43 protein-coding genes (1 of these 43 only partly in view) are annotated in these 50,244 nt (G+C 70.4%); 22 read left to right on the forward strand and 21 right to left on the reverse strand.

Going from position 1 to position 50,244, the window contains the following annotated elements:
* Together ABD658_RS11320 and trmB are read right to left on the reverse strand one after the other, a co-directional pair.
* Positions 1 to 1,130: the 5' portion of a BCCT family transporter gene (locus tag ABD658_RS11320; protein ID WP_344681414.1), read on the reverse strand. 1,051 nt of this gene lie to the left of the window's left edge; only the first 1,130 of its 2,181 coding nucleotides appear in the window; the start codon lies at positions 1,128 to 1,130; its stop codon lies beyond the left edge, outside the window.
* A gap of 85 nt (positions 1,131 to 1,215) precedes the next feature.
* Complete coding sequence (gene trmB / locus ABD658_RS11325) at positions 1,216 to 2,037, reverse strand: tRNA (guanosine(46)-N7)-methyltransferase TrmB (RefSeq protein WP_425574510.1); 822 nt, start codon at positions 2,035 to 2,037, stop codon at positions 1,216 to 1,218.
* Positions 2,038 to 2,336: 299 nt separating this feature from the next.
* On the opposite strand from trmB, the gene ABD658_RS11330 reads away from it, so the two are divergent.
* The 4 genes from ABD658_RS11330 to ABD658_RS11345 are packed head-to-tail and all read left to right on the forward strand — an operon-like array spanning position 2,337 to position 5,669.
* Entirely contained in the window at positions 2,337 to 3,275 is a 939-nt protein-coding gene (locus ABD658_RS11330; protein ID WP_344681410.1) for a TetR/AcrR family transcriptional regulator, read from the forward strand.
* A 41-nt stretch (positions 3,276 to 3,316) separates the two neighbouring features.
* A complete protein-coding gene (locus tag ABD658_RS11335) occupies positions 3,317 to 4,225 on the forward strand; it encodes a beta-keto acid cleavage family enzyme (protein ID WP_344681408.1) in 909 nt (302 codons plus the stop codon).
* A 2-nt stretch (positions 4,226 to 4,227) separates the two neighbouring features.
* Entirely contained in the window at positions 4,228 to 5,226 is a 999-nt protein-coding gene (locus ABD658_RS11340) for a 3-hydroxyacyl-CoA dehydrogenase NAD-binding domain-containing protein (protein ID WP_344681406.1), read from the forward strand.
* A complete protein-coding gene (locus ABD658_RS11345; protein WP_344681404.1) occupies positions 5,223 to 5,669 on the forward strand; it encodes a thioesterase family protein in 447 nt (148 codons plus the stop codon). The genes ABD658_RS11340 and ABD658_RS11345 overlap by 4 nt, the downstream gene beginning before the upstream one ends.
* 37 nt (positions 5,670 to 5,706) lie before the next feature.
* On the opposite strand, the gene ABD658_RS11350 is transcribed toward ABD658_RS11345, so the two are convergent.
* The gene (locus tag ABD658_RS11350; RefSeq protein ID WP_344681402.1) at positions 5,707 to 7,695 is read right to left on the reverse strand and encodes a penicillin-binding transpeptidase domain-containing protein; all 1,989 of its coding nucleotides are present in this window, start codon (positions 7,693 to 7,695) and stop codon (positions 5,707 to 5,709) included.
* A 111-nt stretch (positions 7,696 to 7,806) separates the two neighbouring features.
* Positions 7,807 to 8,757, reverse strand: a complete 951-nt coding sequence (locus ABD658_RS11355) for a DMT family transporter (RefSeq protein WP_344681400.1) — start codon at positions 8,755 to 8,757, stop codon at positions 7,807 to 7,809.
* Here ABD658_RS11355 and ABD658_RS11360 point away from each other — a divergent pair.
* Complete coding sequence (locus ABD658_RS11360) at positions 8,756 to 10,171, forward strand: aminotransferase-like domain-containing protein (protein ID WP_344681398.1); 1,416 nt, start codon at positions 8,756 to 8,758, stop codon at positions 10,169 to 10,171. The genes ABD658_RS11355 and ABD658_RS11360 overlap by 2 nt on opposite strands.
* A 14-nt stretch (positions 10,172 to 10,185) precedes the next feature.
* Here the strand turns inward: ABD658_RS11360 and ABD658_RS11365 are convergent, their stop codons facing one another.
* The 3 genes from ABD658_RS11365 to soxR all read right to left on the reverse strand — a co-directional run bounded on the left by ABD658_RS11365 (position 10,186) and on the right by soxR (position 12,088).
* The gene (locus ABD658_RS11365) at positions 10,186 to 10,788 is read right to left on the reverse strand and encodes a TetR/AcrR family transcriptional regulator (RefSeq protein ID WP_344681396.1); all 603 of its coding nucleotides are present in this window, start codon (positions 10,786 to 10,788) and stop codon (positions 10,186 to 10,188) included.
* Positions 10,785 to 11,519, reverse strand: coding sequence for an HAD-IA family hydrolase (locus ABD658_RS11370; RefSeq protein ID WP_344681394.1), 735 nt, complete (start codon positions 11,517 to 11,519; stop codon positions 10,785 to 10,787). Before ABD658_RS11370 ends, ABD658_RS11365 begins: the two co-directional genes overlap by 4 nt.
* Before the next feature lie 119 nt (positions 11,520 to 11,638).
* Positions 11,639 to 12,088 (reverse strand): redox-sensitive transcriptional activator SoxR, encoded by a 450-nt coding sequence (soxR, locus tag ABD658_RS11375; protein ID WP_344681392.1) that lies wholly within the window; start codon positions 12,086 to 12,088, stop codon positions 11,639 to 11,641.
* Between the two features lie 88 nt (positions 12,089 to 12,176).
* Here soxR and ABD658_RS11380 point away from each other — a divergent pair, with 88 nt between their 5' ends.
* The 3 genes from ABD658_RS11380 to ABD658_RS11390 are packed head-to-tail and all read left to right on the forward strand — an operon-like array spanning position 12,177 to position 15,123.
* Positions 12,177 to 12,815: a DsbA family oxidoreductase gene (locus tag ABD658_RS11380; RefSeq protein ID WP_344681390.1), complete on the forward strand. Its 639-nt coding sequence runs from the start codon at positions 12,177 to 12,179 to the stop codon at positions 12,813 to 12,815.
* The gene (locus ABD658_RS11385; protein WP_344681388.1) at positions 12,812 to 13,741 is read left to right on the forward strand and encodes an NADP-dependent oxidoreductase; all 930 of its coding nucleotides are present in this window, start codon (positions 12,812 to 12,814) and stop codon (positions 13,739 to 13,741) included. The genes ABD658_RS11380 and ABD658_RS11385 overlap by 4 nt, the downstream gene beginning before the upstream one ends.
* A 14-nt stretch (positions 13,742 to 13,755) precedes the next feature.
* Complete coding sequence (locus ABD658_RS11390) at positions 13,756 to 15,123, forward strand: MFS transporter (protein WP_344681386.1); 1,368 nt, start codon at positions 13,756 to 13,758, stop codon at positions 15,121 to 15,123.
* Positions 15,124 to 15,166: 43 nt separating this feature from the next.
* Here ABD658_RS11390 and ABD658_RS11395 read toward each other — a convergent pair whose 3' ends face one another.
* The 3 genes from ABD658_RS11395 to nirB all read right to left on the reverse strand — a co-directional run bounded on the left by ABD658_RS11395 (position 15,167) and on the right by nirB (position 19,925).
* Positions 15,167 to 16,327 (reverse strand): uroporphyrinogen-III synthase, encoded by a 1,161-nt coding sequence (locus tag ABD658_RS11395; RefSeq protein WP_425574511.1) that lies wholly within the window; start codon positions 16,325 to 16,327, stop codon positions 15,167 to 15,169.
* Positions 16,328 to 16,392: 65 nt separating this feature from the next.
* Positions 16,393 to 17,208 carry a uroporphyrinogen-III C-methyltransferase gene (cobA, locus tag ABD658_RS11400; protein WP_344681382.1) on the reverse strand — a complete coding sequence of 272 codons (816 nt, stop codon included), beginning with the start codon at positions 17,206 to 17,208 and terminating at the stop codon, positions 16,393 to 16,395.
* Positions 17,205 to 19,925 (reverse strand): nitrite reductase large subunit NirB, encoded by a 2,721-nt coding sequence (nirB, locus tag ABD658_RS11405; RefSeq protein WP_344681380.1) that lies wholly within the window; start codon positions 19,923 to 19,925, stop codon positions 17,205 to 17,207. Before nirB ends, cobA begins: the two co-directional genes overlap by 4 nt.
* A 226-nt stretch (positions 19,926 to 20,151) precedes the next feature.
* Here nirB and nirD point away from each other — a divergent pair, with 226 nt between their 5' ends.
* The gene (nirD, locus tag ABD658_RS11410; RefSeq protein WP_070158806.1) at positions 20,152 to 20,541 is read left to right on the forward strand and encodes a nitrite reductase small subunit NirD; all 390 of its coding nucleotides are present in this window, start codon (positions 20,152 to 20,154) and stop codon (positions 20,539 to 20,541) included.
* Between the two features lie 171 nt (positions 20,542 to 20,712).
* Here nirD and ABD658_RS11415 read toward each other — a convergent pair whose 3' ends face one another.
* The 3 genes from ABD658_RS11415 to ABD658_RS11425 are packed head-to-tail and all read right to left on the reverse strand — an operon-like array spanning position 20,713 to position 26,192.
* Complete coding sequence (locus ABD658_RS11415) at positions 20,713 to 22,422, reverse strand: FAD-dependent oxidoreductase (protein ID WP_344681378.1); 1,710 nt, start codon at positions 22,420 to 22,422, stop codon at positions 20,713 to 20,715.
* Positions 22,419 to 24,707: a molybdopterin oxidoreductase family protein gene (locus tag ABD658_RS11420; protein WP_344681376.1), complete on the reverse strand. Its 2,289-nt coding sequence runs from the start codon at positions 24,705 to 24,707 to the stop codon at positions 22,419 to 22,421. Before ABD658_RS11420 ends, ABD658_RS11415 begins: the two co-directional genes overlap by 4 nt.
* Before the next feature lie 51 nt (positions 24,708 to 24,758).
* Positions 24,759 to 26,192 carry an MFS transporter gene (locus ABD658_RS11425; protein WP_344681373.1) on the reverse strand — a complete coding sequence of 478 codons (1,434 nt, stop codon included), beginning with the start codon at positions 26,190 to 26,192 and terminating at the stop codon, positions 24,759 to 24,761.
* 362 nt (positions 26,193 to 26,554) lie between these two features.
* Here ABD658_RS11425 and ABD658_RS11430 point away from each other — a divergent pair, with 362 nt between their 5' ends.
* The 3 genes from ABD658_RS11430 (at position 26,555) to ABD658_RS11440 (ending at position 28,367) form a co-directional block, all read left to right on the forward strand.
* Entirely contained in the window at positions 26,555 to 27,562 is a 1,008-nt protein-coding gene (locus ABD658_RS11430; RefSeq protein WP_344681371.1) for a hypothetical protein, read from the forward strand.
* A 92-nt stretch (positions 27,563 to 27,654) separates the two neighbouring features.
* Positions 27,655 to 28,227, forward strand: a complete 573-nt coding sequence (locus ABD658_RS11435) for a hypothetical protein (RefSeq protein ID WP_344744583.1) — start codon at positions 27,655 to 27,657, stop codon at positions 28,225 to 28,227.
* Positions 28,224 to 28,367, forward strand: a complete 144-nt coding sequence (locus ABD658_RS11440) for a hypothetical protein (protein WP_344681367.1) — start codon at positions 28,224 to 28,226, stop codon at positions 28,365 to 28,367. Before ABD658_RS11435 ends, ABD658_RS11440 begins: the two co-directional genes overlap by 4 nt.
* Positions 28,368 to 28,387: 20 nt before the next feature.
* Here the strand turns inward: ABD658_RS11440 and ABD658_RS11445 are convergent, their stop codons facing one another.
* Positions 28,388 to 29,479 (reverse strand): CPBP family intramembrane glutamic endopeptidase, encoded by a 1,092-nt coding sequence (locus tag ABD658_RS11445; protein ID WP_344744585.1) that lies wholly within the window; start codon positions 29,477 to 29,479, stop codon positions 28,388 to 28,390.
* 139 nt (positions 29,480 to 29,618) lie between these two features.
* Positions 29,619 to 30,404 (reverse strand): methyltransferase domain-containing protein, encoded by a 786-nt coding sequence (locus tag ABD658_RS11450; protein WP_344681363.1) that lies wholly within the window; start codon positions 30,402 to 30,404, stop codon positions 29,619 to 29,621.
* Between the two features lie 164 nt (positions 30,405 to 30,568).
* Here ABD658_RS11450 and ABD658_RS11455 point away from each other — a divergent pair, with 164 nt between their 5' ends.
* Positions 30,569 to 32,065 carry a hypothetical protein gene (locus ABD658_RS11455; protein ID WP_344681361.1) on the forward strand — a complete coding sequence of 499 codons (1,497 nt, stop codon included), beginning with the start codon at positions 30,569 to 30,571 and terminating at the stop codon, positions 32,063 to 32,065.
* 398 nt (positions 32,066 to 32,463) lie between these two features.
* Here the strand turns inward: ABD658_RS11455 and ABD658_RS11460 are convergent, their stop codons facing one another.
* Genes ABD658_RS11460 through ABD658_RS11470 form a run of 3 tightly spaced genes read right to left on the reverse strand, consistent with a single transcriptional unit; the run spans position 32,464 to position 34,967 of the window.
* Positions 32,464 to 33,591 carry an NAD(P)H-dependent flavin oxidoreductase gene (locus tag ABD658_RS11460; RefSeq protein ID WP_344681359.1) on the reverse strand — a complete coding sequence of 376 codons (1,128 nt, stop codon included), beginning with the start codon at positions 33,589 to 33,591 and terminating at the stop codon, positions 32,464 to 32,466.
* Positions 33,592 to 33,611: 20 nt separating this feature from the next.
* Positions 33,612 to 34,532, reverse strand: a complete 921-nt coding sequence (locus tag ABD658_RS11465; protein WP_344681357.1) for a DMT family transporter — start codon at positions 34,530 to 34,532, stop codon at positions 33,612 to 33,614.
* Between the two features lie 60 nt (positions 34,533 to 34,592).
* Positions 34,593 to 34,967 carry a metal-sensitive transcriptional regulator gene (locus ABD658_RS11470; protein ID WP_425574509.1) on the reverse strand — a complete coding sequence of 125 codons (375 nt, stop codon included), beginning with the start codon at positions 34,965 to 34,967 and terminating at the stop codon, positions 34,593 to 34,595.
* 111 nt (positions 34,968 to 35,078) lie between these two features.
* Here ABD658_RS11470 and ABD658_RS11475 point away from each other — a divergent pair, with 111 nt between their 5' ends.
* The 5 genes from ABD658_RS11475 to ABD658_RS11495 all read left to right on the forward strand — a co-directional run bounded on the left by ABD658_RS11475 (position 35,079) and on the right by ABD658_RS11495 (position 41,486).
* A complete protein-coding gene (locus ABD658_RS11475) occupies positions 35,079 to 35,294 on the forward strand; it encodes a heavy-metal-associated domain-containing protein (protein WP_344681355.1) in 216 nt (71 codons plus the stop codon).
* A complete protein-coding gene (locus ABD658_RS11480) occupies positions 35,291 to 37,624 on the forward strand; it encodes a heavy metal translocating P-type ATPase (protein ID WP_344681353.1) in 2,334 nt (777 codons plus the stop codon). Before ABD658_RS11475 ends, ABD658_RS11480 begins: the two co-directional genes overlap by 4 nt.
* Positions 37,625 to 37,761: 137 nt before the next feature.
* Complete coding sequence (locus ABD658_RS11485; RefSeq protein WP_344681351.1) at positions 37,762 to 38,835, forward strand: siderophore-interacting protein; 1,074 nt, start codon at positions 37,762 to 37,764, stop codon at positions 38,833 to 38,835.
* Positions 38,836 to 38,895: 60 nt separating this feature from the next.
* A complete protein-coding gene (rlmN, locus tag ABD658_RS11490; protein ID WP_344744590.1) occupies positions 38,896 to 40,242 on the forward strand; it encodes a 23S rRNA (adenine(2503)-C(2))-methyltransferase RlmN in 1,347 nt (448 codons plus the stop codon).
* A gap of 44 nt (positions 40,243 to 40,286) precedes the next feature.
* The gene (locus ABD658_RS11495) at positions 40,287 to 41,486 is read left to right on the forward strand and encodes a pyridoxal phosphate-dependent aminotransferase (RefSeq protein ID WP_344681349.1); all 1,200 of its coding nucleotides are present in this window, start codon (positions 40,287 to 40,289) and stop codon (positions 41,484 to 41,486) included.
* Between the two features lie 37 nt (positions 41,487 to 41,523).
* Here ABD658_RS11495 and erm read toward each other — a convergent pair whose 3' ends face one another.
* Positions 41,524 to 42,288: a 23S ribosomal RNA methyltransferase Erm gene (gene erm, locus ABD658_RS11500; RefSeq protein ID WP_344681347.1), complete on the reverse strand. Its 765-nt coding sequence runs from the start codon at positions 42,286 to 42,288 to the stop codon at positions 41,524 to 41,526.
* Between the two features lie 349 nt (positions 42,289 to 42,637).
* The gene (locus ABD658_RS11505; RefSeq protein WP_070160340.1) at positions 42,638 to 43,066 is read right to left on the reverse strand and encodes a VOC family protein; all 429 of its coding nucleotides are present in this window, start codon (positions 43,064 to 43,066) and stop codon (positions 42,638 to 42,640) included.
* Between the two features lie 290 nt (positions 43,067 to 43,356).
* Here ABD658_RS11505 and ABD658_RS11510 point away from each other — a divergent pair, with 290 nt between their 5' ends.
* On the forward strand, positions 43,357 to 43,992 hold the full coding sequence (locus tag ABD658_RS11510; protein ID WP_344681344.1) for a DUF998 domain-containing protein: 636 nt from the start codon (positions 43,357 to 43,359) through the stop codon (positions 43,990 to 43,992).
* A gap of 10 nt (positions 43,993 to 44,002) precedes the next feature.
* Here the strand turns inward: ABD658_RS11510 and ABD658_RS11515 are convergent, their stop codons facing one another.
* Positions 44,003 to 44,791 (reverse strand): TetR/AcrR family transcriptional regulator, encoded by a 789-nt coding sequence (locus tag ABD658_RS11515; RefSeq protein WP_344681341.1) that lies wholly within the window; start codon positions 44,789 to 44,791, stop codon positions 44,003 to 44,005.
* An 80-nt stretch (positions 44,792 to 44,871) separates the two neighbouring features.
* Between ABD658_RS11515 and ABD658_RS11520 the strand changes: the two genes are divergently transcribed.
* From ABD658_RS11520 to ABD658_RS11530, 3 genes are all read left to right on the forward strand, one after another.
* A complete protein-coding gene (locus ABD658_RS11520; RefSeq protein ID WP_344681340.1) occupies positions 44,872 to 45,807 on the forward strand; it encodes an ABC transporter ATP-binding protein in 936 nt (311 codons plus the stop codon).
* Positions 45,804 to 46,688, forward strand: coding sequence for an ABC transporter permease (locus ABD658_RS11525; RefSeq protein ID WP_344681339.1), 885 nt, complete (start codon positions 45,804 to 45,806; stop codon positions 46,686 to 46,688). The genes ABD658_RS11520 and ABD658_RS11525 overlap by 4 nt, the downstream gene beginning before the upstream one ends.
* Before the next feature lie 121 nt (positions 46,689 to 46,809).
* Positions 46,810 to 50,136 carry a hypothetical protein gene (locus ABD658_RS11530; RefSeq protein WP_344681338.1) on the forward strand — a complete coding sequence of 1,109 codons (3,327 nt, stop codon included), beginning with the start codon at positions 46,810 to 46,812 and terminating at the stop codon, positions 50,134 to 50,136.
* Positions 50,137 to 50,244: the final 108 nt, after the last annotated feature.

Raw genomic sequence — 50,244 nt, forward strand, 5'->3', positions numbered from 1 at the left:
CCCATCATCTCGAACAGGGAGCCGAAGTACTCCACGAAGGAGGACGGGACCAGGTTCAGCAGGAACAGCGTGGGCCCGAGGAAGAACACCAGCGAGATGATGCCGATGGTCAGCACGATGTTGATGTTGGACAGGTAGCGGATGCCTCGGGCGACGCCGGAGACCGCGGAGAGCACGAAGCCCACCGTCAGCAGCGCGATGATGATGATCAGCAGCGTATTGGTGACCTCGGCGCCGGAGACGATGGTCCAGCCCTGACCGATCTGCATGGCCGCGATGCCCAGCGAAGCGGCGGTGCCGAACAGGGTGGCGATGATCGCGAAGATGTCGATCAGCTTCCCGGCCAGACCCTCGGTCTGGCTCTGCCCGAAGAGGTTGCGGAAGATCGAGGACATCAGGGGCACGCGGCCCCGGCGGTAGGCGGCATAGGCGACGGCGCCGCCCACCAGGGCGTACATGGCCCAGGCGTGCACGCCCCAGTGGAAGTAGGTCTGCGCCATCGCGGCGTGCAGAGCCTCGGTGGTCTCCGCCGCGTGTGTCAGCGGGGCGGGGGAGTGGAAGTAGGTCAGCGGCTCCGAAGGGCCGAAGAACAGCACTCCGATGCCGATGCCCGCGGCGAAGAGCATGGCGGTCCAGGAGAAGGTGGAGAACTCGGGCTTCTCCCCGTCCTTGCCCAGCGGGATCCGCCCGTACTTGGAGAACGCCAGGCACAGCAGGAAGATCAGCACCACGATGGCGACCACGTTGAACAGCCAGCCCAGGTTCTCCATGGTCCAGCCGAACGTGTTCCCGGCGACCTCGGCCACGTGGGACGGGCTGCTCACGCCCCAGATCACGAAGGCCACGGTCAGCAGGCCGGCGATCAGGAACACCACCCGGTCCACCGAGTACCGGCGCCGCTGCTCGTCGATGCCGATGCCTGGCACCAGCGCCGGGTGGATGTTGTGCGGATACTCGCCCTGGGAGTACACGTTCAGCCGGTGCAGCGCGGCCCCGGCCCTCCGCGTCGCCGCTCCGGCGGCCGCGGCCGTCTTCTCGGCGGTCGCCTTGGGCGCCGGCGAGGAGCGGGTGTCGTCGTCGGGCTGGGATCCGCCGTCTCGGCGGGAGTGGGGTGGCTGAGAATCAGCCATGCTGATCACACCTTGTGTGGGTCGGGGTCGGTTGTCTCGTCAGGCAGAGCGCTGCATCTGGGGGCGGAGCATGGGCGTGGGGTGCTCAGCTCCTCGGCGTGCGGACGAAGGTCAGGTCGAAGATTCTCCGTCCGACCTTGAGCGCCTTGGTCTCGAAGTCAGTCTGGACGCGGCCCTCGAAGCGCGGCGCCCAGCCGCCGACGTCGTCGATCGCCTCCTCCAGGGGGAGCGGTTCGGGGGTCTTGCCCATGCTGCGGGCGTCGAGGTCCTCCAGGCGGACGGCGGTCAGCGGGGACTCCTCACCGGCGCGCTGACCCGCGTGGACGTTGGTGAACGCGGGGGAGGCGGAGATGGTGTCGCGCATCTGCACTGCGTAGCCGGACCAGTCGGTGGCCAGGCGCCACAGGCCGCCGTCGGGCAGCACGCGGGCGATCTTCTCCACGAAGGAGTCCTGGACGAGGCGGCGCTTGGTGTGCTTCTTCTTGTGCCACGGGTCCGGGAAGAACACCCACACCTCGGACACCGAGTCCTCGGGGATGAGCTTGTCCAGCACCTCGGTGGCGTCCACGTTGGCGACCCGCACATTGCGCAGGCCCTCGCGGCGCAGTCGGCTGACCAGCTGGGCGACCCCGGGGCGGTAGACCTCCACGGCCAGGAAGTTCTTCTCCGGGGCCTGGGCCGCGGCGTGGGCGACGGCCTCTCCTGATCCGGTGCCGATCTCCACGATGAGCTCTGCGTCACGGCCGAATTCGGCCTTCCAGTCGATGCGGAAGTCATCGGCGACGGCGGTGTCCCGCTCGCCGTGCGGGATGTCGAGCAGCTCCTGGCCCAGGGCGGCGTCCCAGGCGCGCTGGCGGCGCGGGGTCAGGCGGTTGCTGCGGCGCACGAAGGACAGCGGGTGGCGCATGTGGCTCCGAGCGACGGTCTGCTCAGGCTGCTGGCTCTCAGGGGACACGGTCTCTGGCTCTCTCTTTGGGTGCAGGTGCTGCCGCGGGCAGCAGGAGCGCTGGCACTCCCGGCGTTCCGCGGCATGACGACGACACGCCATCGTAACGGACCGGTCCCCGCCGACTCAGGGGTCAGCGGGCCGCGGTCCGTGGTCGAGGCAGTGGTCGCCACGAGGCGCCGACGCTGAGCATATCGCAAACTCTGACTGAAAGTCAGGGTGCTTGCGATTATGGGAGGGGGCTCAGTACGCTGAGCCGCATGTCTTCCACGACGACGGGCCGCCCGTCCGCCGACCGCATGCGACGTGCCATCCGCGCCAGCGGACGCTCACAGCGTCAGGTGGCCGCCGAGATGGGTATCGACGAGACCAAGCTCTCCAAGTCGCTCTCGGGCCAACGACGGTTCACCGACGACGAGCTCGTCGCCCTGGCCCGCGTGACCGGAGTGGCGGTCAGCGCTCTGGTGGGCTCAGCCCCCGGCGCGGACCCCGTCTCCGTGACCCCGCCTGACGCCGACCCCGCCGGTGCCTCACCTGCCACACCCGAGCAGGCGCGCCGTCGCCGGGAGATCGTCGAGGCGGCCTGGGGGCTCTTCGCGCAGACGGGATTCGAGGCGGTCCGCGTCAGTGACATCGCCGCCGCCGCGGGCGTCTCCAGCGCCACCGTGCACTACTACTTCCCGACCAAGCCCGACCTGTTCGCCATGGCGCTGAACCATTCCGTGAAGCTGGCCTATGACCGGCAGATCGCCCGGCTGACCGGCGTCGACGATCCGGTGGAGCGGCTGTGGAGGCTGCTGGACATGCAGTCCCCGCACGGTGAGGCCGGTCGGCTCGACTGGTCCATCTGGCTGCAGTCCTGGAACCGGGTGGCTCTCGACGGCGGCCAGGACGTGGAGTACGTGGAGATCTACCGGCGCTGGTTCGAGACTGTCCGCGCCGCAGTCGCCGCCGGTCAGCAGGCCGGAGTGTTCCACTCGGGCCCCAGTGAGGAGCTCACCGGAGAGCTCACCGCGCTGGTGGACGGGCTGGGGGTCCAGGTGCTCACGGGAGTGATCACCGAGGAGACCATGCGGCGCCGCGTCCGGGATCACCTGCGGCGTCGCATCCTGCGGCCGGAGGTCGATCTGCCGACCACCGATCTGGACAGGGAACGCCCGGTGCCGTCGTCGCAGGGCTCGCCGCCGGTCGGCGCCTGAGACTGTGACCCCCAGACCCCATCACGAGAGGAACCCCTCCCATGCCCCGTCCCGTCATCGTCACCTGTGCGCTCACCGGCGCCGGCGACACCGCCGGCCGCAGCGAGCACGTCCCGGTCACCCCGGAGGAGATCGCCGCCGATGCGATCGCCGCCGCCCGAGCCGGAGCCTCGATCGTCCACATCCACGTCCGGGACCCCGAGACCACGCAGGGCTCCCGCGAGGTGGCCCACTACCGTGAGGTGGTGCGGATCGTCCGGGAGTCCGACGTCGATCCCGTCCTCAACCTCACCGCCGGGATGGGTGGAGACCTGGTCATCGACCCGCAACGGCCCACCGCCCAGCTCGACGGCACCGACCTGGTCAACGCGGTGGACCGGCTCCCTCATGTGGAGGAGCTGCTGCCGGAGATCTGCACCATCGACTGCGGCTCGCTGAACTTCGGCGAGGGCAGCAGCCTCTACGTCTCCACCCCGGACATGCTCCGCGAGGGCGCCGCGACGATCCGTCAGCTCGGTGTGAAGCCGGAGATGGAGATCTTCGACACCGGCAACCTGTGGTTCGCCAACGTCCTGGTGGAGGAGGGGCTGATCGACCCGCCGCCCCTGTACCAGCTGTGCATGGGGATCCCCTATGGAGCCCCGGCCGACCCGGGCCTGCTGGCCGCGATGGTGAGCATGCTCCCCGAGGGTGCGGAGTTCACCTCCTTCGCGCTGGGCCGGAACCAGCTGCCCTGGGCGGCGCGTTCCGTGCTGGCCGGCGGCCACGTCCGCGTCGGGCTGGAGGACAACCTGTACCTGTCCAAGGGGGTCAAGGCCACCAACGCCCAGCTCACCGAGCGGGCAGTGGGGGTCGTGGAGTCCCTCGGTGAGCGGGTCGCCACTCCGGACGAGGCGCGCGAGATCCTGGACCTGACGGTCCAGGTCCCCTCCGCTGAGAAGGGGGCCTGAGCATGGGCGCGGCGCTGCGCAGCATCGACGACGTCGGCACCATCGCCTGTGTGGGAGCCGGCACCATCGGCGGCGGATGGGCCGCCTACTTCCTGGCCCGCGGCCATCGGGTGAGGATCTGGGACCCCGCCCCGGACGCGGAGGAGCGTCTGAGGCGGCTCATCGACGCGGCCTGGCCGGCGCTGGAGCAGCTGGACATGCTCGACGGCGCGGACCGGCGCGCGTGGAGCGTGCACACCGATCTGGCCGAGGCGGTCGACGGCGTCGGCTTCGTCCAGGAGTCCGCCCCGGAGGATCTGGCGCTGAAGCGTCGGCTGCTGGAGGACCTGGATGCCGTGACCGCACCGGACGTCGTCGTGGGCTCCTCCACCTCCGGCTTCGGCATGACGGAGATGGCCGCCGAGGTGGCCCGCCCGGAGCGTTTCGTGGTGGGCCACCCGTTCAATCCGCCCTATCTGATCCCCCTGGTGGAGGTGGTCGGCGGTGAGCGCACCGCGCCTGAGGTGGTGGACTGGGCCGCAGCGTTCTACACCGCGCTGGGCAAGTCGGTGATCCGGATGGAGCGTGAGGTGCCGGGGTTCATCGCCAATCGGCTGCAGGAGGCCCTGTGGCGGGAGGCCCTGCACATGGTGGACAACGGCGAGGCCACCGTCGAGCAGATCGACCGGTCCATCAGGGACGGCCCGGGGCTGCGCTGGCCGATGCACGGGCCCATGCTGACCTTCCATCTCGCCGGAGGGGAGGGCGGCATGGCGCATATGCTCGACCACTTCGGCCCCTCGTTGAAGTCCCCGTGGACACGGCTGGAGGCACCCGAGCTGACGGAGCAGCTGCGCGCCGGCGTGGTGGCCGGATGCGACGCGGCCAGCGACGGCCGCAGTGTGGCCGAGCTGATGGCCGAGCGCGACGCCGGCATCATCGCGATCCGTCGGCTGCTGGGTGACGCTCAGCCGCTGGGTGACGCTCAGCCGCTGGGTGATGCAGGGCAGGGGGCATCATGACGAGCGCCGCGCTGCCGGTCTATGAGACCCAGGTGGCCGCCGAGTGGATCGACTACAACGGGCATATGTCCGAGGCCTTCTACGTGCTGGTCTTCGGGTACGCCACCGACCAGGCGATGGAGCACCTCGGCATGGGGCCCGTCTACCGGGAGGCGAGCGGCTGCTCGCTCTACACCGTGGAGGCCCATGTGCGGTACCTGCGCGAGGTCGGCTTGGGGGCGCCCCTGACGGTGCGCACCCGGGTGGTCGGGGAGGGCCCCAAGAAGCTCCACCTGGCCCATGAGATGCACTCCGGCGCAGAGCTGGTGGCCACCGAAGAGATCCTCGGACTCCACGTGGACCAGGCCGCCGGTGGCACCGTGGGCTTCCCCGAGGACGTGTCCGCCGCCATCCGGGTCCACGCCGAGGAGCCCCCGGGGTGGTGCGGCCGCCGGGTGGGCTGAGGCGGCGCATGCGAGCGGCTGAGGGCGATCCTCGCCCTCAGTCCAGGATCTCGGCAGCGCCGGTGAGGAACTCCTGCAGCAGCGGCCCGTTGGTGGAGGAGCCGTACTCGCCCTCGTCCACGAAGATCGCCACCGCCAGGTCACCCTGGAAGGCGACGACCCAGGTGTGGGCGTACATGTCGTCTCCGGCCCCGGCCTGAGCGGTGCCGGTCTTGGCGTAGACGTGCTCCCCGGGCACGTCGATCAGTCCGTCCAGCGTGCCGAACTCGACCGTGCCGTGCATCAGCTCCCGCAGGTCCTCGGCCTCCTCCTCGGTCAGCCCGGATTCGGCGTCCGAAGCGCCCTCGTCGTTCTCTTCGCCGGCCTCCTCGGAGTCCGCCGGCTTCACCAGGTGCGGGTGGACCGTCTCGCCGGCGGCCACTGAGGCGGCCACGGTGGCCATCCCCAGGGAGGAGGCCTCCACGACCCCCTGGCCGAAGAGGTTGGCCGCATGCAGGTTCAGCTCCGAGTCGTCCGGTACGGTGCCGAAGCTGCTGGCCAGGCCGATGTGCTGCGACTCGTCGTCCAGGCCGAGGTCATAGGCGGCCTGCTGCAGCTCGGCGGAGGTGACCTCGTCCCAGGCGTTGACGAACAGTGTGTTGCAGGAGGTCGCCACGGCCTCGGTGAACTCCACCGAGCCGGTGTATTCGGTGGGGAACCCGACGTAGTTGCGGAACACCTGACCGTGCACTCGGGCGGAGGCTGGGCACTGCACGGTGGAGTCGGGGGAGAGGCCGTCACGCAGCATCGCCAGTGAGGAGACCACCTTGAAGCTGGAGCCGGGCGCATAGGTGGACTGCGTGGAGGTGGAGACCCAGGAGTCCTCCGGGTCGTGGCTGGCCGCGGCGAGGATGCCGCCGTCGGAGGGGCGCAGGGCGACCATCGAGGCGGTCACGTCCTCGTCCACGCCGTCGACGATGTCCTGGGCCAGGTTCTGCAGGCGCGGGACGAGCGTGGTGTCCAGGTCCTCACCGTCCACCGGGTCGGTGGAGAAGAGGGTCTCGCCGTCCCTGTGGATCCGCATGCCCGGGGACCCGCGGAGCGTGTCCTCGAAGGCGGCCTGCAGCCCGGAGGTGCCGATCGTGTCGCCGGCGCTGAGGCTGGGGTCCTCCTCCAGGTGCTCGGCGGTGACCGGCCCCACCCGACCCAGCAGCAGGGGTGCGAAGTCCCGTGACTCGGCCAGCGGCAGCTGATCGTCCACGATGGTCACGCCGGGGATGCCCTCGAGGTCCGCGGCGGTGACCTCGTCGGAGTCCCGCCGGTGGACGATCGCCTCCACGAAGGCCTGGTCCCCGTAGGCCACCACCCGGTCAGCGTAGCTCTCGGCGTCGATGCCGAGCACCTCGGCCAGCTCCTCGGCGGCCTCCCGCTGGGTGTCCTCATCGGCGGCGTCGTTTCCTTCGGCGAGCTGGGACTTGTCGATGCCGATGCGCACCACGTCCCGGTTGTAGACCATGGCTCGGCCGTCGTCGTCCATGATGCGGCCCCGTTCGGCGGGCACGGTGGAGATCCCGATGCCCTCCTGGCCGGTGAAGTCGGGCAGCACCACCTCGGGGTCGGGCTCCAGGCGCCACTGGTCCGCTTCAGCGCTGTAGGTCAGCTCGGCCTGGGTGTCGTAGCTCCAGGTCTGGTCCTCCACCCCGATCTCGTCCAGATCCCACGAATGGTGCAGCTCCACGACGGCGGTGGCCGGTCGGGGAGAGTCCTCCTCAGGCTCGTCGACGGTGATCTCCCCGACGCTGACCTCGGGGCTCAGCTCACCGAAGGGTTCATGGAGGGTGGCCACCGCGTCGGTGAGCTCCTGCGCTCCGGCGTCGGTGCGCACGGCCACCTCGGAGAAGTCTCCGCTCTTCAGGGCGGCGGCCAGGGCCTCGGCCTGGGATTCGGGGCCGGTGGTCTCGTCTCCGCAGCCGGTGAGCAGCGCCAGCGAACCGGCGGCCACCACGCTCAGACTGAGGAGGCGTCGGGGGTGCGAGGTCAGGGACATGGACCCAGTATGCCCGCAGGCGGTGACACGGCGGTGGCATATGTCCTGCTCGGGGCGGCGTCCCTCCCGAACGACGGCGCCGCAGACGTCCGGCATCCACCGCGGCACGGCTCACCGCACCCGGAGCCGCACCCGTACGGCCGTCGCCGCGCAGGCCACCACAGCGGCGCCGCCGATGACGGTGGCGGGCGTGATCCTCTCGCCGAGCAGCAGCGCCGCCCAGGCCAGCGTCATCACCGGCTGGGTGAGCTGGATCTGGCTGACCTGCGCCATCGGGCCGAGCGCCAGCCCCCGGTACCAGGCGAAGAAGCCCAGGAACATGCTCACCGCCGCGAGGTAGCCGAAGCTCGCCCACTGAATCAGGGAGGCTTGAGGGGCCTGGCCGCCGAGGCTGAGCAGGGTGAGCAGCGCCGTCGCCGGCAGGGTGAGCACGAGCGCCCAGGAGATCGTCTGCCAGGAACCCAGCTCGCGGGCCAGCAGCCCGCCCTCCGCGTAGCCGAAGGCCGCCGTGACCACGGCGCCGAAGAGCAGCACGTCCGAGAAGTGCAGCGGCCCCAGCCCGCCGTGGGTCAGGGCGAAGACGACGGCGGCCGCCGCGCCCGCCGTCGTGGCGAGCCAGAACAGCGGGCCCGGTCGCTCGCCGGTGCGCAGCACGACGACCACGGCGGTGGCCGCTGGCAGCACGGCGATGACGATCGCGCCGTGGTTCGCCGTCGTCGCCGTCAGGGCCATCGAGGTCAGCACGGGGAAGCCCAGCACGACGCCGAGGCCTACCACGCCCAGGCGCCACCACTGTCGACCCCTCGGCGCCCGCGGGCGGGCGAGCAGCAGGGCCAGCGCCGCCAGGAGGCCCGCGACGACGGCGCGTCCGGCGCCGACGAACAGCGGGTCCAGCGCGCCCGCCCCGGCGCCGGTCTCTCCGCCGGTCTCCGTGACGGCGATACGGGTGAACGGGACGGTCAGGGAGAAGGCGGCGACGCCGAGCAGCCCCCACCCGAGACCCGCTCGCCGGGTCAGTAGCGGAGCGGCAGGACGGGCGATAGCGGTATCATGTTGACTCATGACTGATAGTAGCAGTCGAGTGGAACAGCATCTGCGCCGATGGATCGAACAGGCCCCGGTGGGAGCGCGCCTGCCCAGCAGCCGTCGGCTGGTCTCCGAGCTGCAGGTCAGCCCCGTCACCGTGCAGACCGCGGTGCGGCGGCTGGTCGGCCTCGGACTCGTGGAGAGCCGTCCCGGGGTGGGCACCTTCGTCCGTCCCCGACGGCCAGCGGCGAGCCGCGACCATCGGTGGCAGACCGCAGCCCTGAGCCTGAGCGACCCCGTGGCCGCCGCCGCACCGGCCACGCTGCGGTCAGCCTCACCCGAGGCGATCCCCCTGCACGTCGGGTATCCCGAGCCCGGGCTGCTGCCGCGTCGGCTGCTGCAGTCGGCCTGGTCCCGGGCGGGTCGCACCGACTCGTCGCTGCAGCGGCCGCCGGCCGCCGGACTCCCGGAGCTCCAAGCCTGGTTCGCCCAAGAACTGATGGCAGCTGAGGCCGGGGGAGCCGGCATCTCGGCGCGTGATGTGCTCATCGTTCCAGGGAGCCAGAGCGGGCTGGTCGCCGTGTTCCGGGCCCTCATCGGTCGGGATCAGCCGTTGGTGATGGAGTCACCCACCTACTGGGGCGCCATCCTCGCCGCCCGGCACATCGGCGCGCGCATCATCCCCGTGCCCACCGGGCCGCACGGCCCCGACCCCGAGCAGGTGCGCCAGGCGCTCATCCGCTCCGGGGCCCGGACCTTCTACGCCCAGCCGACCTTCGCCAACCCCACCGGAGCTCAGTGGAGCCCCGCCAGGGGGCGCGAGATCCTCGACGTCGTCCGGGATCAGGGTGCGTTCCTCATCGAGGACGACTACGCCCACGACTTCGGGATCGACGGCGCCGTCGCGCCGTTGGCCGCCCAGGATCCGGACGGCCACGTGGTCCATCTGCGCTCGCTGACCAAGAGCCTCTCACCCTCGGTGCGCGTGGCCGCCGTCGTCGCCCACGGCCCGGCGCGCGAGCGGATTCTGCGCGCCTGCCAGGCGGAGTCCCTGTACGTCAGTGCGGTGCTCCAGTCGGTGGCGCTGGATGTGGTCACCCAGCCGGGATGGAGCACCCACCGGCGCGGGCTGCGGGAGGAGCTGGGCCGCCGTCGGGACCTGCTGGTGCGCGCGGTCCACCAGCACATGCCGGACGCACAGCTGGAGTACATCCCGCGCGGCGGCCTGCACCTGTGGCTGCACCTGCCTGACCTGCCGGATGTGGGAGCCTTCGTGCGCCGCTGTGAGGAGAAGGGCGTGGTCGTCGCCGGCGGGGACGAATGGTTCCCCGCCGAGGCCCCTGCCGGCCATGTGCGGATCAGCTACTGCGGGCCCCGCACGGAGGAGTTCGACGAGGCCGGCCGGCTCATGGGGGAGGCGCTGCGGGAGTGCCTCGAGGATCAGCGCTGACCTCAGGGCTGACCTCAGGGCTCGCGCCCGAGGCCTGCCAGGATCCGCTCGGCCATCCGGCGTGCGCGCCGCAGGCGGTCCGGGCCGCCGTCGAGGCCCGCTCTGCTCATGGCCCCTTCCAGGAGGAAGGAGAGCTGTTCGGCGGTCTCCTGCGCGAGGGGGCGAGGGGCGAGGCGCTCGAGATGTGCGGCGAGGACCTCCTCCACCTCCTCCTTGTGGCGGCGTACGGCCTCCCGCCCGCGTGCCCCGGCAGGCAGCTCCGCTGCGGCGTTGAGGAGTCCGCATCCACGGAACGCGTGGACGTAGGCCGCCTCCGCATGGTCCAGGTAGGCGTCGAAGACGGCGAGCACGCCGTCCTCCGGACTTACGGCGCCCTGGGCGCGGTGCCGGTACAGCGCCATCCACTCCTGGTGCCGACACTCGAGGTACGCCAGCACGAGCTCCTCCTTGGAGGAGAAGTTGTTGTACAGGCTCATCTTGGCCACGCCCGCTTCCGCGATGACCTTGTCGATGCCGGTCGCCGCGATTCCCTCGGCGTAGAACAGCCCGGCGGCGGCCTCCAGGAGGCGGGCCCGGGCGGAGCCCCGTCGCGCTGCGGATGGCTCGGCGCCGGTCATGACCCGCCGCCGTCGAACGCGGCCTCGACGGCATCGGCGAACTCCTGCATGGAGCGGAACTCGGCGTCATAGCTCCATGGTTCGGCAGGCTCCGGGGTCGCGCCCCAGCCGGGCTGCGCGTGACGGCGGTTGATCCACACCGAGTCCAGCGCGTGCCGACGGGCCGGCACGTGGTCGTGGAACAGGCTCTGGGCCACGTGGAGCACGTCTGAGCGGGGAGTGCCTCGTTCCGCCAACCAGGACTCCAGGGCCTCGAAATGCGGGGCGGCCGGCTTATAGGCGCCCACGTCCTCGGCGGTGATGACGGTGGTGAAGTCCGCGCGCAGGTGCGTGTTGCTCCCGGTGAAGCCGGCCCGGTGGACGTTGGAGAGGATGACCAGGTCGTACCGGCGGCCCAGGGCGGCGAGCGCCTCGGCAGAGTCAGGGAAGGCGGGCCACTGCGGCACGGACGCGCCGAGTCGTCGCGCCCACTGCTCGCTGACGGTGACGCCGAGGTCCTCGCCGGTGCGGCGGAACGCCTCGGCGAGGACCTCCGGGTAGAGCCAGGTGGGATGCTCGCGCATCACGGCCGCCTCCTGGGCCGAGTAGGCCTGCAGGAGATCCTCGGGGCTCATCTCGCGGGTGTGTTCGCGCGCCCAGCCGGTCAGCACGGCGGAGAGGCCCGCCTCCCAGTCGATCAGCGTGCCGTAGCAGTCGAACGTGAGGACGGAGTAGTCGGTCAGGTCCTTCATCGGGCCTCCTCAGCCGGTAGTAGGTAGATCTGTCTACCTCGTTTCGTCACGAGTGTACCCCGCGGCGGGCTGGGTCCGGCCTGCCGGAGCCTCGAGGAGGAGGGACGGAGGGTAGTCGACTAGGGGAGCCGGCGGGCGCCCTGGCCATCGGCTCCCAGGATGTCGTCGGGATTGGAATACGGGCACGACTTCAAGGAGAGGCATCCGCAGCCGATGCAGAGGGAGAAGCGGTCGCGCAGAGCGGTGAGGTGCTCGATCCGCTCATTGAGGTCGTCCCTCCATTCACGAGAGATCCGTGCCCAGTCTCTGGCCGTGGGAAGACCCTCCTCAGGGAGTCGGTCCAGCGCGCCCTTGATGCGGTCGAGGCTGATTCCCACGCGTTGGGATGCGCGGATGAAGGCCAGGACCCGCAGCGTGTCGCGTCGGTACTCACGCCGGTTGCCGGAGGTGCGTCGGCTGCGGATCAGGCCCATCGACTCGTAGTAATGGAGCGTCGACACCGCGACTCCGGCACGCTCGGCGATCTGGCCCGGCTTCAGCCAGACGACGTCTTCTGGGACCTGAGGCACGTTCCGCCCTCCTCATCGGCTCGCTTGACATCAAGTGGACTTGACGTAGTCGACTGTACTGCACGTGATCCCGGCGAAGGAGGAGACGATGATCGACCTCGATGTGTGGGCGGACGTGCGGTGTCCGTGGTGCTGGATCGGACTGCGTCGACTGCGCCGTGCCGCCTCCGTCCTCGGCGAACCGTTGCATGTGCGGCGGCGAAGCTTCCTGCTGGAACCGGACGGCCCGGTCAGCCCGGGCCAGACGACGGCGACCGTCGCGACGAGCGAGTGGGGGCTGTCGTCCGCGCAGTGGGAGTCCACGAGCCGGCGCCTTCGCACCGAAGGACGCCGCGAAGGCCTGGACCTCGCCGTCGACGGTGCGCTGATGTTCGATTCGCGTCCGGTCCACCGTCTCCTCAAGCTCGCCGCGGTCACAGACCACATCGATGCTGAGGCGGCGTGGGACGCGACCTTCGCCGCGCATTTCATCCGCAACGAGCGGCTCGGTGACGTCGGTGTCCTGCGCGCTATGGCCGCTGGGTGGGGGCTCAGGGCCGAAGAGATCGACGGCGCGCTGGCGGGTGGAGCGTTTTCAGAGGAGGTCGCTCACGACCTCAGAGAGGCCCAGAGGCTGTCGGTGGAGTCGGTGCCGACGGTGGTGGCGCCAGACGGGCGTCGGGTCTCCGGTGCCGCGCCGGTCGAAGACCTGGTGCGTTTCATGGCAGCGGCGGGGGCGGTCCGATGAGCGGGACGATGCGCGCCGCCGCGATCGACGAGTTCGGCCCGGCCGAGGTCCTGCGAGTGCGCGAGATGCCGCGTCCCTCACCGTCGTCGGACGGTATGCTGGTGCGGGTCCTCGCCGCCGGCGTACAGCTCACGGATGCTGCGATCCGGGCAGGGTGGAGACCTCCGGGAGCAGAGATCGAGTTTCCGCAGATCCTCGGCAACGAGTTCGCCGGCGTCGTCGAAGAGGTCGGCTCCGAGGTGGAGGGTGTCCGCGCCGGTGATGAGGTGGCCGGGTTCGCCCTGCTGAACTGCTACGCCGAATACGTCGCCGTGCCCGCCTCGCAGATCGTGGCCAAACCCGCCGGAGTCCCCTGGCATGTCGCGGGAGCGTTGTCAGCCTCGGGGCAGACGGCCCACACGGCGTTCGAGGACCTCAGGATCGGAGCCGATGACGTCGTGCTGGTCTGCGGCGCTGCCGGTGGGGTCGGCACCATCTTCACGCAGCTGGCCGTCCGCGCAGGGGCCACGGTGATCGGGACAGCCAGCCAGGTGAACCACGCCTACCTGCGATCTTTGGGCGCCGTCCCGATCACCTACGGGCCGGGCCAGGCCGAGCGCATCCGCGCCCTGAGCGGCCGGGTGGACGTGGTCTTCGACGCCGCGGGCCACGAGAACCTCCGCACGGCTGTCGACCTGGTGGCCGATCGTGATCGCATCGCCACGATCGTGGACATGGCCCTGGCCCTCGAGCTCGGATGCCGGATCGTGCGCAGTCGTCGTGACGCGGCGCGACTGGCCGATCTCATGCGACGTGTCACCGCGGGTGAGCTCGAGGTCCATGTGCGCCGGACCTATGGGCTCGACGAGGTGGCCGCAGCGCACCGAGATGTCGAGACGGGCCACGGTCGTGGCAAGGTCGTCCTCGAGATCGGGCAGGCACGGTGACGGACCGCGCCTCGATGCGTCAGCGCCGACTGTGGACGACACAGACCTGGCCGTTCATCGCCAGCGTGCTGGCTCTGATGACCTTCATCGCCTTCGAATCCTTCGCCGTCACCACCATCCTGCCTGTGGCGGTCGCAGACCTCGGAGACATCGGCTGGTACTCCTTCGCCTACGCGGCGACGATCACGACCGCACTGGTCGGCATGATCGTCGGAGGCAACTGGGCCGACCGGGCGGGGCCGCGCACACCGCTGATGGTCGGTGGAACGATCTTCCTGCTCGGTGTGATGCTGAACGTCCTGGCCTGGGACGTCCCGATCTTCATCATCGGGCGACTTCTGCAGGGGCTCGGAGGAGGGACCGACTCGGTGATCCTCTACGTCCTCATCGCCAGGCACATCCCGGAGGCCGTCCGCCCCCAGATGTTCGGGCTCCTGACCAGCGCATGGCTGGTCCCCTCCCTGGCCGGGCCGGTCGTCGCCGGTGCCATGGCCGAGCTCATGGACTGGAGAGCGGTGTTCGGCGTCGTCCTCCTCGGGGCGGCCGTCTCCCTGTTCTGCCTGCTGCACGCCACGCGTCCATCCCGGGAAGCCGCGACCTCACGCTGGGCATCCTCGCGACGATCTCTGTCAGCGGGGATCGTCGGACGCAACGGGGTGCTCGCGGTCCTCGCGGCCGGACTGCTGGCGGTCCTGTATCTCAGCGGACAGAGCGACGGCCCTGGCACGGCCGTCATCGTCGGAGGGGTGTCTCTGGCGCTCCTCCTCACCGCCCGCAGCCTTCTGCCGAAGGGGACCTTCACCTTGCGAGGTGCGCCGCAGCGCCTCATCGCCCTGCGGGCCGTCCTCGGCGCGACGGCCACAGCCACTGACCTCTATCTGACCCTCTACCTGCAGGCCGTCCGTGGGTATCCGCCCACGACCGCTGGTCTGGTCATCGCCGCCGCCGCCGGAGGGTGGGCGCTGGGCGCATGGATCCAAGGACGTCGTCCGAGCACGCCGACGTCCCATCGCCGACTCGTCCTGATCGCCACGATGCTGGTCGGCACAGGGCCTGCCACGGTGCTCGTCCACATCGTCACGGACATACCGCTGTGGAGCGTCGTCATCGCCTCCGTGGCGATGGGAACCGGCATGGGGACGGCGTACCCACGCCTGTCCAGCGCAGCTCTCGCCCTCGCTGACCCCGGCGAACAGGGCACTGTCAGCTCCGCACTGCAGACTGGGGAAAGCATGGGTATCGGCGTCGTGACGGCGCTCATCGCTGCCGTCCTCGTCAGCGGCGGATCCTTTCCCGCCGTCTATGTGATGCTGATCGGCCTGGCCTCTGCGGCAACCGTCATCGCGTCACTGGGCATCGGACGTCCTGCGGACACCTCGTGACACGCGATGGCAGCGCGTTCGGCAGCGGCCACGCGCACCAGACTCAAACCGCCAGCCGGTAGCCGCGCTTGACCACTGTGGACACCACTGAGGAGACCGGCAGAGCCTTGCGCAGCCGGGAGACCCACATCTCCAGGGCGTGCTCGGAGTCGCAGTGCCCCAGCACCGCCAACAGATGCTCCCGGGACAGCACCGCGCCCTCGGCCTTGACCAGGGCGCGCATGAGCGCCAGCGGCCCCGGCGCCAGGCGCACGGGCTGATCGGTCACCTCCGGAAACCGCACCTCCGCGCCGCGCAGCTCCACCGGTCCGTGCCGGGTGTCCAGCCGCAGGGTCTGGTGCTCCTCCAGGTGGTCGCAGACCAGGCGGATCATCGCGCCCAGCCGCCACCGGGACGGGATGATCGGCCGGACCCCGGCCTCGTGCAGCGGGGCCGCGGTGACGTCCCCCACTGCCGCGGAGACGACGTCGGAGCGGAACGCCTCCAGCAGCGCGGCCGCCCGGCCGTATTGGTGGGCGACCTCCAGGAACGCGTCGACGGCGGGCGCGGCGGTGAACGTGACGATGTCCAGCTGACGCTCGATCACGGCGTCGATCATCCGCAGCAGCGCCGAGTCCTCGGCGGGCTTGGCCCACATGTAGGGCATCACAGTGATGACCCGGGCTCCGGCGGCCTCGATGCGGGCGATCTGCTCGTGATCGGTGCGTCCGTGCAGCTGGAACGCCACGGTGGTGCCGGTCAGGTCCTTCTGCAGCAGCATGTCCACCACGGTGGCGGTGCGCTCGTCATCGGCGGCGCCGTCGTCATCCAGCCCGGCGGCGCGGACTGCACCACGAGCCTTGGGCCCGCGCACCAGGACGCTGGAGCCCTCCAGGGCCTCATGCAGCGCGGTGCCCAGCCCGTAGGCGTCGGCGGCCTCCGCCCAGCGGCGCATCCCGTAGGCGGTGGTGATGATCGTATGGTCCGGGCGGGCTTCGACCACCAGGCGGGTGTCCCGCTGCAGGGTCACCGACTCGGTCATCGGGGCGATGCGCAGCGCCGGGGCATGCATGACCTCCGCGCCGCGGCGCTCGAAGGCCGAGATCAGGTCCTCGCTCCGGCGGTCCGAGGTCACCCCGATGCGGAACCCGGCCAGCGACTGCGGAAGCGCCGCCGACGCCGGCGGAACGGGGGAGGAGGCGCCGCCGGCGGAGCCGGAGCGCATGGTCGGCCCGGCGGAGGGCCCGGCAGAGGGTCCAGCGGGGAATCCGGTGGTGCTCAGCGACGGGCTCACAGCACGGCCCCCGCCAGGGCGCGGATCCGCTGGACGCCCGCGCTCGCCGTCGCCTCACCGGCAGGCAGGCTGTGGGCGGCCTCTCCCGTCATCGGCTCGACGGCGGCCAGCCGCACCACCTCGCCGATCACCAGGACCGCCGGGTGGCTGATCCGGGCTTGGGCAGCCACGCCCAGGATCTCGCCCAGCGGGGCGATGGACACGCGCTGGTCGGTGCCGAAGCCGTGTTCCACGACTGCCACCGGGACGTCGTCGCCCAGACCGTGACGGCGCAGCCCGGTGACCGTGTGGCCCAGGGTGCCCACGCCCATGAGGATCACGGTGGTGCCGCCGAGCCCGACGAGCCCGGCCAGCTCCTCCTCGCTGAGCGGGTCGTGCCCGGAGATCACGGTGAACGCCTTCGAGACGCCGCGCGCGGTCACCGGGATCCCGGCGGCGGCCGGGACCGCGATGGCCGAGGAGATCCCCGGCACTACGGTGACCGGCACCTCGGCCTCCCGGCAGGCGGCGACCTCCTCGCAGCCGCGGCCGAACACGAACGGGTCTCCGCCCTTGAGCCGCACCACGGCCTTCCCTGACTGTGCTGCCTCGATCATCATCTGGTGGATGGTCTCCTGCGGGACCCGGTGATGTCCAGGCCGCTTCCCGACGTCGACCAGCTCAGCCCCCGGCGCCCAGTCGGGCAGGCCGTCGGTGGGGGCGAGACGGTCGTAGAAGACGACGTCGGCGGCGGCCAGCGCGTCCCGGGCGCGGACGGTCATCAGATCCGCCGCACCCGGCCCTCCGCCGACCAGGGTCACATGCCCGATCATGACCGCACCCCCACCGGCTGAGCAGCGGCCGCGGCGGGTTCGCCGCCGTCCTGACGCACGGGGATGCGGGGACCGGAGAGCAGCACGGGCCCCTCGCCGGCGGCGGCCGCCTCGACCTCCTCCGCGGTGGCCGGGCGTCGCTGGTCCCGCTCCACCACGTAGGCCAGCCCCGTGTCCGGGGCGTCGGGGGCGTTGACGAAGCTGCGGAACCGCCGCAGCTTCTCCGGGTCCCGCAGGGTGGCGGCCCATTCGTCCTCGTAGCGGCCCACGTGGGTGGCCATGGCGGCCTCCAGGTCCTCGGCGATGCCCAGGGTGTCCTTCACGACGACGTCGTGGACGTGGTCCACCCCGCCGGGCAGCTCCTCCATCCAGCGGGCGGTGCGCTGCAGCCGGTCAGCGGTGCGCACGTAGTAGATGATGTAGCGGTCGATGTAGCGCAGCAGGGTCTCGTCGTCGAGGTCCTTGGCCAGCAGCTCGGCGTGGGCGGGCGTGGCGCCGCCGTTGCCGCCCACGTAGAGGTTCCATCCCTCCGAGGTGGCGATGACGCCGACGTCCTTGCCGCGGGCCTCCGCGCACTCGCGGGCGCAGCCGGAGACGCCGAACTTGAGCTTATGCGGGGAGCGCAGCCCTCGGTACCGCATCTCCAGCTCGATGGCCATCGCCACCGAGTCCTGGACGCCGTAGCGACACCAGGTGGAGCCCACACAGGACTTCACATTGCGCAGCGCCTTCCCGTAGGCCTGCCCGGACTCGAAGCCGGCCTCCACCAGGCGCTTCCAGATCAGCGGCAGCTGCTCGAGACGGGCGCCGAACATGTCGATCCGCTGGGCGCCGGTGATCTTGGTGTAGAGGTCGAACTCCTGGGCGACCTCCGCGATCACGGCGAGCTTCTCCGGGGTGATCTCCCCGGCCGGGACCCGCGGCACCACCGAATAGGTGCCGTCCTTCTGCATGTTCGCCAGGGCACGGTCGTTGGTGTCCTGAAGGGTGCCGCGGCCGCCGTCGAGGATGTACTCGTCATGCTGCGCCGCCAGCACCGAGGCGATGACCGGCTTGCAGATGTCGCAGCCGAAGTTGACGCTGGCGTCCGCGGGGGTCCCGAAGCGCTCGATGATCTCGGCGAAGGAGGTGAGCCCGGTGGCCTGCACCGCCTCGAAGAGCCCGGCGCGGGAGAGGCCGAAGTGCTCGCACAGGGCGGTGGAGACCTCCATCCCCTGGGCGACCATCTCCTTCTCCATGATCTTCTTGGCCATCGGCAGACACGAGCCGCACTGGGTGCCCACCTTCGTGCACGACTTCAGTGCGCCGATGTCCGCACACGGCGGGGCGACGCCGTCGCCGACCACGGCCTTGCGGATGGTGCCCGCGCAGATGTCCTTGCAGGAGCACACCTGGGCGTCGTCGGGCAGGTCCAGGTCGGCGACCTCGCCGCCGGCTGCCGAGAGGAAGGCGCCCGGCTCGGCCGGCAGCTCGCGGCCCAGCAGCGGGCGCAGCGAGGAGTAGGGGGAGGCGTCGCCGACGAAGATGCCGCCCAGCAGCGTCTTGGCGTCCTCGGAGACCACCAGCTTCTGGTAGACGCCGCCGGCCGGGTCCGCGTAGACGACCTCCAGGGCGCCGTCGGTCTCGGCGAAGCCATCCCCGAAGGAGGCCACGTCCATGCCGGCGAGCTTGAGCTTCGCCGCAGTGTCGAAGCCGTCGAACTCGGCCGCCCCGCCGGCCAGCCGGTCCGCGACGACCTCGGCCATCGCGTTGGCCGGAGCCACCAGGCCCATGCAGATGTCCTCGAAGCAGGCGACCTCACCGATGGCCCACACATGCGGCGCCGAGGTCGCGCAGGTGGCGTCGATGACGGCCCCGCCGCGGGACCCGATGTCCAGACCGGCCTCACGGGCGAGCTCGTCGCGGGCGGTGATGCCGATCGCCGCGACGATCAGATCCGCCTCCACCGTGTCCATGGCGGGGAAGGTCAGGGCGTAGCGAGGCTGTGGAGCGGCGGACCGGCCGGCTCCCGCGGCGGCGGCGTCGCGGATCTCCAGGCCGGCGGGGCGCTCGCCGCAGTGGAGGTCGTAGCCCTCCTTCTCCAGCAGGCGGTTCAGGGTGCGGCCGCCGAACTCGTCCAGCTGGGCGTTCATCAGCCACGGCTTGGAGTGCACCACCGTGACCTGTGCGCCCAGCCCCTTCAGCCCGCCGGCGGCCTCGAGCCCGAGCAGGCCGCCGCCGATGACGGCGCACTGCGGAGTGCGGCCGAGCTCGACGGCGAGGTCCGCCACCCGCTGACGCAGCCAGTCGACGTCGTCGAGGGTGCGGTAGACCGCGATCTCCTCGGCGCCTGCCAGCCGGGGCCGCGGGGCGGAGGAGCCGGTGGCCAGGACGAGCTCGTCGTAGCCTTGGGTCTCGCCGTCGGCGGTGGTGATCCGCTGGGCGGCGACGTCCAGCGCGGTGACGGACCGTCCGGTGTGCAGGGTGACGGTGGGATGTTCCCAGAGGGCGGGCTCGCCGAGGAGGAGGTCGTCGTCGATCTCGAAGCGCTTGGACAGGGCGACGCGGTCGTAGGGCGGCAGCATCTCTTCGGTGAAGACGCTGATCCGGGTGCCGGGCAGCTCGCGGGAGACGAGGGCCTCGGTCAGCCGGTGGGCCGCGGGGCCGCCGCCGACGACGACGATGTGCCGCGTCTCGGCGTCGCTCGGAGTCGGGGTCGCTGTGCTGGGTGCAGACATGATCCTCACCTTGCCGGTCGAGAAGAGCGTGTCAGAGGCACCGTGACGGTGCCCTGTGCTCGGGGTTGGATCCAGCGTAGGGAGAGGCGATTTCCCTGCCGTATCGCCTTTGTAAAGCCAATATGACGAGGCGTTCAGCGTGGTGATCCGGGGTGCTGAAGGACGTTTCACCGGGGGGAAACACGCGCGCACGATGGGGGAAATCCCGCACGCCTAGCGTGGATGTATGACCACAGCACTGCATCTCACCGAAGAGCCCGACCTGACGCTCGCCGACGCCGCGGCGTCGACCGACGGGCGCCACGCGGTCTGCCGGCTGGAGGACCTCGAGCCCTTCTGGGGCGAGGCGGCCCTGGTCGAGGGCGTGCAGATCGCCCTGATCCGTGTTCCCGGAGACCGCGTGTTCGCCGTCTCCCAGTGGGACCCCTTCGCGAAGGCCCATGTGATGGCTCGCGGGATCGTGGGCACCAAGGGCGGACGGCCCACTCTGGCCTCGCCGATCCACAAGCAGGTCTATGACCTCGAGTCGGGTCAGTGCCTCAGCGAGGACGGGCTCGCGCTGCGGGTCTTCGCGGTGGACGTCGATGCCGAGGGCAGGGTCCACGTCAGCCTGTGACAGGGGCGGGCCGGGGTGCTCCGGTCCGCCTCTCTGGTCTGGTCCTCATGTCGAGGAGTCAGTTCCCCGTGCATCTCACCCCACCTGACGCGTGTCAGGCGGGGTGAGGGGTGCCGGGAAATGACTCCTCGACGCTCGTGTGCCCGCTCAGGGGCCCCGGATGGAGGGGCCTCAGACCACGGCGGGCTCGGCCGCGGCCAGCATCCTCTCGATGTTCCGGTGGCAGGTGCCGCAGCCGGTGCCGGCCCGGCAGGCCGCCCCGACCTCCTCCACGGTGTCACAGCAGGATGCCGCCTCCTCCACCTGCCGGGCGGTCGCCCCGGAGCAGCGGCACAGGACGTCGTCGGGCCCGAGCTCGGCCTCTTTGGTGGCGTGCTCGGCGGCGAGCAGGGCGGTGCGGTCGGCCACGGGCAGGGTGCCGCGGGTGCAGTGCAACGCCAGCTCCGCCGCGGAGCGCGGCATCCCCACCGAGACGAACCCCAGCAGACGATCGCCCTCGGTGACGATGCGCAGATACTGTCCGGCCTTGGGGTCGGACCAGGTGGACACCGTCGGCGATTCGGGGTCCCAGGGATCCACGGCGGTCTCCCCAGCACAGGCCACGGACAGGGTCTTCGACTTCACCAGGATCACATCCAGAGTCTGCGGGGCGGGGCCGATCACCGACGACACCGATGACGCTGATGACACCGATGCCGTCGACGCCGTCAGATCGACGGGACGCCCGGCGGCGTCGTGCTCGGTGGGCGCGCTGAGTCCCAGGTCGGCACGCAGAGTGCCGGCGGCCGCTTCGGCCTGCGCCCAGCCGAGGCCGATGAGCCCGCTGGGATCGCGCCCTTCGACGGCGGCGCAGTCACCCACCGCGAAGACGTGTGGGTCCCCGGTGCTGCGGCACTGCCGGTCCACCACCACGCCCCAGGCGGTGGGCAGTCCGGCATCGGCGGCCAGGCCGTCGCGCGGGCGCACCCCGGTGCAGGTGATCAGCAGTGAGGTGTCGATCTTCTCACCCAGCGAGGTGCGCACGGCGGAGAGCCGGCCGTCGTCGGCGACCACCGTGTTGACGTCGCAGGCGGAGCGGACGTCCACGCCGGCGTCCACCAGCTGACGGCGCAGCAGCATCCCGGAGTCGGTGTCGATCTGTCGGCCCATCGGCACGGTGCCGCGGTGCAGCAGCGTCACCTCACCGCCCACCTCGGCGATCGCCAGGGCGGCCTCCACTCCGAGCACGCCGCCGCCGAGCACCACGGCCCGCTCACGGCGGGAGACGATCTCGCGGATGCGTCGGGCGTCATCGAGGTCTCGCAGCGCCATCACCCCCTCCGGGTACCGGCGGGGCTCCTCAGACTCCGCCCCCGGCGCGCGAGATCTGCGCCCCGCCGAGCGGCCGTTGGCCTTCATGGTCAGCTCGGCGTCGATGTGGCCGTCGCGGCGCATCTCCAGTGTCATCCGCGGGACGGTCGGCTCCGCGCCCGTGGCGAGGACCAGCTTGTCGTAGTGCAGGATGCCGCCGTCGTCGAGGGTGATGATCCGGGAGGCGGCATGCAGGGCGGTGGCGGTGACCCCGCAGCGGACCTCGATTCCCGTTTCGCTCAGTTCGGCCTCGTCGGTCAGGGCCAGGTCCTCCGGTTCGCTGCGCCCCACGCTGACGTCGCCGATCCTGATCCGCTGGTACGCCGGGACGCACTCGGAGCCCACCACGGTCACGCGCAGGTGACCGGCGGCGACGTCGTCACGCAGCTGCTCGAGCAGGCGGGCGGCCACGGGGCCGAAGCCCAGCACCACCACGTGGGGTGCCTGCTCGGCGGCGGAGCTGCCGGTGGGAGTGTCACCGGCGGGGGAGGCGTCGGCAGCGGAGCGGGGGGCGGTCGACGGGGACGTCACAGGCGGGTCTCCTTCGAAGGGGCGGTCACAGCAGGCTCAGCGTCATGGGTCACCCCGGCCGGCGCCGTGCGAGACGCCCCGGCCGGGCGCAGCGTCACGGGCGTGTTCTTGAACTCGGCCATCCGACTCTGCGGGTCGGTCAGCGCCTGGGTGAGCCGGTTCGCCGTCCCGGCGCCGGCGTAGTGGAAGGGGGCGAAGATCGTGTCGGTGCGGATGCCGGCGTCGCAGACCACGCGTGCGGTCATCTCGCCCTGGGCGTTGGCGATGACGGCCTGGTCGCCGTCGTCGAGGCCGTGCTCCAGGGCGGTTGCCGGATGCACGGCCACGGTCGCCTCCGGGTGGGTGTCCAGCAGGGCGGGTACGCGGCGGGTCTGCGTGCCGGACTGATAGTGCTCCATGTGCCGGCCGGTGGTCAGGGTGAGCTGCCCGGGGGCCGGGGCGGAGATCTTCCCGGGGGTGATGGCGGCCAGCCGCGCCTTCCCGTCGGGGTGGGCGAAGCGCTCCAGGAACATCCGGGTGGTGCCGATGATCGGCTCCCCGGTGAGGGAGGCCTCACCGCTGAGCGTCGCCGAGGGGACCGGCCAGTACGGGGCATGGCCGGCGTCGATGAGGTCCCAGTCGAGCCCCGAGTAGTCGGCGGCGGCGCCGGCGGTGGCCTGGCGGATCTCGGCGAAGACCTCTGCCGGGTCCACGGGGAAGCCGCTGGGGCGGCCCAGTCGGCGAGCGAGCTCGTGCCAGATCCACAGCTCCGAGCGCGGCCCGGAGTCCGGGCCAGCGGACGACGGCGGCTCCACGAGCTTCCGACGGCGCAGCACCCGGCCCTCCAGGTTGGTCATGGTGCCGTCCTCCTCGGCCCACTGCAGCACCGGAAGCACGACGTCGGCCTCCTCGGCGGTCTCGGAGAGGAAGAAGTCGGCGACCACCAGCAGGTCCAGGGCGCGCAGGTTCTCCACCACCCGGCCGGCGTCGGGCGCGGAGATCGCCACATTGGAGCCGTGGACGAGCAGGCCCTTCACGCCGCCGTCGCGCCCCATGGTGTGCAGCAGCTGGGCGGCGGGCTGGCCGGGGCCGGGGAGGGATTCCTCGTCCACGCCCCAGATGCGGGCCATGTGCGCGCGGTCGGCCGGATCGGTGATGGAGCGGATGCCGGGCAGCTGGTCGGTCTTCTGGCCCATCTCCCGACCGCCCTGCCCGTTGCCCTGCCCGGTGAGCGTGCCGTAGCCGCCGGCGCGGCTGCCGGGCAGCCCCAGCAGCAGGGCCAGGCTGATCGCCGCCCGGGCTGTGTCGGTGCCGTCCTTGTGCTGCTCCACCCCGCGCCCGGTGAGGATGTAGACGGGGTCGCCCCCGGCGCGTGCGGCGCGGGCGGCGTGGCCGAGCCGGCGAGCCACCAGACGGATCTGATCGGCTCCGACGCCGGTGGCCGCCTGGGCGCGCTCGGGCCACCAGTGGGCCACGGAGCGTCGGAACGCGTCCAGCCCGGTGACCCGCCGGCTGAGGTAGTCCTCGGCGGCGAACCCCTCCTCCAGGACCACCTGCGCCACGGAGAGCAGCAGGATCAGGTCCCCGCCCGGTGCCGGGGCGATGTGCAGGCCGCCGCCGTCGGCCGTGAGCTCCGCGGTGGCGCTGCGCCGCGGGTCCACCACGATCAGCCCTCCGGAGGTCTGAGCTCCCTCCAGGTGCTGCACGAACGGCGGCATCGTGTCGGCCACATTGGACCCCAGCAGCAGCACGGTGCAGGCGGCGTCGAGGTCCGTCAGCGGGAACGGCAGCCCGCGGTCCAGCCCGAACGCCAGGGTGGAGGCCTTCGAGGCCGAGGACATGCAGAACCGGCCGTTGTAGTCGATCTGCGCGGTGCCCAGGGCCACCCGCGCGAACTTCCCCAGTGCGTAGGTCTTCTCATTGGTGAGGCCTCCCGAGCCGAAGACGCCGACGCCGTCGGGCCCGTGCTCGTCCTGGATGCGGCGGATCTCGGTGACCACGTGCGTCAGGGCGGCCTCCCAGGTGGTGGGGTGCAGCTCGCCGTCGTCTCCACGCAGCAACGGTGCGGTGAGCCGGTCGTGGCGGCGGGTCAGCAGCTCGGCGGCGGTGTTGCCCTTGCGGCACAGCCTGCCCTGATTGGTGGGGAAGGAGGCGCCGTCGACGCTGAAGCTGTCCGGTGCTCCGGGCCGCTCGACCACCGTGAGGTCCATGGCGCACTGCAGAGCACAGTACGGACAGTGGGTCTGCACTGTGCGCGTCGAACCTGTGCGCGTCGAACCTGTGCGGGTGCGCGCCGTGGGGGTCATCGGGGAATGCTCCTGGGGTCGGGGTCAGCCGGGGTCGTCAGTTGCAGCTCGTCAGACGTTGGCCTTGGCGAAGATTGTGCCCGGTCGCATGTAAACGGCCCATGTCAGTCCTGCAAAGCCGATGTAAGCCGCCGCGAAGCACCAGAAGGCGACGTCGAATCCGCCGGTGGAGTTGTGGGAGAAGTTGAGGATCTGCGGGATGGCGAAGCCGCCGTAGCCGCCGACGGCGCCGATCAGGCCCAGCGCCGCCGAGGCCTTCCGCTCATGGCCGACTCGGTCGTCGGCGCTGACGGAGAGCTTGAAGACCAGCGGGATCATCCGGTAGCTGGAGCCGTTGGCGATGCCGGTGAGCGTGAACAGGGTCAGGAACAGCAGCAGGTAGATCCAGAAGCTGGCCATCGGCAGGGTGAGCACCACCAGGGCGGTGACGCCGGCCATGAGGATGAAGCACAGGGCGGTGATGCGGGCGCCGCCGATGCGGTCGGCGAGCTTGCCGCCGTAGGGACGGGCCAGGGAGCCGACCAGCGGGCCCATGAAGGCGAGGGACAGCGCGGCGCCGAGGACCTGGAAGCTGGAGAACTCCGGGAAGGTCATGTTGATCAGCGTGGGGAAGACGGAGCCGAAGCCCATGAACGAGCCGAAGGTCCCGATGTAGAGGACCGCGATGATCCACAGGTGCTTCTCCTTCAGCGTCGACAGGGACCCCTTGAGGTCGTTCTTCGCGTGGGAGAGGTTGTGCATGTACTTCCAGGCGCCCCAGGTGGCCAGCAGGATGAACGGGATCCAGAAGATCCCCGCCATGGGCAGGTTCGGCTGGAAGGTGCCGAAGGCGAAGGCGGTCACCACGATCGGCACGGTGAACTGGGCGACGGCGACACCGAGGTTCCCGCCCGCGGCGTTGACGCCCAGTGCCGCACCCTTCTCCTTGGCCGGGTAGAAGAAGGTGATGTTGGCCATCGAGCTGGCGAAGTTCCCGCCGCCGAATCCGGCGGCTGCCGCGATCGCGAACAGGACCCAGGTGGGGGTGTCGGGGTTGCCGAGGCTGAAGGCCATGGCGAGGGTCGGGATCAGCAGCAGCAGGGAGGACACGATGGTCCAGTTGCGTCCGCCGAACATCGCGACGGTGAAGCTGTAGGGGACGCGCAGGGTGGCGCCCACCAGCGGAGGCAGGGACACCAGCCAGAACTGCTGGGAGGTGGTGAGGTCGAAGCCCACCTGGGGGAGGAAGACCACGGTGACGGACCACAGCTGCCAGACGGCGAAGCCCAGGAACTCGCAGAATACGGACCAGATGAGGTTGATCCGGGCGGTCACCCGTCCTGGTCCCTCCCAGAAGCGGGAGTTCTCAGGCTGCCAGTTGGTGATCCAGCGGCCGCGTTCCACGACCAGACGGTCTTCGGGGGCCTGGCCGACCTCGGCAGGCGGGGCGGCGTGGTGCTGCTCGGTGTCAGTGAGGGGTCCGGTGCTGTAGGGCTGCGGGGTCATGGTGTCCTGCTCTCCTCCGCTCGACGGCGGGCACGTGGTGGAACCTGGGCTGGCGTGTGAGGCGGGGCCTCATGGTGGGCTCTACGATTCCAACCCGGTGTTTCGCCGTGGGCATCGCAGAGTTTCGGCAAGGAAAGACCAGCCTCAGCACCAGGCCGTCCGGTGGTGAGGTGCCGGATGGCCGCGGTCCGCCGTCGTCCCGGGGCGTCGTCGTCGGGTGCGGTGCGCGGGTCGCGCCGAGGCGCGGCATCTCCCGGTCTGCCGCCGGCGTTGCTACTGTCGGGGCAACGGGCCGGTGCCAGGGCCGAGGGGGCTCACACGGGTGCGTCGCAGGTTGAGTGACGGGACGGAAGGACGGACTCATGAGCGGACATGGGGTGGACCGACGAGCGCTGGCCGCTGCGGTGACGGCGGGCGTCCGCCGCGCACCGGAGGACAGGGGAGAGCTGACCGAGGATGAGCCGAGGGGAGACCGACGGTCGCCGACGGCGCGGCTGCGGGCGGCCGGGCTGCTCTCGGCGGCGATGCTGCTGCTCAGCGGCTGCGTGAGCCTGGGGGATGAACAGGCGACCGACGCCGAGCCCGACGACCAGGAGACCGTGGATGAGGACGGAGACACCGACGGAGACACCGACGGAGACACCGGGTCCGACGACACTGAGGACCGCGACGCCGAGGACGATGACTCCGACGATGATGAGGCTGACGACGAGGAAGACGACTCGCTCGGCCCGGACCTGGACCGCGAGGGCGAGGACGACGAGGACGACGAGGACGAGGACGTCGGGGAGGGCCCGGCCATCGAGCAGGACATCCTCGCCGGGTACCTCGACCCCGATGACCTGCCGGACGGCTGGCTCTATCAGGAGGGCCCCACGCCGTATCTGACCGAGATCGAGCCGGGCGAGGAGCGCATCCGGTACGACTTCTCGCTGGACTGGACCGGCTACGACCTCGATGAGGACTGCGAGGACGCGCTCGCGGACATCGATGACCTCTCCACCAGCGCGTCAGGATCCGGGGAGGCGGTCATCTACGACGACGCCTTCGGGGTGGTGGAGATGGACGTGTTCACCACGGACCGGAGCCTTGACCTCATGGGCCCCTACAGCGCCCTGGCGGACGCCTGTTCGGAGCTGGTGTACGAGGACGGGGATGAGGCCATGCTGGAGCCTTGGGACGATGACGACATCGGCGGGTTCTGGGCCGAGGAGGTCATCTCGGGACACGAGATCTCCACCGGGCTGGCCGTCTGGGACGGCGACGGCGTCCACCTGTACATGTTCGTCGAAGGCATCGACGACAAGGAGCTCATCGAAGAGTTCCTCGTGGACCAGATCGCCTCGTTCGAGGAGATCGACTTCCGCTGACCTACCCGCTCGGAGGTGACGCCTGGTAGCCTCTGGGCTCACCAGATCGGTGTGCCGGAAGGGAGAGCCGGCTCGATCTTTCTCACAGACCTGTGACGACGACGGAAGAGGACTCTCCCCATGACCCCCACGACTCGGTTCACCGACGGCTCGACGGAGCCACAGCTGCTCGACCAGACGACCTCTCCGACGAGGAACTGGTGGAACGGTACGGAGAGCCTCCCGAGACTGAGCAGCATCTCCGGGAGGCCGCCCTGGACGACGATGAGCTTCCAGAAGGCTGGACGTACTCAGAGGGTCCCACGGCATACCTGAGCGAGGACCGACGGCGAGGGGACTCCACTCCTCTGGACTTCGAGATCTCTGCGGAGGACGCGGCCACGGGAGCCGACTGTGACGAGGCGATGGCAGAGCTGCGCCGGCTGCTCGTGATCAGCACGGGGCTCGTGGAGTCGACCTTCCACATTCCTGGTGAGGAGGACGGGATGGCTCATATCAAGCTGTTCACCGCGGAAGGCGACGACGACGTCGCCGCGTTCCACGCTGACCTCCCCGATGCCTGCCCCACGGTGGAGGGAGACGACGGACTCGTCGTCGAGATGCAACCCTGGGACGATCCGGATGTCGGGGGGGATTCTGGTATTCCACCGAGTATGAGGGGATGACCGGCACCGCCGGGGTCGCGGCCTGGGACGGCGACGGTGTCCATCTCTACGCGCGCTTTGTCCAGGAGGGCGACGAACAGGCCCTCGAGGAGCACCTGACCGCCCAGATCGACGCGTTGGAGGAGATCGACTTCCGCTGAGGTGAAGCGGCCGGCAGACGTCAGGCGCTCGCCGGGGCGAAGCTGCGGCGGCGGGTCAGCAGCAGCACGCCCAGCAGAGCGGCCGGCAGCAGCCAGCCGGACCAGCCCTGCAGGGTGGCTTGCCGGAAGTCGAGCTGTTCGCCGAAGGAGGTGAACCAGTAGGCCAGGATCGTCGCCGCGGTGATCATCGACTGGGCGAATGCAGCCGGCCAGACCGATCCTGAGCGCATGCGCAGCCAGGCCAGGACTCCGCCGATGATGATGCAGAAGACGATCATCAGCCCCATGGCCTGGAAGACGTCGGCCTGGTCGTAGAAGAAGCCGACGGCCAGCAGCGGCGCATACCAGAGTCCGTTGGCCGCCCCGGTGATCAGCACCGCGCGAGTGGTGCCCCAGCGCAGCTGCGCCCGGGGGAAGAACCAGCCGCGCCAGCCGATCTCCGCGCCCACATGGAGGAAGACGAAGCCGAGGGCGGCGGCGAAGATGATCCCGGCCTCGACCATCAGGCCGGTGGCGATGAATTCGGTGGGGTCGTGGCCCAGACGCTGGCCCAGGTCCTGGACGAAGACCGGCATGGACGGGTCGAAGGCGTAGACCCCCAGCAGGCCGCCGATCGGCAGAGCGGCCATGCTGAACGCGAAGAACAGCAGGAGGCCCAGCACCGACCAGCTGATCAGTCGAGACACCGGGCGCAGCGGTGTGATGCCGAGCGCGTCGGTCACCGTCTGCGGCCGCAGCCGAGTGGTGATCTCGACGTCGGCCGCTGAGTCGTGCTCAGCGTCGGCGTCGGGCTCGGACTCACGCGTCCGCGCCAAGTGGCCGTAGAGCACCTGGGCGGGCTGGCGCCGTTCCATCACGTGGACGGCCACGGCTGCCAGTGCGGGGCTGAGCATGAACAGGTTGAAGAAGATGTCCAGCGGTGCGGCGTGCCGGTCCGGCGCCTCCATCAGCACCAGGGGCAAGCCGATGAGCCAACCCAGGGCCAGAGCCAGGATCAGATAGGTGCTCATGATCACCAGCGGGGTCCGCGGAGTGGCCGGGGCGGTGCGTACAGGCACGCCGTCGGAGGGCTCCTGGGCTGCCGGTCGGGTGTCAGGGGAGTGTTGCGACATGGGAGGCCTCACTGGTCTCACGGTCAGGGGAAGGTCCGGTCCAGCCCCCGATGATACGGGGTCTGGCTTGACGTCCTGACCGAGACGCAGAAGGCCTGCGCGGCCGCGCCCGGGAGTCCGAGCGCGGCCGCGACGCACTTCACTGCGCTGGGCGACGAGCGATGAAGAACAGGCGACAGAACGGCAGGACCGTGCCGAGCGAGGTCTGCGGGTACGCCTCGCGCAGAGCTGCCTTGTACTCCTCGGTGAACCGGCTCAGCTCGGGCTCCGGGAGGGCCTGGAGCACCGGGCGCGCGGCCGCCGCGGAGATCCACTGGAAGACCGGGTCCTCGCCCTGCAGCACATGGTGGTAGCGGGTCTCCCAGGCCTCCACCTCCCAGCCGGGGCGGGCGACGTCGAGCATGTAGTCGGTCAGCGCGTGGGTCGGCTGGAGCAGGGAGTCCTGGTCGATATGGGCGGCATAGGGTTCGCGGGAGGCGAAGTCGGCCAGCAGCGAGTGGCTGGGTGCGCTGAAGTTCCCCGGGATCTGGACGGCCAGCGCCCCGCCGGGCGCCACCATGTCCAGGATGTGAGGCAGCACGTCCCGATGGTCGGGGAGCCACTGCAGGGCCGCGTTGGAGACCACCAGGTCCACCGGCTCGGGGACCTCCAGGTTCCGGATGTCCGAGCGGATGTAGCTGATGCGGTCGTCGTCGGTGGCCTCCCGGGCGCGGTCGAGCATCTCCGCGCTGGAGTCGACGCCGGTGATGGACGCGTGCGGCCACATGCCGCGCAGCACGGGCATGCCGTTTCCGGGGCCGCAGCCCAGGTCCAGGATGGTCCCCGCCTGGGGGAGGCGGACGCGCTGGAGGAGGTCGATGAAGGGCTGCGTGCGCTCGGACGCGTAGGTCAGATACGCACCCGGGTTCCACTGGGTACTGGGCATGGCTGTCATTCTATGGACGCTGGTCAGCGGAACCGAGGGGCCGGGACACATTCCGACACCTGGTGGGTCGCCGCGCTCGCCGGCGGTGGGACGCGCCGTCACCTCGCCGTCACAAACTGCGAACGGTTTGCATCTATTGCGAGCGATTCCTGATAATGATTCGCATGAATAGGAAAGCACTCACTCTCACCTCCCTGGCCATGGCTTCGGCTCTGGTCCTGTCCGCCTGCGGCGATGAAGGCGCCGCCACCAGCGACGAGGAGGAGCTGGACACCGCCGCGCAGACCGAGGAGACGGATGCCGGCGACGAGGACGGTGCGCAGGCGGAGGACTCCGAAGACGAGCGCGTCGAACCGTCTGACCGGGAGACCCATGAGGCCGGCGGGCCGACGACTCGTCTGGCCGTGACCCATGACGGCGGAGTCGCCGTGCTCGACGGGGCGACCTTGGAGGTTCTCGGCGACTTTGACGCGGAGGGCTTCGTGCGCGTCAACTCCGCCGGTGACGGGCGCCACTTCTTCCTCACCGAAGGTGAGACGTTCCGCCTGCTCGACGGCGGCACCTGGGGTGCTCCGCACGGCGATCACAACCACTACTACACGACCGATCCGCTGCTGACCGACATCACCGTCGATGGTCCTGAGCCAGGTCACGTCGTGGCCCACGACGGCGTCGGTGCCCTGTTCTTCGACGGCAACGGGGAGATCCACAGCTATGACCTGGGCAGCCTCGACGCCGAGTCGGAGATTGAGGCGGAGGTGGCCGAGACCGAGGAGGCGCACCACGGTGTCGCCGTGGTCAACGCTGACGGCTCTCGCTTCGAGACCCTGGCCGATCGCAGCGGTGCCCGTTTCCTGGACGCCGACGGCGAGGAGGTCGCCCGCAGCGAGGAGTGCCCGGGGGTCCACGGTGAGGCTGCGCTTCCGGACCACACCATCGCAGTGGGCTGCGAGGACGGTGTCCTGCTGTTCGACGGCGAGGAGTTCACCAAGGTCGAGGCCGGCGAGGACTTCGCGCGGATCGGCAACCTCTTCCCCCATGACGACTCTCCCGTGCTGCTGGGCGACTACCTGCTGGATGAGGACCGCGAGGAGCCGATGACGGAGGTGGCCCTGGTCAATTCCGAGACTGAGGAGATCGTGCTGGGCGACGTCGGTGCCGCCTACAACTTCCGCTCCCTGGCGCGTGGCCCCGAGGGTGAGGCGCTGGTCATCGCCGAGGACGGGCAGCTGCACGTCATCGACGAGGAGACCGGCGAGCACATCGACCACCTCCAGATCATGGACGAATGGACCGAGCCTGAGGAGTGGCAGGAACCGCGACCGGCCATCCGCGTGGTGGACGACATCGCCTACATCACCGAGCCCGATGCTCAGGCCATCCACATGGTGGACCTGAACGAGCTGGAGATCATCCACGAGGCCGAGCTGGACTTCGCACCGAACGAGATCGCCGCGGTGGACGGCCGCCCCGTGGAGGGTGTGTCCGACGACTTCGAGGGCGAGCACGCCGGTGACGAGGACGACGGAGACGAGGACGACCACGAGGGTCACGATCATGGCGACGAGGATCATGGCGACGAGGATGACCACGACCACGACCACGATGACGATGGTCATGACGACCATGATCACGATGATGAGGACGATCACGACCACTGAGTCGGGCGTCCCTGATGGACTCGGGTGGTTCTGCCAGACCCGACACCGCTGACGGTGTCACGGACAGCGTCAGCGGACTCCTCCTGGCAGGTGCGAGATGGGGTGGCGCTGTCGCCGCCGGAGATTCTTGGGCGGATCTCCGGGCATGACGGCGCAGCGCATGACACCCCTGGCAAGGTAGGTGGGCGGCGGCCCGGTCACAGAGCATCAGCTCTGGGCCGGGCCGCCGTTCTGTCTGCAGGGTCCTGTCTGTCTGCAGGCTCCTGACAGCCCGTTTCGGCCAAGAGATCGTCTCTCAGTGACAGATCGTCGCCAGATTCAGGGACGATTTCTCAGGGGCGGACGATCCACGGGCGAGGAGCCGGGCGGTAGCCCGTCACGGACGCCAGTTCGGGAGGTCAGGGCGTGAGGCGGGCGACGACGTCGGCGGCGGGCTCCTCCCGGCAGGCATCGGTGCGGGTGCCTGCCCACAGGCTCAGGTGCTCAGCATCTCCGGCGGCTGCCGCGGCCGCACGCAGCGGGGCGGTCAGCTGGTTCACCTGCGGATAGCCGGTCACCGCGTGTCGGTCCATCTGGTCGATGAACCGGTTGCGCAGGCCCCGCGCCGGCCGGCCGGAGAACGCCCGGGTCACCACGGTCTCCCGGCGTGCCGGATCCAGCACCGCTTCCCGGTGGGGCGCGCGGGTGCCGGCCTCGGACGCTGTAAGGAACTGGGTCCCCACCTGCACGGCCTGCGCTCCGGCGTCACACAGGGCGGCCACGTCCTCGGCCGTCCCGACCCCTCCGGCCCCGATCAGCGACAGACTCGCCGAACCGCCGTCGCCGTCATCTCCGTCGCGGCGGCCCTCCAGCGCACCGCGCACCGTGCGCAGCAGGTCGGCCGTGTCGATCGGGTCGGGATCGTCGCGCATGTCCAGCACCGAGCGGTGTCCGCCCGCCTGCTGCCCCTGCACCACCAGGCCATCGGGCCGCAGCTGCGCAGCACGCAGCGCACCGGGCCGGTCGGCCACGGTGATCACGACGGCGGAGCCGACCTCCTGCAGTCGGCGCACCACCTCCGCCGCCGGGAGGCCGAAGGTGAAGGAGACGACGGCGACCGGCCGGGAGACCAGCAGCTCCACCTTGGCGGGGAAGTCGTCATCCGACCATGCGGGAACCTCAGGAACCTCCGCGCCTAGGGCATCCGCCACCGGGCGCAGGGCGGCTCGGTACCCCTCCAGTGCGGCGGCCTCGGCGGTGTCCGGGTCGGGTACGAACAGGTTCACGCCCACCGGCAGAGGCGCGACCGGCAGAGGCTCGACCGGCAGGGCCCCGTCCGGCGGTGCAGGGGAGCTCAGGAGCTCCCTGGTGTCGTCCAGTTGGGCGGCCAGCGCGGCGGCAGAGAGGTTGCCGCCGGCCAGCTGTCCGAAGGCGCCGGTGCAGTGCACCGCGGCGGCCAGCGCCGGCGTCGCCGGACCGCCGGCCATCGGGGCCTGGAGGATGGGGGAGCGCAGCTGGCTCAGCAGCCGCTGAAGTCGGGTGCTCATGCCGCCGAGGCTACCCCTGGTCAGCGCCGGTCCACAGCAGATGACTCCCGGCCCCGCCGTCTCCGGTGGGAGGCGAGGGACGCCCACCAGGCGCCCAGGATGATCACCGCGCAGCCGGTCAGCTGGATCGGTGACGGCGTCTCTCGCAGCAGCACTGACGACAGCCCCAGGGCGAACACTCCGGGGAGCAGCAGCAGAGTGGAGGTCGCGGTCTCCGAGATGCCGGTCATGCCCACGTTGAGGCACCAGAACACGACCACTTGGCCCACGAACGCCAGGGCCAGCAGCTGGCCCCACGTGCCAGGTTCGGCGGGCCAGTGGGCGCCTCCGGTGATCACGGCACCGACTCCGGCCGCGGCGCCGGCTGAGAGGCACACCAGGGCGAGGACCGTGAACGGTGCGGGTTTGGTGGTCGCCGGTGCCGTCCGACGGATGACCGCCAGGTAGATCGCATAGGCGGTGCCGGCGGCCAGTCCGGCCAGCACTCCGCCCAGCTGGACCCCGCCGACGTCGAAGGTTCCGGCGGTCATCGCCACTCCGGTGAGCATCAGCGGGATGATCGCCGCCAGCTGCGGAATGGGCCGTGCGCGCTCCACCAGCCAGGCGATCAGGGGCAGGGCGACGAGTTGGATGTTGAGCAGCACGGTGGCGATGCCGGGACCCACCAGACCGATGGAGGTGTTCCAGAAGCTGTAGTCGATCCCCAGGGCGAGTCCGGCGACGAGTGCGCCGACCACGGTGCGAAGGGGCAGAGAGGCGGTGCGGTCCACACGGCGCAGCTCCCACAGCGCCAGGGGCAGCAGCATCGGGACTGCGAGGAGGCATCGCAGGGAGGCGATGACCAGGGGGTCTGCCGCGATGGTGGAGATCAGCAGTGAGGTGCCGCCGAGGGCGAAGGTCCCGGCCAGGAGGAGCAGCGTGCCCTTCAGCGGAGTCACCATGCGGTCAGTGTGGCACACCGGTGCCGGTGCGCTTGAGCGCTGTGACGGGGGAGCGGCTCGTCAGGACTTGACCAGGCGTCGGATGGCGTCGGAGGCTTCCTTGAGCTTCTCCTCGCCGTCGGCGCCTCCCTCGGCCACGGCGCCGGCGACGCAATGCTTCAGGTGGTCGTCCAGCAGGGCCAGGCCCACGTTCTCCAGGGCGGAGGTCATGGCGCTGATCTGGGTGAGGATGTCGATGCAGTAGGTGTCGTCCTCGATCATCCGGTGGATGCCTCGAGCCTGTCCTTCGATACGGCGCAGTCGCGAGAGGTATCGGGACTTGTCGGACATGTATCCGTGATGGGTATGTTCGGCGTGCTCGCGGGGTTCGGGAGTCGCCGTGCTGTCGGTGCTTGCCGTGCCCTCGCTGGGGTCGGCCGTCGTCGTCTCGCTCATCGGTCATGGCCTCCTTATGTGACGAAGTGTACTGGAGAGGGGTATACAAGTGTACCCCCTAGGGGTATAGTTGTCGGCATCAGATGATCACTCACGTCACGGAGGAGCACCATGGCCACCACCCTGCAGTACACCGTCACCGGCATGACCTGCTCGCACTGCGAGAGCGCCGTCCGGCAGGAGGTCGAGGCCCTCGACGGCGTACAGGGCGTCGAGGTCAGCGTGGCCAGCGGCACGCTGCGCCTCGCGGCTGAGGACCCGGTCTCCGACGACGCCGTCATCGCCGCCGTGAACGAGGCCGGGTACGAGGCGGTGCGCGCCTCATGACCGATGTCTTCGGATCTGCGCGCACTGCGCCGCCGCACAGGGCTGAGAGCTCCGGCGGCGTCGAGCGACTGGAGCTGGAGATCGGCGGGATGACCTGCGCCTCCTGCGCGAACCGCGTGGAGAAGCGCCTCAACCGGCTCGACGGCGTCACCGCCTCGGTCAACTACGCCACGGAGAAGGCCTGGATCAGCGGTGAGAACGTCGAAGACCGCCAGGAGTTCGTCCAGGCTCTCATCGCCGCCGTCGAGAAGACCGGCTACACCGCTGAGCTTCCTGAGGAGGATGAGTCGGAGGAGGACGAGCGCGCCGACCGCGAGCTCCGCGGGCTGAAGCGTCGCCTGGTGATCGCCGCCGTGCTCAGTGCGCCCGTGGTGGTCTGGGCGATGGTCCCGGTCACCCAGTTCGACGGCTGGGGCTGGGTCTCCCTGGTGTTGAGCCTGCCGGTGGTGCTCTGGGCAGGCTGGCCGTTCCACCGGGCCGCGGCCCTCAACGCGCGCCACGGCATGGCCACCATGGACACGCTCATCTCCTTGGGGACCTTGGCGGCGCTGATCTGGTCGCTCTACGCGCTGGTCTTCGGCACGGCCGGAGATCCCGGAATGCGCCACGAGTTCAGCCTCTTCCCCGAGCATGTGGACGGCGCGGCCAACATCTATCTGGAAGTCGCCACCGCCGTGACCGCCTTCCTGCTGCTGGGCCGCTATCTGGAGAAGCGTTCCAAGCGGCAGGCCGGGGCCGCACTGCGCTCGCTGCTGCGCATCGGGGCCAAGGAGGTCTCCGTGCTGCGCGCAGCTCAGGAGGTCCGCATTCCGGTGGAGCAGCTCGCCGTCGGGGACGCGTTCGTCGTCCGACCCGGCGAGAAGGTCGCCACCGACGGGGAGATCGTCCGCGGCGTCTCGGCAGTGGACATGTCGATGCTCACCGGGGAGTCCATCCCCGTGGAGGTCTCACCGGGCAGCCCGGTGGCCGGAGCGACCGTCAACACCTCCGGGCGTCTCGTGGTGCGGGCCACCCGCATCGGAGCCGACACTCAGCTGGCCCAGATGGCGCGCCTGGTGGAGGGGGCCCAGTCCGGGAAGGCTGAGGTGCAGCGGCTGGCGGACCGGATCTCCGGGATCTTCGTGCCGGTGGTGCTGGTGATCGCCGTGATCACCCTGCTGGCCTGGCTGCTGATCGGACACCCCGCCGAAGCCGGGTTCACCGCCGCCGTCGCCGTGCTGATCATCGCCTGCCCCTGTGCCCTGGGGCTGGCCACCCCGACCGCGCTGCTGGTCGGCACGGGCCGGGGTGCCCAGATGGGCATCCTCATCAAGGGGCCCGAGGTCCTGGAGTCCTCGCGGACCGTGGACACCGTGGTGCTGGACAAGACCGGCACGGTGACCACTGGCTCCATGCGGCTGACGGCGATCCACTCGATCGGCGCTCCGGAGACGGAGCCCGAGCCGGTGACCGACGCCGACCATCGGCTCCTTCGCCTGGCCGGCGCCCTGGAGTCCTACTCCGAGCATCCCATAGCCCGCGCCGTCACGGCCGCGGCCCGGGAGACCCACGGGGAGCGGGACGGCTCCCTGCCCGAGGTGGAGGGCTTCCGGAACCATGAGGGTCGCGGGGTCTCCGGCCAGGTCCAGGGGCGTGACGTCTGGGTCGGGCGGCGCAGCTTCCTCGCCGAGCAGGACGTGGACCTGCCGGACGAGGTCCTGGCGATGTGCCGCCGCGTCGAGCGCGAGGGGCGGACACCCGTGCTGGTCGCCGTCGACAGCGCCTTCGCCGGCGTGCTGATCGTCGCCGACGCCGTCAAGGAGACCTCAGCGGAGGCGGTCTCCCAGCTGAAGGAGCTGGGGCTGACTCCCGTCCTGCTGACCGGTGACAATACGGGGACCGCCGAGCGCGTGGCCGAGGAGGTCGGCATTGCTGAGGTCATCGCTGAGGCGCTGCCCGAGGACAAGGTCGACGCCGTGAAGCGTCTGCAGGGCAAGGGATGCACGGTGGCGATGGTCGGCGATGGTGTCAACGACGCCGCCGCCCTGGCGCAGGCGGATCTCGGGATCGCCATGGGAACCGGCACCGATGTGGCGATCGACGCCGCCGACATCACCATCATCCGGGGAGACCTGCGCAGTGTGGCCGACGCCGTGCGGCTCTCCCGGAAGACGTTCACCACGATCCGTTCGAATCTGTTCTGGGCGTTCCTGTACAACACGGCGGCGATCCCGCTGGCCGCGCTGGGCCTGCTGAACCCGATGCTCGCCGGGGCGGCGATGGTGCTCTCCTCGCTGTCCGTCGTCGGCAACAGCCTGCGGCTGCGCGGGTTCCGCGCGCGGGCCCGGTGAGCGGGCCCGGTGACAGCGGCGTCACAGTCGGTTTCGTCATTGCGAAGTTCGCTAAAGGGCGTCTACTGTGGTGAGGCGAACCTTCCCTGATGGCTCGATCGAGCGCATCGGGGTCGCCCCGACCTGTGGAGGATCCCATGAGCGCACAGCCGGTCGACGTCGCCGAGGCGACACCCGCCCGCCCGGAGATCCGTGCCGTGGAAGGCTCGGGCCGCAGCGCCACGGCGCCCACCGTGCCGACCGACGGGTCGACGGCTGAGGCTCGCCCGATCCCGGCGACCCGTGCGTTCCGGACCACGGTCGCCGACGTCGTACGGCTCAGTCCCCATTTCATCCGGGTGACGGTGACCGCTGAGGACCTCCGCCACTTCTACACCGGTGGGCTGGACCAGCGGATCAAGGTCTTCCTGCCCCGTGCCGACGGCGAGTATCCGGAGATCGGGCTCTTCGCCGACCCGGCCCCCACGATCATGGAGTGGTACCACCGCTGGCGCGAGCTCGACGACGCGGAGCGCAATCCCATCCGCACCTACACGGTGCGCGCGATCCGTCCGGAGCACCGCGAGATCGACATAGACTTCGTGGTCCACGGCACTGAGGGTCCGGCCTCCGCCTGGGTGAGCGCCGCCCGTCCCGGTGATGAGCTGATCGTCATCGGCCCGGACGGGCGCTCCGAGGAGGTCGGGGCCGGCATCGAATGGAACCCCGGCACCGCCCGGGACGTGCTGTTGGCCGGGGACGAGACCGCCGTGCCTGCCATGTGCGCGATCCTCGAGTCCCTGCCGGAAGGCATCACTGGTGAAGCGTACCTGGAGGTGCCTAGCAGCGAGGACGCCCTCGAGGTCACCACCCGCTGCGGTGTCACCGTCCACTGGCTCGGCCGCGACGGTGCGCCTCTGGGGGAGCGGCTCACCGCGGCCGTCGAGGACTGGGCGCGCCGCCGGGAGGAGATCTTCGCCGCCCGGCAGGTCGCCTGCGAGCCGGCGCGCGCCGCCGTCGGTGCCCCGGACACCGGCGAGCTGCCCGAGGTCAGCGAGGACGCCGTGCTCTGGGAGGTCGGCGACCCCGAGGGATTCCGGGAGTACGCGTGGCTGGCCGGAGAGGCCGGCGTCATCACCGGTCTGCGCCGCCACCTGGTCAAGGGCCTCGGCATGAGCCGCAAGCAGGTCTCCTTCATGGGGTACTGGAAGGCGGGCCGCGCCAGCGCCTGACCCGTCCCCCTGGCTCATCCCCCCGACCCGAGGCCGCCCCGGCATGGGACACTGGTGTCGATGTCGACTTCACCGAAGAACCCGGAGACGCCGCGCGCGGCCGCGGCGCAGCGCCCCGCCCGTGCCGACGATGCCCGCCCTCAGGTCCGGCCCAAGCCGGAGGGGTGGAAGCAGCCCATGGGTCCCGACGGGCGCCCGCAGCTGCAGTTCGCCCAGTCCGCACGTGTCACCCAGCCGCCCAAGCACCTGGCGGACATGAGCCTGGAGGAGCGCATCGCTCGCGCCAAGGAGCTGGGCTACCCGGGCTTCCGGGCCAAGCAGCTCTCCGTGCACTACTTCCAGCACTACACCTCGGACCCCGCAGAGATGACGGACCTGCCGGCGGCCACGCGGGAGGCGATGGTCTCCGAGTTCCTGCCGCCGCTGCTGACCGAGGTCCGTCGGCTGCGCACCGACGACGGCGCCACCATCAAGTTCCTCTGGCGGCTCTTCGACGGCGCCCTGGTGGAGTCGGTGCTGATGCGGTACCGGAACCGCATCACCCTGTGCATCTCCTCCCAGTGCGGCTGCGGGATGAACTGCCCCTTCTGCGCCACCGGCCAGAACGGGCTCACCCGCAATATGTCCGCCGCGGAGATCGTGGACCAGATCGTCCAGGCGAACCGGGCCATCGCCGCCGGAGAACTCGACGCCCCCAGTGCGGCGGAGATCGCCGAGGAGCGGGACCACGCCGGCCTCGGCGAGGAGACCGACTTCGCCGAGGAGGGGCCTGAGCCTGCCGCGGGCGGGACGCAGCGCACCGGTCCGCAGCGGGTCTCCAACATCGTCTTCATGGGCATGGGTGAGCCGCTGGCGAACTACAAGCGGGTGATGAACGCGGTGCACCGGATGATCGATGACGCCCCCGAGGGCCTGGGGATGAGCGCCCGGGGCATCACCATCTCCACCGTCGGCCTGGTGCCGGCGATCCGGAAGCTGGCCGATGAGGACCTGCCGATCACGTTCGCCCTGAGCCTCCACGCCCCCGACGACGAGCTGCGCGACGAGCTCATCCCGGTGAACTCGCGCTGGAAGGCCGACGAGGCGATCGATGCCGCGTACTACTACTACGAGACCACCGGCCGGCGGGTCTCCATCGAGTATGCGCTCATCAAGGACATGAACGACCACGGCTGGCGCGCGGACCTGCTGGCGGACAAGCTCAACGCCCGCGGGCGGGGATGGGTGCACGTGAACCCGATCCCGCTGAACCCCACCCCGGGCTCCATCTGGACGTCCTCCGAGCCGGAGGTCATGCAGGAGTTCATCGCACGGCTCGAGGCCAAGGGTGTGCCCACCACGCTGCGGGACACCCGCGGCAAGGAGATCGACGGCGCCTGCGGCCAGCTCGCCGCCGCCGAGGACTGAGCACGCACCGCTTCACCGCGGCTGCGGCCGATAGGCTGGCGGGCATGAAACCGTCGCAGCGCTCCGAGGTCCCCGGCTTTCAGGTGATGAGCATCCTCGCTCAGATCGATGCCCTGCGCGCGCAGGGCCGCGACGTCGTCTCGCTGACCGCCGGCGAGCCAGGCTCGGGCGCTCCTCCGGCGGTCAATCGCGCCGCCGCGGAGATCCACGCCCAGGGCATGGTGCTCAACTACAGCGCCGCGCTGGGGATCCGGCCGCTGCGGGAGGCCGTGGCCGCCCACTACGCCGACTGGTACGGCACGCAGGTCGACGTCGAGCGGGTGGCCATCACCACCGGGTCATCCGGGGCGTTCCTGCTGAGCTTCCTGGCGGCCTTCGACGCGGGCGACCGCGTGGCGCTCGCCCGGCCCGGCTATCCCGCCTACCGGAACATCCTGGCCAGCCTCGGCATCGAGGTGGTGGATCTGGGCTGCGGCCCTGCGGTCCGCTTCCAGCCCACCGTGGAGCTCCTGGAGCAGGCGGCGGCCGACGGCGGCCCGCTGTCCGGGCTCATCCTCGCGTCCCCGGCCAATCCCACCGGCACCATGATCGGCCGTGAGGAGCTCACCTCTCTGGTGGACTGGTGCCGGGAGCAGGACGTGCACCTGGTCAGCGATGAGATCTATCACGGCATCACCTATGGAGGGGCCGGTCCGGCCACCGGTCGCCCGTCTCCCGGGGTGAGCGCACTGGAACTGACCGACGACGCCGTCGTGGTGTCCTCGTTCTCCAAGTACTGGGGCATGCCCGGCTGGCGCCTGGGCTGGGCGGTCCTGCCGGAGCATCTGGTGGATCCGGTCGCGCGGCTGGCCGGCAACGTCTCCCTGTGTCCGCCGCACGGCTCCCAGTTGGCCGCCGTGGAGGCCTTCAGCTCGGAGTCGATGGATTTCGCCGGAGCACAGGTGGAGCAGTACGCCTCTGCCCGTCAGCTGGTGCTGGACCGGCTGTCGGAGCTCGGCTGGGGCCAGCTGGCGCCCGCCGACGGCGCGTTCTACGTCTACGCGCACATCGGCGAGCACCTGGCGGAGTTCGGGGACTCCCCGGCCTACTGCCAGGCGGTCCTGCAGCAGGCCGGGGTGGCGATCGTCCCCGGCACTGACTTCGATCCCGTGGCCGGTCACGAGTGGGTGCGCCTGTCCCTGGCACCGGGGCCGACCGCCGTCGCCGAGGGTCTCGACCGGATCGTGGCCTTCCACCGCGGCTGAGCCCAGGGGCGACCGACTGAACCCTGCGCTGACCGAGTCAGGGGGCCCGCCGCCAGAGGGCGGCCCACTGCTCAGCAGTCAGACGGCCGGGGGCAGCATCGCGACGCACTCCCGCAGCGCCCAACAGTGGGCCCACTTCGCGGCGTGACAGTCCGAGGCCGTGCTGCAGGATCTGCCCCATGCCGCGGCCCGGTCCGGTGAACGCCCGGTGGACGAAGGCCGCATACGCTCTCCGGTCCGTATGGGGGACCAGAGGACGCTCCCGCCGTGCGATGGTCAGCAGTCCGCCGTCCACGGCAGGGCGGGGTCGATACGCCGACGCGGGGATCCGTCCCTCCAACCTGAATGCGTAGTACGGGGCCCATTGGGCGGTCATCATGGTGGATCCCCCGACGCCGGCACGTCGGCGGGCGACCTCCCATTGGGTCATCAGCACGGCATCGGTCCAGCCGGGGGCATAGAGCAGCCGCCGCAGGATCGCCGTCGTCAGGTGAAAGGGGAGGTTGCCGACCACCACGTGGGGCTCCCGGGGGAGACGGTGGGTGAGGAAGTCCCCTTCGACCACCCGGGTGCGTCGGCCAGTGCACCGGTCCAGACGCCGGGCCGCGCGGGTGTCGATCTCCACTGCGGTGAGGGGGCGTCTCAGCGTCTGCAACGGCAGGGTCAGGGCGCCGTCTCCGGGGCCGATCTCCAGGATCGGGCCCTCGGTGCGGGCGACGAGCGCCACCACGGTCCGGATGGCGCGGGGGTCGATGAGGAAGTTCTGGCCGTGTTCGTGACGGCTGTGGGTATAGGTGTGCACAGTGATCTCCAGATCGCGCAGGGATCACGCTGGGCAGCACGAGGCGCCGCGCAGCGTGGTGGTCAGCTGCGGCGGCGGGAGAGCATCAGGGACTCGTCCTCGTCACCAGGGCAGGGCTGCCGACGGCGCGCGGGCGCGCAGGCAGGCAGAGGCCAGCGGTGGACTACGGGAAGAGACGGAGCTCGAGGGGCGCGTAGATCAGCGCCGAGCGCGGACGTGCCGCGACCACGCCTCGAGGTTCAGCTGCTCATCGCCGCTGAGCCCGTGCGGGGACGGGCCACGGCGATGATGTAGATGGCGTTGAAGGAACCCATGGGCATGAGGGTAGCAGAGGCCGGTCTGGGGCTGATCAGCCCTGGGAGGCGGTCTCGGCGGTGTTGAACATCCAGGTGACCCCGAACCGGTCCTTCAGCATGCCGAACCGGTCACCCCAGGGTGCGCGTTCCAGCGGCATGAGGACCTCGGAGTGCTCGCTCAGGTCGTTCCACCAGCGTTCGAGCTTTGTGTTCTCCGAGGCGTCGGGCTCGTTGACGCTGAGCGCGATGGTGCCCAGCCCGTTGCTCTCCATCCCGGGCGGCAGGTCGGAGGCCATCACGTGCAGGCCGCGGTCCACGAAGAGCGAACCGTGCATGATGCTGTCCTTGTTCTGGTCGTCGACCCCCATGCCTTCGCCGTAGGTGAGCATGCCCAGCTCTCCGCCGAACACGGCATGGTAGGTCTCGAGCGCCTCGCGGGCGGTGCCGGGGAGCTGCAGGTAGGGGGTCAGCGCGACAGCCATGATGGAGCCTTCCTCGCAGGGTCGGGGCCACTCGGGCCTCGAGTCACAGGTGGTGTGGGTCCGTACCGCGACGGCGGATGCCGAGGGACTCGGTCGGGTTCCCGCCGGCCGCGGAGGGGCCTGTGCCTGTCATCGTGCTCCGGTTCGCACGCGAGGGGAAGGGTCGCTCGCCCGGGGTTCGGGATTCCGCGCGTCACGACGTTCGTGACCATCGGCACGTGCCTCGCAAGGGATCCGCCTCCTAAGCTGAGGTATCCGTAGCTCGGCCCGTCGGAGAGGGTGCTGTGAGCATGTCGAGTCTGTTGCTGGGAGCGCCGCTGTTCGGCGCTGTCCTGTTCATCGCGGTCTTCGTGATCGACGGGGCCACACGGCCCGGCTACGATCCTCGCCGCCAACCCGTCAGCGCCCTCGCCCTGAGCTCTCGCGGCTGGGTCCAGACTGCCAACTTCCTCCAGCTCGGCAGCGCGCTCATCATCGGGGCCTCCGTGCTCATCCGACAGGCCCTCAGCGGCGTCTCTGGGTCAGACGTCCCCTGGGCAGGCCTGATCTGGGCGGGCGGCGTCGCGGTCCTGGGCCTCGCCGTGGTGGCCTCTGGGCTGTTCCGCATGGACTCCATGCGGGGATATCCGCCGGGCAGTCCCGCGGGCGACCCCGAGGTGCTGTCCCGGCGGCACCGGCGGCATGACCAGGCGGGCTCCGTGGTGTTCCTCGGGCTTCCGGTCGTGATGATCGGGGTGGTCGTGGTCCCTGGCCTGGATACGGCGGTACGGGTCGCCGCCGTCGTCGCGGGCCTGGCCACGGGGTGGCTGGCCGTGCGATTCGGGGAGCGATGGGAGCAGGACGCCGGGGATGCCGGTCTGTGGCAGCGGGCCCATCTGGTCCTCGGGCTGCCGAGCCTGGGAGCTGTGGTCCTGGCGGTGGCGTGACCCGCGCTCGTCAGTGTCGAGTCGCCGTCTCCGCAGCGCCGCCGGCGCGGGACTCCAGGCCCGCGATGATCAGGTCCAGACCGAGGTCGTACTCCGCCTCGACGTTCTCCACCGGTGGTTCGTCAGTGGCTGGGGGTGAGGCGGTGGACCCCGGTGAGTAGTCGCCGGCCTGATAGAGCGGAGCCACGTGGGGGTAGCGCTCTTCGGTGATGACCTCCTTGAGCATCGCGGCGCCCTCCTCGGTGACGGTCAGCTGGCCCTCCTGCGCCAGGGCGAGCTCCAGCTCGGTCATCGAGGCCACGTGCTGGGAGACCACGAGAATGATGCCGATCTTGTCGTCCCTGGTCAGGGGCAGGGACTCCAGAGCCTGGAGCCCGAGGTCGGCGAGGCGCATCTGGTTGGGCATCAGCACCGAGACCTGTCCCCGGGGAATCTCGCGGAGCCAGGGGTGCGCCCGCCAGGCCTCCCGGATCAGCGCGGCCCACTGCCGGAGCGCCTGGCGCCAGTCGGGATCGAGCGTGACCTTCTCAGAGAGCCGCGCGGCCGCATCACCCATGAGCTGCAGCATCTCCTCCTTGCCGGAGACATAGCGGTACAGCGACATCGTGGTGAATCCCAAGGACTTCGCCACGGCCTGCATCGTGACCGCGGCCAGGCCCTCCTCGTCGGCGATGCGGACCGCAGCGGCCACGATCCGCTCATGGCTCAGGCCGCGGCTCGGGCCGCGCTGCGGCGTCTCCTGCATGCCCCAGGCGACGGCGACCGCGCGGGGGAGGCCTGTCTCAGTGGTGTCGACCATGACGTGCATTCTCTCATCTGGACGAGTACTACCTGACATTGACTGTGCACGAACTACACTGTGTATGTCACACTCTATATATGACGTACACAGACAGTCGCGGCGCGGCCGCGCCGGAGGACGCCCCTCCGCTCATCCATGTCACCGGGCTGAGGAAGAGCCACGGACGCCATCGAGTCCTGGACGACCTCACCCTGTCACTGCCCCCGGGCGTCCACGCCCTGCTGGGTCCCAACGGCGCCGGCAAGACCACGTTCGTCTCGATCCTGTCCACCCTGATCCCCCGGGACTCAGGCGAGGTGCGGGTGCTCGGACTGGACCCCTGGGCCGATCGGCGGCAACTGCAGCGGCTGATCTCCCTGACCGGTCAGCATGCCGCGGTCGACGAGTCTCTCTCCGGGGAGGAGAACATGCAGCTCATGGGCCGCCTGTTCGGACTGTCCCGGTCCCGAGCCCGCGAGCGGTCCGAGGCGCTGCTGGCGAGGTTCGGCCTCACCGAGCACGCCCGCCGCCGGGTCGGCACGTACTCGGGAGGCATGCGCAGAAAGCTGGACATCGCCGTCGGGCTGATCCCCGAGCCGCGGCTGCTGTTCCTGGACGAGCCCACCACCGGGCTCGACACACGGAGCCGCCAGGCGCTCTGGGATGAGATCCAGGCCCTCGCCGACCAGGGCACCTCCGTGTTCCTGACCACCCAGTACCTCGAGGAGGCCGACGTCCTGGCCGATCAGGTCCTGGTGCTCCACGGCGGTCGGATCATCGCCAGTGGCACTGCCGAGGAGCTCAAGGCGCAGGTGGGCGGCTCCACCATCGAACTGCGCGACGACGCGGGGCACGTCTGTGAGGAGATCCCCACCGGGGGAGAGGTCGACGACGTCGCGCGGGTGCTGCACGGCGTCGCTGAGTCCCGCCCGGGCATGCGTGTCACGGTGCGTCGCCCCAGCCTGGACGAGGTCTTCCTCCAGCTCACGGGCGCCCCGCCCACCGATCAGATCACCGAGGAGGCCCTGTCATGACCAGTACGAGCACCGACGAGCTCGCCGGCGTCCGGCCCGCCCGTCAACACCAGGGCGCCGAGGGCGCCGAGATGCCGCAGACACCGACTCGGGTTCCCCCTGGGGCGCCCGGAGCCGGGCTGCTGACAGGCCTGGCGCAGTTCTCTCTGCGCAGTCTCCGTCATTCCTTCCGGGACGTGGAGTCCGTGCTGATGGCCGTGCTGCTGCCGGTCATGCTCATGCTGATCTTCACCTTCGTCATGGGGGAGGCCATGGCGATCGGGGACGGCAGCCGGGCCGACTACCTGGCCTTCGTGCTGCCGGCCATCGCGCTGACCGCCGCCGGATTCGGCGCCTCCCACACCGCCGTCGTCGTCAGCAACGACGTCACCACCGGCTTCATGGACCGGCTGCGGACCATGCCCTTCCCGGCGGTCACGGTGCTGCTGGGCCACACGGTGGCCTCCATGGTGCGCAACCTGCTGGCCACAGCCGTGCTGCTCGGGGTGGCCTTCGCCGTCGGCTTCCGCACGGATGCGGGCCTGCCCCAGCTGCTGGGAGCAGTGGGGCTCATCGCCCTGTGGATCCTGGCCATCACCTGCGTCTTCGCTCTGCTCGGACTGGTCTCCGGTTCGGCGGAGTCGGCGAACGGCTACGGGTTCATCCTGCTGTTCCTGCCCTATGTCTCCAGCGGCTTCGCTCCGGTGGAGACGATGCCCGGATGGCTGCAGGGCTTCGCACAGCACCAGCCGATGACACCCATCATCGATGCCGCCCGCGCCCTGATCACCGGGACGGAGGTTCCCTCGACCTGGTGGGCCGGCCCGCTCTGGTGCCTCGGTTTCGTGATCCTCGCGGTGTGGCTCACCGCGGTCGTGTTCCCGCGGCGCACCGGCCGCTGACGCCCATCAGTGCGACCGAGTTCGATCATGCGATCACGTTTCGTTGTCTCATGATCGAGCGGCGCGTAGCTTTCTTATGATCACTGTGTCGCACATCACTCTGAGGGGTGTCGAGAGCATCATGAGAACACGTCAGTCGCACCATCGGTCGCCGAGCATCCGCTCCGCGGCTCGACCCGCCGCCTGGACGGCCCTGCTGGGGCTGCTCTTGGGCCTGCTGGTCCCGCAGCCGGCAGCCGCCGACGGCGGGAACCTGGTCGCGAACTCGTCCTTCGAGTCCTTCGACGGGGACGGTCCCACTGACTGGGGCACCTGGAACCCCGCGGGTGAGGCCAGCTTCACCCAGGTGGAGGGCCGGGACGGCTCCGCAGCCGCCCAGATCCGCACGGAGACCACGGGAAGCCGCGGATTTCTGGTCCAGGGCATCACCTTCCCCGAGGGTACCGAGCACCTGGAGCTCTCCTTCTGGCAGGAGAAGTCGGAGATGGAGGGCACCGGCCGCGCCGCGCTGCGGGTCACTTTCGCCGGGCATGACGCTCAGTTCTTCGGCGAGGACGCCGCACCGAGCTGGCGTCAGATCCGCACGGTGCTCGAGGTGCCCGAGGGCGCCACCGAGCTGCGGATCGAGCCGATGGTCGACTTCCTCGCCGGAGAGATGCGCGTGGACGACGTCTTCATCGGAGTCAGCGACGGGGCCGTCCGCCACGTCGTCAACGGCGGGTTCGAGCAGTTCGAGGGCGACCTGCCCGACGACTGGACCAGCTGGAACCCCGCCGGAAGCGGCAGCATCACACGCGTCGAGGGGCGCACCGGCGACCACGCCGCGCGCATCACCACGGACACCACCGGCAGCCGACTGGCCCTGGTGCAGGACGTCGAGCTGCCCGCGGGCGGCGGACCCTACGAGTTGACGTTCCACTCGGACATCCCGGAGATCTCCGGATCGGGACGCGCCGGCATCCGCGCGGACGTGGTGGACGGGTCCGGCGGCTCGACCTTCCTGGGCAGAAGCACGCCCACCGACGGGTGGGAGCGCACCAGCGGCATCATCTCCGTGCCGGAGGACGCGACCACTGTGCGCCTGCACGTCTTCAACGACTCGGTGCAGGCGGTCATGGACGTCGACGACATCACTCTCACCGCCGCCGACTCCGATGCGACCCTCCACACCTCCGTCACCGGGACCGGGGACGTGGGCCTGAACTGGTCGGCCCCCGACGACGCCGAGGTCGCCGAGTTCGTCGTGCACCGCGCGGAGGGCGCCGAGGAGCCCGCCACTGACGGCGAGGACCGGCTGCGGCGCACTGACGGTGCGGTGACGCAGGCCGCCGACCCCGCCTGGACCGCCGGGGTCGAGTACACCTACGTGATCACCGGACATGACGCGGACGGCGAGGTCGTCTGGCAGAGCAGCTCCGCGACGACGACTGCACCGTCCCGGGATGCGACCGCCGCCGCCTACGTCTCCTCCGCATCCACCGAGGACGGCGTCCACCTCGGCTGGCGCGCCCCGGCGGACAGCTCCCTCCCGCTGTCCGTGGTAGGCGCGGAGGCCCCGCTCACCCAGGAGTCCGCGGCCTCCGCGCAGGCGCTGGCGCAGGACCTGGAGGCCTTCGGCGGCACTGGCGCGGACGGTGCCGCGCATGTGGGGCTCGTGGACGCCGAAGGCGTGCTGCTCGCCACCGCCGAGACGGCGAGCCTTGAGCACCCGCGCATCGGACTGGACGACGAGGTGCTGGCCAAGATCGACCGGATCATCGCCGAGCCCGGCACTCCCCAGGAACACTGGGAGATGATCCGGGCCCGTGTGGACGCCGGGATGGAGGACTTCGGCTCCTCAGCCGACCGCTACGCCCGGGAGGCGGCCTTCGTCTACCAGGTCACCCAGGACGAATCCTACGCGGACCGTGCGTTCGACGGGTTCGTCGCCGCCGCCGAGGCCACCCCCTTCGGCGAGGAGCAGGAGCTGAACACGGCCAACCCGGTCTCCCAGCTGGCGCTCACCTACGACTGGGCCTACCCGGCCTGGGACGAGGAGCAGCGGGCCCACGCCCTGGCGTACTTCGAGCGCACCAGTGCGTTCTTCGAGTTCGTGGAGCACCCCAACCTGACGCTGCCGGACAAGGCCAGCAACTGGGTCGGCGTCGTGTTCGGCGCCGAGCTGGCCCAGCACCTCGCCGTCCGCGGCGACGGCGACTACGGTCACCGCGCCGAGCGGATCGGGCAGGTCCTCGACCAGCTGACCAAGCACCTGGAGTCCGCCCACACCGACGAGGGCTGGTTCCAGGAGGGGCTCGAATACCTGGACTACACGAATATGATCTCCACGCCCGGCATCCTGGGTAGCTTCGACGCCGGTATCGATGCGCTGCGGGACCAGTGGCATCGCCCGGACACCACGGACCTGCTGATCCGCTCGATCTCCTTCCAGGAGTCTCCGAACGCGCGCCTGCAGTGGGGTGTGGCGAATGGCGACGGCGCGATCTCCTTCCCGCTCTACCTGCAGCGTGCCGAAGAGGGTGAGCTGGGCACCCTGGTGGAGATGTTCGAACGGACTCAGGGGCACCGGGCCGAGGAGGCCTGGTACTCCCCGGCGTTCGGGATCCAGGCGCTGATCGACTGGCCCGAGGAGCTGGCGGCCGAGGACGCCTATGACCCGGACCTTGTCCTGCCGGCCATCCTCGATGAGGAGGCCGGGGCCGCGACGTTCCGTAACCGTGTGGTGGATGAGAACGACGTCCTGGTGCAGCTGAACAACCGTAACCACAACCACCTCGGCTGGTCCGGCTTCGACACGTTCGGGATCTCGCTGATCAGCCACGACACAGTCTGGGCCTCCCAGCCGGGCCGGGATCAGCAGAATGCTGATGGCTACTCCCGTGTGCTGGTGGACGGCGATCCCACGCAGACCGTGGGAGAGGGCGTCACGCTGGACCAGGAGGCCTATGCCGGCCAGGGTGGCGGGCGCGTCCTCTTCGACGGCGCCGGCAACCTGGAGGTCGAGACGGCGACCCGCGAAGCGGTGGTCGACATGACCTCGCGCGGACAGGTCGACACCATTCTGGCGATCCACGACGTGCTGGGCGACGGCCAAGAGCGTGAATGGACCTGGCAGCTCGCTCCCCAGGATGGTGTGAGCATCGAGACGGAGGTCAGCGGCGAGGACCAGCTCTTCACGGTGAAGAACGGGCAGAACTGGCTGCGCGGCTGGGTCGTCGGCGGGGCCGAGGCCGAGATCACCACGGATGACGGCGTCCTTGCGGTCGCTCAGGCCGGGCAGGAGGCCGAGTTCAAGATCATCCTGGCCGTCGGTTCCGGAGAGGCTCCGGTCAAGGCTCAGATCAACGGCGACCGGGTGCGCCTGTGCGGCAAACTGTTCGACTTCTCGGATCTGAGCTCGTACTCGCCGTGCGCGAACGGCTCCGACACCTGCGGGGAGGACGGCTGACCGGTGCGGAAAGCTGAGGTCGACCGTGAGCGGCCCGAGGCGGGACGTCCCGCCTCGGGCCTGCGGCGTGTTAAGCGGCCGTCGGTATGCATGGGACATGCCGACAGA

The sequence above is a fragment of the Nesterenkonia aethiopica genome (genome assembly GCF_039534665.1).
Taxonomy (GTDB): Bacteria; Actinomycetota; Actinomycetes; order Actinomycetales; family Micrococcaceae; genus Nesterenkonia; species Nesterenkonia aethiopica.

What these genes read in the sequence shown, in the direction of transcription:
- ABD658_RS11460 (WP_344681359.1), bottom strand. Translation starts at nt 33,591, where the DNA reads ATGAGCACCCGACTTCAGCGGCTGCTGAGCCAGCTGCGCTCCCCCATC.
- ABD658_RS11380 (WP_344681390.1), top strand. Translation starts at nt 12,177, where the DNA reads ATGATCGACCTCGATGTGTGGGCGGACGTGCGGTGTCCGTGGTGCTGG.
- ABD658_RS11365 (WP_344681396.1), bottom strand. Translation starts at nt 10,788, where the DNA reads ATGACCGGCGCCGAGCCATCCGCAGCGCGACGGGGCTCCGCCCGGGCC.
- ABD658_RS11425 (WP_344681373.1), bottom strand. Translation starts at nt 26,192, where the DNA reads ATGACCCCGCAGCCCTACAGCACCGGACCCCTCACTGACACCGAGCAG.
- ABD658_RS11390 (WP_344681386.1), top strand. Translation starts at nt 13,756, where the DNA reads ATGCGTCAGCGCCGACTGTGGACGACACAGACCTGGCCGTTCATCGCC.
- ABD658_RS11465 (WP_344681357.1), bottom strand. Translation starts at nt 34,532, where the DNA reads ATGGTGACTCCGCTGAAGGGCACGCTGCTCCTCCTGGCCGGGACCTTC.
- ABD658_RS11530 (WP_344681338.1), top strand. Translation starts at nt 46,810, where the DNA reads ATGAGAACACGTCAGTCGCACCATCGGTCGCCGAGCATCCGCTCCGCG.
- ABD658_RS11355 (WP_344681400.1), bottom strand. Translation starts at nt 8,757, where the DNA reads ATGAGTCAACATGATACCGCTATCGCCCGTCCTGCCGCTCCGCTACTG.
- ABD658_RS11395 (WP_425574511.1), bottom strand. Translation starts at nt 16,327, where the DNA reads ATGCGCTCCGGCTCCGCCGGCGGCGCCTCCTCCCCCGTTCCGCCGGCG.
- rlmN (WP_344744590.1), top strand. Translation starts at nt 38,896, where the DNA reads ATGTCGACTTCACCGAAGAACCCGGAGACGCCGCGCGCGGCCGCGGCG.
- ABD658_RS11335 (WP_344681408.1), top strand. Translation starts at nt 3,317, where the DNA reads ATGCCCCGTCCCGTCATCGTCACCTGTGCGCTCACCGGCGCCGGCGAC.
- ABD658_RS11350 (WP_344681402.1), bottom strand. Translation starts at nt 7,695, where the DNA reads ATGTCCCTGACCTCGCACCCCCGACGCCTCCTCAGTCTGAGCGTGGTG.
- cobA (WP_344681382.1), bottom strand. Translation starts at nt 17,208, where the DNA reads ATGATCGGGCATGTGACCCTGGTCGGCGGAGGGCCGGGTGCGGCGGAT.
- ABD658_RS11485 (WP_344681351.1), top strand. Translation starts at nt 37,762, where the DNA reads ATGAGCGCACAGCCGGTCGACGTCGCCGAGGCGACACCCGCCCGCCCG.
- ABD658_RS11330 (WP_344681410.1), top strand. Translation starts at nt 2,337, where the DNA reads ATGTCTTCCACGACGACGGGCCGCCCGTCCGCCGACCGCATGCGACGT.
- ABD658_RS11370 (WP_344681394.1), bottom strand. Translation starts at nt 11,519, where the DNA reads ATGAAGGACCTGACCGACTACTCCGTCCTCACGTTCGACTGCTACGGC.
- ABD658_RS11480 (WP_344681353.1), top strand. Translation starts at nt 35,291, where the DNA reads ATGACCGATGTCTTCGGATCTGCGCGCACTGCGCCGCCGCACAGGGCT.
- ABD658_RS11515 (WP_344681341.1), bottom strand. Translation starts at nt 44,791, where the DNA reads ATGGTCGACACCACTGAGACAGGCCTCCCCCGCGCGGTCGCCGTCGCC.
- ABD658_RS11445 (WP_344744585.1), bottom strand. Translation starts at nt 29,479, where the DNA reads ATGTCGCAACACTCCCCTGACACCCGACCGGCAGCCCAGGAGCCCTCC.
- ABD658_RS11525 (WP_344681339.1), top strand. Translation starts at nt 45,804, where the DNA reads ATGACCAGTACGAGCACCGACGAGCTCGCCGGCGTCCGGCCCGCCCGT.
- ABD658_RS11440 (WP_344681367.1), top strand. Translation starts at nt 28,224, where the DNA reads ATGACCGGCACCGCCGGGGTCGCGGCCTGGGACGGCGACGGTGTCCAT.
- ABD658_RS11360 (WP_344681398.1), top strand. Translation starts at nt 8,756, where the DNA reads ATGACTGATAGTAGCAGTCGAGTGGAACAGCATCTGCGCCGATGGATC.
- nirB (WP_344681380.1), bottom strand. Translation starts at nt 19,925, where the DNA reads ATGTCTGCACCCAGCACAGCGACCCCGACTCCGAGCGACGCCGAGACG.
- ABD658_RS11430 (WP_344681371.1), top strand. Translation starts at nt 26,555, where the DNA reads ATGAGCGGACATGGGGTGGACCGACGAGCGCTGGCCGCTGCGGTGACG.
- ABD658_RS11470 (WP_425574509.1), bottom strand. Translation starts at nt 34,967, where the DNA reads ATGAGCGAGACGACGACGGCCGACCCCAGCGAGGGCACGGCAAGCACC.
- ABD658_RS11450 (WP_344681363.1), bottom strand. Translation starts at nt 30,404, where the DNA reads ATGCCCAGTACCCAGTGGAACCCGGGTGCGTATCTGACCTACGCGTCC.
- trmB (WP_425574510.1), bottom strand. Translation starts at nt 2,037, where the DNA reads ATGCGCCACCCGCTGTCCTTCGTGCGCCGCAGCAACCGCCTGACCCCG.
- ABD658_RS11385 (WP_344681388.1), top strand. Translation starts at nt 12,812, where the DNA reads ATGAGCGGGACGATGCGCGCCGCCGCGATCGACGAGTTCGGCCCGGCC.
- ABD658_RS11455 (WP_344681361.1), top strand. Translation starts at nt 30,569, where the DNA reads ATGAATAGGAAAGCACTCACTCTCACCTCCCTGGCCATGGCTTCGGCT.
- ABD658_RS11420 (WP_344681376.1), bottom strand. Translation starts at nt 24,707, where the DNA reads ATGACCCCCACGGCGCGCACCCGCACAGGTTCGACGCGCACAGGTTCG.
- nirD (WP_070158806.1), top strand. Translation starts at nt 20,152, where the DNA reads ATGACCACAGCACTGCATCTCACCGAAGAGCCCGACCTGACGCTCGCC.
- ABD658_RS11505 (WP_070160340.1), bottom strand. Translation starts at nt 43,066, where the DNA reads ATGGCTGTCGCGCTGACCCCCTACCTGCAGCTCCCCGGCACCGCCCGC.
- ABD658_RS11520 (WP_344681340.1), top strand. Translation starts at nt 44,872, where the DNA reads ATGACGTACACAGACAGTCGCGGCGCGGCCGCGCCGGAGGACGCCCCT.
- ABD658_RS11475 (WP_344681355.1), top strand. Translation starts at nt 35,079, where the DNA reads ATGGCCACCACCCTGCAGTACACCGTCACCGGCATGACCTGCTCGCAC.
- ABD658_RS11340 (WP_344681406.1), top strand. Translation starts at nt 4,228, where the DNA reads ATGGGCGCGGCGCTGCGCAGCATCGACGACGTCGGCACCATCGCCTGT.
- ABD658_RS11510 (WP_344681344.1), top strand. Translation starts at nt 43,357, where the DNA reads ATGTCGAGTCTGTTGCTGGGAGCGCCGCTGTTCGGCGCTGTCCTGTTC.
- ABD658_RS11345 (WP_344681404.1), top strand. Translation starts at nt 5,223, where the DNA reads ATGACGAGCGCCGCGCTGCCGGTCTATGAGACCCAGGTGGCCGCCGAG.
- ABD658_RS11495 (WP_344681349.1), top strand. Translation starts at nt 40,287, where the DNA reads ATGAAACCGTCGCAGCGCTCCGAGGTCCCCGGCTTTCAGGTGATGAGC.